This is a genomic window from Kitasatospora sp. NPDC088264 (assembly GCF_040685715.1).
GTDB lineage: Bacteria > Actinomycetota > Actinomycetes > Streptomycetales > Streptomycetaceae > Kitasatospora.
In genome coordinates this window covers 1-43,374 of sequence record NZ_JBFBIR010000066.1, presented here as the reverse complement: position 1 = coordinate 43,374, position 43,374 = coordinate 1, and the positions used below count along the sequence as shown (strand labels likewise).

Here is a 43,374-nt window from a genome sequence, read left to right as displayed (position 1 = left end):
GTATGACCGGGACATTCTCCCTGCTGGAGTTCCCCGAGTCAGCCGATTCCACGGTTGTCTACTTCGAAGGGGTGACGAGCGCCGGCCGGTGGGGGCGACGCCACGGAGGTGCCCGGGATCAGCCGTGGAGGTAGACGATGCCGAGTTTGGTGAGCTGCCAGAGCTGGGTCGCGGCGCCGGTGTCGGTGGCGAGTTCGACGGCGGGGTTGCCCTTGGCGTCGAGGGTGGTGCCGGGGGCGATCACCTTGGTCGGGTCCTGGGAGTCGGCGATCTTGTAGCGGCCACCACCGGCCGGCTTGAGGACCCAGTGCTGGTTGCCGCCGCCGTTGCAACGCCACTGCTGGATGCGGGTGCCGGCGGCGGTGGAGGCGGCGTTGGCGTCCAGGCACATGTCCCGGTTGCCGCTGAAGTCGAGCTCGTAGCTGCCGCCGGCCTTGGCCTCCAGGACGAAGGACTGGTTGAGCCCGCCGGTGGCCGGATAGGTGATGGCGGCCCGGCCGTTGGTGGAGTCGCCGTAGGTGCCGCCGCCGGTGAGGTCGAGCGCGTTGCCGCTGGCCGCGTTGGTGAGCTGGTACCAGGAGCCGTCCTCGGGGACGTCCGCGAACGGCTGCCCGGGGGTGAGCGGCTGGATGGAGGTGGTGTTCTGCTGGTTGAGGGTGCAGTAGGCCTGCGCCAGTTCGGGCTTGGCGAAGAACTGGCCGAGGCAGACGCCCTCGCCTCGGTAGCCGGCCACCCTCAGGTGGTACGACTGGCGGACCATGTTCATGCACAGCCCGGGGATGCCGATCTGCGAGTCGCAGCCGTTGCGGGCCCACTCGGCGAGGTTGATGACGTCCCCGTTGCTGTACTCGTATGGGGAACTGGTCCACTCCGCGCAGACCTCGTGGCCGAAGGCGACCCGCCGCTGGTCGAGGTAGCGCACGCCGGGCACCTGCTCGGCGGCGCCGCGCAGCGCGTCGCTGAAGGTCGGCACCACCCAGTTGTGGCCCCAGGCCAGGTCCTCGGGGAAGGCCGGGCAGCCGTCGGCGACCTTGCCGAGGTAGTCGTTGCGCCGGATGTCCGGGGTGATCGGATTGAAGTACGACTGGTAGACCAGCTGGTACGAGGAGTCGGCGTAGCCCGCCTTCCGCATGGTCTGCCGGATGTTCTGGAGCGCGGCGACGACCTTGGGCTGGACCCGCTTGGCGCGCTGGACGATCTCGTCGCTGCCGATGGTGTCGCGGCAGCCCTGGTCCTTGGGGATCGGGAAGTACTGCGCGAGGCAGTGCATCATGATCCCGCTGAAGTCGAAGTCGTCGTTGGCGCCGATCGTGACGACGACCATCTTCACGTCGTACCTGCCCGCCGCGTCGGCGAGTTTGACGTCCTGTTTGGGCTCGCCGAAGTCGCCGCTGCCGGAGCCGGTGACCTTGGCGAGTTCGGGATCGCTGACCAGGTCGCCGGTCTGGGCACCGGAGCAGGCGAGGTCGATCGGGGTGACCCCGGGGATGTCGGTGACGAAGATCTCCGACTTGGGGTGCCGGTGGCAGTAGTTGGTGGGGCTGTCGGTCTCCGGGAAGTAGCCGTCGTTGGTGTCGGTGCCGGCGCCCTCCCCGGAGATGGCGCTGTCGCCCAGGGCGACGATGGCGGCCGGGCGGGTGGCGCCGGCCGCGGGGGCCGGGTCGGCGAGGGCGGCGGGGGCGCCGGCCAGGCCGAGGGCGGCGACGAGGGCGCCGGTGGCGAGCAGTGCGCCGTACGGGGAGCGGCGCGCCACCGTCCGGGGCCGCCGCGCCGCTGTCAGTCGGGACCTGATCACACGCGACTCCTTGCGGGGGGGGTGGGGGGCCGCCCGGCCGGGCGCCGAGCGGCGCGGAGCAAGAAAGGTGAGCAGGTCTCATATTCTAGGTACTGACAAGTAACGCAACAAGGCTTGCGACACCGCCGGAACCTGACGCCCCGACACGCCCCCGGACATGCGGAGAGCCGCCGCCCCGCGCCCCAGGAGGGAAGCGCGGAACGGCGGCTCGTACCGGCCGAACCGGGAGCAGGATCAGCCCAGGTTGGCGCAGTGGTTGCCGAACGCCGGGTTCAGCAGGCCGATGATGTCGATGGTGTTGCCGCACAGGTTGACCGGCACGTGAACCGGAACCTGAACCTGGTTGCCCGAGATGACACCGGGGGAACCCGCGGCGACACCCTCGGCGCCGGAGCTGGCCATCGCGGTGCCGGCGCCGGCGGCCACGATGCCCACCACGGCCGCGCCGACGGCGGCGGTCTTCTTGATGCTCATACGAGCCTCCTGACTGTTCATACAGAGATGCACGGGGAGTGCGACATCAAGAACGACACCCACCCGGGCCGGTTGCGACAGTGGACGCACTGTCACCCATCCGGCCCAACGGGGACGGCGACCGGCATTCGGGTGATCAGCGGACCGGACCGTTTCCCCTCGCGCGGTGCCTCGTTCTCTCTGGCGGAACACGATCCACCCGGTCCCCTTCACACGAATCGAGTACCGCCCATGCGCAAGCTCGCCCACGGCGTCGTCGGCACCGCGGCCAGCGCCGCCCTGCTCGCCGCCGGCGCCGGCGTCGCATCCGCCCACCACCTGCACGGCGCGTCCGCCGAGGGTGTCGCGGCCGGCTCGGCCGGCGTGGTCTCGGGCAACTCAGTGGAGGTGCCCGTGCACATTCCGCTCAACGTGTGCGGCAACTCGATCGACGTGGTGGGCCTTCTGAACCCGGCGTTCGGCAATAACTGCCTCAGCGCCTGACCGGGAATTCCCCTGGTCGCACCTCCGCCCGAACCGCTCCCGGCCGTGCGGGAATTGTTCGCGAGGTGCTGGAAGAACGCGGCGGCCGCGTCGACGCCCGAGCCATGGGCGAAACACGCCGGTGTGCGCCGCCGGAGTGACAATCACGGCAATCCCCAGAAGCCAGCGGGTGAGTATTCGTGCTCGCCCGGCTCCCGACATTTCCCATCCGTCGGGCAGAAAACGGAGGAAAGACATGCGCAACTTCAAGAAGGCCGCCGTCCTGTCCCTGGCCGCCACCGGTCTGGTCCTCGGTGCCGCCGGCGGTGCGTTCGCCAGCTCCGGCGCCGAGGGCGTGGCCGCCGGCTCCCCCGGCGTGCTCTCCGGCAACCAGATCCAGATCCCGGTGCACGTCCCGATCAACCTGTGCGGCAACTCCATCAACGTCATCGGCCTGCTCAACCCGGCGTTCGGCAACACCTGCGTCAACGCCGGCTGAACCGGCCGTCGCCGCACCGTCGACAGCTGATTCACCGAGTGCCGCGCCCCGCGACGCCGGGGCGCGGCACGCTCCACCCGTGTGTGATCGAGGAGATCAACCCCCATGCAGAACGTGAAGAAGGCCGCCGTCCTGTCCGCCGCCGCTGCCGGCCTGGTGCTCGGCGCGGCCGGGTCCGCCGCCGCCAGCTCCGGCGCCGAGGGCGTGGCCGCCGGCTCCCCCGGTGTCGTCTCCGGCAACCAGGTCCAGATCCCGGTGCACATCCCGGTCAACCTGTGCGGCAACTCCATCAACATCGTCGGCCTGCTGAACCCGGCGTTCGGCAACAGCTGCGCCAACGTGGAGCTCCCCCCGCCGCCCGCGGACGACTGCTGATCCCCGATCGGCACCCGTTCCGGCCGTACTGCCCCCCGACCAGCCGGCCGGGGGGCAGTTCGGCATCCCCGGGCGGCCGGTGGCCGTCCGGCCCCCGATCCACCGAAGGGTGATCCGCATGGTTTCGAAGAAGAGCGGGGCCTGCCTGGTCGTCGCCGTCGGCGCCACGGTGCTGCTCGGCGCCGGCTCGGCGCAGGCCGCCACCACGACCGGTTCGGCCCCCGCGTCGGGCCCGGCCAAGCTGGCGAAGACCGATGTCGGTCAGGCGCTGAACGGGACGACCTCCGGCCTCGGCTACGGGCTCGCGCCGGTCAAGGACCTGCGCCTGGACCCGTGGGCGAACTCCTCGGCCGACGTGCTCAACAACGGCGCGACCGTCAAGCCCGACCAGGGCCTGGCCCCGGTCGGCACCGGCGGGCTGACCGGCCCGCTGAGCGCGGGCGGCGGCATCCGGGACCTCCCGCTGGTCGGTGGGCTGACCGGCGTGCTGCCGGGCTGAGCCGCCCGGCGCAGGCGGGAGCCCGGCACCCCGGTCGCGTCCGGGGTGCCGGGCTCCACCGTGCCCGGAGCCGCTGGGCTCAGAGCTGGGTCAGGTCGGTCAGGCCGGTCTGCTGCACCACGCCGGTGGTGGACGCGGTGGTGGTCGCGGCCAGGTCGCCCACCTTGTCGGTGACCGAGATCGGGTGGTCGTCGTCGCCGAGGCTGGCAGTGGCACCCGGAACGGCCTGCACCGTGCCGGTGACCAGTCGCGGGTCCACCTCGCCCACCTTGAGCCGGCCGTCGGCCAGCTGGCCGGTGCCGTCCTGGACGAGGGCGAGCGGCTTGCCGACGGCGAGGCCGGGGGTGTCGGCGTGCAGCGGCGCGGCCGGGGCCTCCAGCAGCACCTGGCCGAGGTCGGCGCCCTGGTCGACCAGCGGGAGCGGCAACTGGGCCTTGGCGCTCGGGCCGACCTTCCCGGTCTGCAGCTCGGGGACCAGCCGGTCCGGGATGAGCTCGGTGCTGGTGGTGCGGCCGGGCGCCGGCGGCAGGAGCAGCGAGGTCGGGATGCCGGCCGTGACGCGGCTGCCGAGCGGGGTGAGCGGAACGTCCGCCGGGACCTGCTGGGTGGCCAGCTTGTCCTCCAGGGCACCGACCTGGTCGGGGCTGACCGGGGCGGCACTGGCCGCTCCCTGGGAGGCGAGCATGCCCGCACCGACCGCCAACAGCATCGCGCCGGCCCGCTTGGAGAACTTCATGCTTTTCACCGTTCTGCCTGTCCGTACTGGAGATCCCTGAAGGGAGGGGCTGCGGGGCGCAGCCGGAAAGCAATCTGCCTCAACGAGTGACCGTGAGTACGGATTGCGGCGGTTAACCGGTTCGGCCTAATAATCCGACCGGAAACCACTCTTCGACGCGCCTCCCGGACTCTTTTCAAAAATCCCCGTAACCTTCCGTGCCGTCATTCTTTGATCTGGACGTCAGTGACTGCAGACCGGGTCTGAGCGTTCTACGCGTTGTACGCACGGAAACCAAGAGCATTTCAGAGAGGGATCTCCCCATGATCCAGAAGTCCTTCGCCGCCGCCGGCCTGGCCGTCGCCGCGCTGGCCGCCGCCGCCGCGCCCGCCTCGGCGATCGGTGACGCGGACGGCGCCGCAGCCTCCATCGAGGGCAACGGCGGCACCAACTTCACCGGCACGGTCGGGAACAACAGCCCGAACTTCCACTTCCTGGACAACGCGAACGTCTGCCTCCCCGAGATCCACAACATCGCGGTGGGCGTGCTCGGCGTGGCCGTCCCGGTCGAGGTCCCGATCGCCAACAGCGGTGGCAAGCAGTACTGCACCCAGGGCCAGGGCACCCAGAGCCACGGCGACGCGGGCGTGTCCCACCTGATCGGCTGACCGTTCCCCCAGCTGCACTCCCCTGAACCACCCTTCGAATCGCTCCCCGATTCACCCCTCGAGAGGAAAACCGGAAATGATCAAGAAGTCCCTCGCCGCCGCCGGCCTGGCCGCCGCCGCCATCGCGATGTCCGCCGGCTCGGCCTCCGCCATCGTCGACTCGGACGGCGCCGCCACCTCCGTCCAGGGCAACGGCGGCACCAACCAGACCGGCACCCACGGCAACGGCAGCCCGAACTTCCACACCCTGGACAACGCGAACATCTGCCTGCCGGAGGTCCACAACATCGCCGTCGCCGTGGTCGGCGTCGCGGTTCCGGTCGAGGTGCCGATCCTGAACAGCACCCCGAAGCAGATCTGCAACGTCGGCCAGAACACCCAGTCCTCGGGCGACGCGGGCGTTTCGCACCTGATCGGCTGATCAAGGGGCACGGCACGGACGGAGGGCCCGGGGAGGTACGTCTCCCCGGGCCCTCCGGGCGCTACGGGCGCTCGAGGCGCCACGGGCGAGGTGTCCGGCCGGCCGCCGCCGAACAGGCGCGGACCGGCCGGGTGAGCGGACGTTCGGACCGGCGCGTGGGGTGCCGACCCGAACGGCCGGATGTGATCACGTGTCAGAGGCAGCGCCCGCCGGGGCGCTCCGAAAGAGAGGGCATTTCCATGAAGAGCAAGCTGGCCAAGGCCGCACTGACCGCCACCGCCGCGCTGGCGCTCGCGGGTGCCGCCACCCCGGCGTTCGCGCACGTCGGCTTCGCGGGCGGCGGCGAGTTCGTCGCCTCGGGCGACCAGCCGTTCGTGGCCGGTGCCGGCTTCGGCGTCGGCCACACCAGCGACGTCATCGCCGGCGGCTTCGGCGGCGGCGCCGCCACCTCCACCGACGTGATCGGCGGCGGCGAGGGCTTCGCGCACATCAACGGCTGGAAGTAGAACCCGGAAGGCCGGGCCGCCCCCACGGGGAACGGCCCGGCCTTCTCGTTGCCCGCACCGCCCCGAGCGAGCCTGAGGCGAGCGGGCGAGTGACCGCCGACTACTTGAGCATCGCGGCGGCCTCGACCGCCCAGTAGGTGAGGATCTGCTCGGCGCCGGCGCGGCGGATCGAGGTGAGCGTCTCCATGATCATCCGCTCCCGGTCGATCCAGCCGTTCGCCGCGGCCGCCTCGACCATCGCGTACTCGCCGGACACCTGGTACGCGGCGACCGGCACCGGGGAGGCGTCGGCGACCTGGCGCAGGATGTCCAGGTAGGCCATGGCCGGCTTGACCATCACCAGGTCGGCGCCCTCGGCGAGGTCCTGCTCCAGCTCGCGCAGCGCCTCACGGGCGTTGGCCGGGTCCTGCTGGTAGCTCTTGCGGTCGCCCTTGAGCGAGGAGCCGACCGCCTCGCGGAACGGCCCGAAGAACGCCGAGGCGTACTTGGCGGTGTAGGCGAGGATGCCCACGTCCTGGTGCCCGGCCTCGTCCAACGCCCGCCGGATCACGCCGATCTGGCCGTCCATCATGCCGGACGGGCCGACCAGGTGGACGCCCGCGTCCGCCTGCACCCGGGCCATCTCGGCGTAGCGCTCCAGGGTGGCGTCGTTGTCCACGCTGCCGTCGGCGGCCAGCACGCCGCAGTGGCCGTGGTCGGTGTACTCGTCCAGGCAGAGGTCGGACATGACCACCAGGGCGTCGCCGACCTCGGCGACCACGTCGCGGATCGCCTGCTGGAGGATGCCGTCCGGGTTGGTGCCCTCGCTGCCGGTGGCGTCCTGCACGGCCGGCACGCCGAACAGCATCAGGCCGCCCAGGCCCGCCTCGGCCGCCTCCACCGCGGCCTTGCGCAGGGTGTCCCGGGTGTGCTGGACCACGCCCGGCATGGAGGTGACCGGGACGGGCTCGCTGACGCCCTCGCGGACGAACAGCGGCAGGATCAGCTCCGCCGGGTGCAGCCGGGTCTCGGCGACCAGGCGGCGCATCGCCGGGCTCTGGCGCAGCCGGCGCGGGCGTACGTACGGGAATTCAGCGGACACGGCTTCTCTCTCCGAACGGTTGTGCAGTGCCGGGGGCGACGGATCGCCGCCCCCGGTCCCGAGGGTGTCAGCGGGCCTTGCGGCGCGAACCCGGACGGCGCTCGCTGGGCCGGTAGACCGGCTCGCCGGCGGCCGTGGCGGTGTCGCGGCGCCTGGCCCCGAAGTCTGCCAGCGCCTGGGCCAGCGCGGCCGCCGACGGCGCCGGGGCCATCACGTCGACCCGCAGGCCGTGCTCCTCGGCGGTCTTGGCGGTGGCCGGGCCGATGCAGGCGATGACCGTGACGTTGTGCGGCTTGCCCGCGATGCCGACCAGGTTCCGCACGGTCGAGGACGAGGTGAAGAGCACCGCGTCGAAGCCGCCGCCCTTGATCGCCTCGCGGGTCTCGGCCGGCGGCGGCGAGGCGCGCACCGTCCGGTACGCCGTCACGTCGTCGACCTCCCAGCCCAGCTCGACCAGGCCGGCCACCAGGGTCTCGGTGGCGATGTCGGCACGCGGCAGCAGGACCCGGTCGATCGGATCGAACACCGGGTCGTACGGCGGCCAGTCCTCCAGCAGGCCGGCCGCGGACTGCTCGCCGGAGGGCACCAGGTCCGGCTTCACGCCGAAGTCCACCAGGGCCTGCGCGGTGGTCTCGCCGACCGCCGCGACCTTGATCCCGGCGAACGCGCGGGCGTCCAGGCCGTACTCCTCGAACTTCTCCCGGACCGCCCGGACCGCGTTCACCGAGGTGAAGGCGATCCACTCGTAGCGGCCGGTGACCAGGCCCTTGATGGCCCGCTCCATCTGCTGCGGGGTGCGCGGCGGCTCGACCGCGATGGTCGGCACCTCCTGCGGCACCGCGCCGTACGAGCGCAGCTGCTCGGACAGGCCGGTGGCCTGCTCCTTGGTGCGCGGCACGAGCACGTTCCAGCCGAACAGCGGCTTGGTCTCGAACCACGAGTGCGAGGACCGGTGGGCGACCTGCTCGCCCACCACGGCTATCACCGAGGTCGCCGGGTCCACCGGGGCGGAGACCGGCGAGGGCAGCACCCGGGCGGCCTTCAGGTCGGCGGCGATGCCGGACAGGGTGGAGGTGAAGGTCCGCTGGCGGGTGGTGGTGCCGGAGAGCGTGGCGCTCAGCGCCGACTCCGGCTTGCGGCCGTTGGCGACCAGGGCGCCCGCGGTGGCCGGCAGCTGGCCCAGGGTGGTCCGGACCACCAGGGTGGTCTCCGGCGCGCCCAGGTCCACCGGGCTGCCGGCCAGCAGCGCGGTGCCGTCCACGAAGCGCACGTCGGTGCCGGCCGCACCGCGCAGCGGGACGCCCGCGTACGCCGGGACGCCGACCGACTGGGCGACGCCCGGGATCACCTCGAAGGGGATGCCGTCGCCGGCGCAGCTGAGCATCTCCTCGGCGGCGCAGCCGTCCAGGCCCGGGTCGCCGTCGACGGTGCGGACCACGTGCTTGCCGGCCCGCACGGCCTCGGCGACCAGCCGGGCCAGGTCGAAGTCCGCGCCCTCGGCGGCCGGGGTGTGCACCTGCACACCGGCCGGGCAGTGGGTGCGCACGGCCACCGCGGTCAGCGGGTCGGCGACCAGGATGTCGGCCGAGGACAGCACCTCGACCGCGCGCAGGGTCAGCAGCCCCGGGTCCCCGGGGCCCGCGCCCAGGAAGGTGCACCGTCCGGTGGCGGACTGGCCGCCCGGGAACGGGGTTTCGGTGGCGGCGGTGGGGCTCATCGGGCTCGCTCCCCCATCAGGGTGGCCGCGCCCGCGTCGAGCAGCCGGGCGGCCAGCGCGCGGCCGAGGGCCGTCGCGTGCTGCTCGGCGGTCTCGTCGAGGACGATCGGACCGTTGGCGGACATCTTCAGCAGGGCGGCGCCGTCGGGGTCGCCGACCACGCCCTCCAGCCGCAGTTCGTTCGGTCGGACCCAGGTGGCCAGCGCGGCCACCGGAGCCGAGCAGCCGGCCTCCAGGGTGGCCAGCAGGGCCCGCTCGGCGACCACGGCGACCCTCGTGGGGGCGTGGTCCAGGGCGGCGAGCGCGGCGGTCAGGTCGGTGTCGGCGCTGGTGCACTCGATCGCGAGCGCGCCCTGGCCGGGGGCCGGAACCATCAGCTCCGGGTCGAGGTGCTGGGAGATCTCGGCGCTGCGGCCGAGCCGGTTGAGGCCGGCCGTAGCCAGCACCACCGCGTCCAGCTCGCCGCTGGTCACGTAGCCGATCCGGGTGTCCACGTTGCCGCGGATCGCGACGGTCTCCAGCGCGGCGCCGCGGGCGGTGGCCCAGGCGTTCAGCTGGGCCATCCGGCGCGGCGAGCCGGTGCCGATCCGGGCCGGGCGGCCGGCGCCGGCCAGCTTCTCCACCAGCTCGTCCAGGGTCAGGCCCTCGGCGGCGACCAGGGCGTCCCGGGCGTCCTCGCGCTCGGGGACGGCGGCCAGCGCCAGGCCCTCCGGGGCGGCGGTGGGCAGGTCCTTGAGCGAGTGCACGGCGAAGTCGATCCGGCCCTCCAGCAGCGCGTCCCGCAGGGCGGAGACGAACACGCCGGTGCCGCCGATCTGCGCCAGCGCCTCCCGGGAGGTGTCGCCGTAGGTGGTGATCTCGACCAGCTCGACGGGGCGCCCGGTGACCCGGGTGACCTCGCGGGCCACCATGCCCGACTGGGCCATGGCGAGCGCGCTGCGCCGGGTGCCGAGCCGCAGGGTCGCGGTGGCGGCCGGAGTCTGCTCCGTGATCGGTTGACCATTCATGAGGTGATCGTCCCGGTGGTACTCGTGGGATGGCTGACGGTTCATCTGGCGCCCCCGCCCGAGGGCTGGGGGCCGCCGACGGGTGTGCCCGACACGGCGTGCACGGCCGCCGGGTCGAGGTCGAACAACTCGCGCAGCGCGTCCGCGTAGGAGGCGCCGCCGGGCTCGGCGGCCAACTGCTTCACCCGGACGGTCGGGGCGTGCAGCAGCTTGTCGACGACGCGGCGGACGGTCTGGGTGATCTCCGCGCGGGAGCGCTCGTCCAGGTCGGGCAGCCGGGAGTCCAGCCGGCCCAGCTCGGCGGAGACCACGCCGGAGGCCATCGCCCGCAGCGCGACCACGGTCGGCGCGATCCGGGCGGCCCGCTGGGCGGCGCCGAAGGCGGCCACCTCGTCGGCGACGATCCGGCCGACCTGGTCCACGTCACCGGCGCCGGGGGTGGCGGCGTGCGCGTGGGAGAGGCTCTCCAGGTCCACCAGCAGGGCGCCGGGCAGCTCGTGCACGGCGTGGTCGACGTCGCGCGGCATGGCGAGGTCGAGCAGGGCGAGCGGCTGGTCGGCGGTGCGGGCGGCGACCGCGGCGGCCACGTCCCCGGCCTTGACCACCACGCCGGCCGCGCCGGTGCAGGAGATCACCAGGTCGACGTCGGCCAGCGCCTCCGGCACCTTGGCCAGGTCCAGGGTGCGGGCCACGCCGGAGCCGAGGATCTCGACCAGGCGCTCGGCGCGGGCCGGCGTCCGGTTGGCGATCAGCACGTCGGTGACGCCGGAGCGGACCAGGGTGGCGGCGGCCAGCGAGCTCATCGAGCCCGCGCCGACCACCAGCGCCCGCTTGCCGGCGATCTCGCCAGCGCCCGCCGCAACCTGCTCCAGGCCGAAGGTCACCAGCGACTGTCCGGCCTTGTCGATGCCGGTCTCGCTGTGCGCCCGCTTGCCGACCCGCAGCGCCTGCTGGAACAGCTCGTTCAGGCCGCGCCCGGCGGTGTGCTCCTCCTGCGCGGTGGCCAGCGCGTCGCGCAGCTGGCCGAGGATCTGGCCCTCGCCGACCACCATCGAGTCCAGGCCGCAGGCCACCGAGAACAGGTGGTGGACGGCGCGGTCCTCGTAGTGGACGTAGAGGTGGGAGGTCAGCTCCTCCAGGTCCACCCCGCTGTGATGGGCGAGCAGCAGCGACAGCTCGGCGACGCCGGCGTGGAACTTGTCCACGTCCGCGTACAGCTCGATCCGGTTGCAGGTGTTGAGCAGCGCGGCCTCGGCGACGGTCGCGGTGGCGGCCGCGTCGTGCAGCAGCCGGGTCGGCACCTCACCGGTCAGCGCGGCGCGCTCCAGCACGCCGACCGGCGCCGTGCGATGGCTCAGTCCAACGACGAGAAGACTCACGCCCGCCCCCAGGTCCCACGGTTGTCCGTACTCATGCCGCCCCGCACCGCTCGGCGGGCGCTTCGCACGACCTGCGTCCTGCGGCTGACTCGCTCGCTCATGCGGGCATCACCGCGGGGAGATCGCCCTCCCCGCCCTTGCCGGACTGGCCCTGCTCGGCCTGGTCCTTGGCCGCGGTCTCGGCGGTGCCGCGGCCCTTGCCGCTGCCGCCCGCCGCGCGGCGCAGCTTGGCCGCCGCCGCCCGGACCGGGCCCGGGGCGCGGTCCAGCACCGACTCGGTGCGGTCCGGCTCCTCGCCGGCCTTGCGCTGCTCGTGGAAGGCCAGGATCTGCAGCTCGATGGAGAGGTCGACCTTGCGCACGTCCACGCCGTCCGGGACGGTCAGCACGGTCGGGGCGAAGTTGAGGATGCTGGTGACGCCGGCCTCCACCAGCCGGTCGCAGACCTGCTGGGCGGCGCCGGGCGGGGTGGTGATCACACCGATCGAGACGTGCTGGCTCTCGACGATCGACTCCAGCTCGTCCATGTGCCGCACCGGCAGGCCGGCCGCGCTGCCGCCGACCACGTTCGGGTCGGCGTCCAGCAGGGCGGCCACCCGGAAACCGCGGGAGGCGAAGCCGCCGTAGTTGGCGAGGGCGTGGCCGAGGTTCCCGATGCCGACGATGACGACCGGCCAGTCCTGGGTCAGGCCCAGCTCGCGGGAGATCTGGTAGACGAGGTACTCGACGTCGTAGCCGACGCCGCGGGTGCCGTAGGAGCCCAGGTAGGAGAAGTCCTTGCGCAGCTTCGCCGAGTTCACGCCGGCGGCGGCGGCCAGCTCCTCGGAGGAGACCGTCGGCACCGAACGCTCGGAGAGCGCGGTGAGCGCGCGCAGGTAGAGGGGGAGGCGGGCGACGGTCGCCTCCGGGATGCCCCGGGCACGCGAGGGTCGGCGCGCGGCGCCCTGGTCGGGCGTCTGCGAACTGCTCTGTGGTGATCGGCCGATTGCCACGGTGCTCCTGTGGGTGAAGCTGGGCTTTGGCAGCCAGGCTATGCGTTTGTGAACGTGTGCACAAAGATGGTGTCCGTTTTGTCCCCACACAGTGATGCGCATCACGCCGTCGAGCCCATAGCACCGCGCTCCGTCAGGAGGACGGCCGGGGCGGGCGCGGTGGGCAGCCACGGGCCGTACGGCGCCTCCCGGTGTACCAGCGGGACGGGCGTGCCGGACGGGCGGGAGCGGGCCCGGCCCAGCCGCGGCCAGGGCACCCGGGCCGCCTCGCGCAGCGGGCCCGCCCAGTCGTCCGGCGGGCAGGACGGGACGCCGACGCAGTGCCGCAGCAGCTCGGCGGTCACCCGGGCGTCGCCCAGCGCGGTGTGCGCCGGGTACCAGCCCAGGCCCGCCGCCTCCACGCAGGCCGCCAGGCCGTGGCCGCGGGCCTGCGGCAGGTGGGCGCGGGCCAGCCGCATCGTGCACAGCAGCGGCACGGGCGGCAGCGCGACCCCGATCCGGGCGAACTCGCGATCCAGGAATTTGTGGTCGCAGCTGACGTGGTGACCCACCAGCACCCGGCCGGCCAGCAGCTCCAGCAGCCGCGGGGCGATCTCCCGGAAACGCGGGGCGCCCTCGACGTCCGCCTGGTGTATCCGGTGCACGTGGGTCGGACCGACCGGGCCCAGCGGGTCGAGCAGGGTGGCGAACTCCCCCTCCGGGCGCAGCCGCTCGTCCAGCAGGACCACCGCGATCTCGACCACCCGGTGCCGCCACGGGCTGCGGCCGGTCGCCTCCACGTCCACCACGGCGAAGCCCCTGGCGCCCGGCGGGGCTTCGGGCGTCCCAGGGGTCGGGCCGGGAAGCATGGCGGCACTCCTCGCGTGCTCAGCCCCCCTCGGGCGCAAACGCGTTCGATCGTAAGCCGACCAACCGGCCCCGGCCCAAGCCGGACCGGGGTGTCTTTGACAACGATTCGGCGAACCGCCCCCGCCGAGTGGCGGGGCGGCAGCGGCGGTACGCGGGAGCGGTCAGCCGCCGAGGGCGGCGCGCAGGCGGCGCTCGTCGACCCGCCAGAAGTCGTGCTGGCGGCCGTCGATCAGGGTCACCGGGATCTGCTCCCAGTAGCGCCGGTACAACTCCTCGTCCTGGGTGATGTCCTTCTCCTCGAAGGTCGCGCCCAGCTCGCCCGTCACCCGGACGATCACCTCCCGGGCGTCGTCGCACAGGTGGCAGCCGGGCTTGCCGACCAGGGTCACGGTGCGGTCGGCCGGCGCGGGCTTCGGGCTCTTGTCACGTCGCAGCAGTGGGCTCACCCGGCCATTGTCCGCCCGCCCGGCGGCCGCCCCGCCGGGGCCCGGGACCGCCCGGTGTTCACCGCGCGGGCACGCCGCCGTCACGGCCGCCGCGCGCCCGGCTGGCTATGCTCGATGACATGGCCGTGCTCCGAAGGCTCACCCAGGCGAAGCGTTCCACCACCGAGCGGAGCGCCCTGGCGGGCGAGGCTGCCGCCGAGGCGGCGGCAGCTGCGCTGCAGGCCGAGCCGGAGTCGGCCACCGCCCCCGCGGAGAGCACCGCGCCCGCCGGGAGCACCGCTCCGGCCGAGGTCGCCGCCGGGAGCACCGAGAGCGCCGAGAGCGCCGGGAGCGCCGCGCCCGCCGCGGGCAGGCCCGGCAAGGCGCCCAAGGCCCCGGCCGAGAACCACACCCCCGAGCCGGGCGACCCGCGCGCCGCCGCGTTCTTCGACTGCGACAACACCATCCTGCGCGGGGCCGCGATCTTCTACCTCGGGGTCGGCCTCTACCGGCGCGGCTTCCTCACCCGCCGCGACATCGCCCGGTTCGCCTGGCAGCAGGCCTGGTTCCGGCTGAACGGCGCCGAGGACCCGGAGCACATCTCGGACGCCCAGCACACCGCGCTCGGCCTGGTCGCCGGGAAGAGCACCGCCGACCTGGAGGCGATCTGCGAGGAGGTCTTCGAGCAGGTCGTGGCCGACAAGATCTGGCCCGGCACCCGCGCCCTGGTCCAGATGCACCTGGACGCCGGCCAGCGGGTCTGGCTGGTCACCGCCGCCCCGCTGGAGGTGGCCCGGGTGATCGCCCGCCGGCTCGGCATGACCGGCGCCCTGGGCACCGTCGCCGAGGCCGACGGCGGCCGGTACACCGGCCGGCTGGTCGGCGAGCTGCTGCACGGCCCGGCCAAGGCGGCCGCGGTGCACGCGCTGGCCCGGCACGAGCGGCTGGACCTCGACCGCTGCGCCGCGTACAGCGACTCGGCCAACGACATCCCGATGCTCTCGCTGGTCGGCCACCCGTACGTGGTGAACCCGGACGGCGCGCTGCGCCGCCACGCCCGGGCCCAGGGCTGGCGGGTGCGGGACTTCCGGACCGGCCGGAAGGCGGCCCGGGTGGGACTGCCGGCCGCGGCCGCGCTCGGGGTGCTCGCGGGTGCGGCGGCCGCCGGGGTGGCCCTGAACCGCCGCCGCCGCTGCGCCTGACGGGCTTCCGCCACCCCCGGTCGCGCCCCCAGCCGACAAGCCTGCCCGCGGCCTCCCCACGGCCTCCCCACGCGGGCGACCGGCCGTCAACCAGGCCTCTGACCTGGCCCCTCGTACGGGCGAACTCCCGTTTCCGGTACGGCTTTCCGGCCCAATGAACGAACCTGTCACCCGGTGACTGGTTCTGATCGTTCGCCAGACCGGGAAAGTCGGGGGTTGCCGGGCCTCAAGACTGGGAAACCACCGGCCTGACCGCCGAATTGGTCACCCTGGGCGCCCGAACGGTCACGTTGAGCCGGATGAACGATGACAGGTCCGGTCAGTGTCAGCCGAATATGCGCGATAAATGGATCCCAAACGACCACTTCGACCACACGGTGTAGCTGTCATTGCACAAAGCGTTATTCTCTCCTGGATGCACGTCACCCACGCGCCCCGCTCGAACGGGCGGCGCGGGAGTGCTCTCCGCGCAGGCGGAGGTGATCCGTCCACAGTTCTGCCTCTGGGAGTCCCGTGTACCCACCCGTCCGGAACGACGCGCCTGCACCCTCCCGCCCGTCGTCCGCGCCTCTGCGCCCCCGCACCGGCCTCCGCGGCCGCCCCGTCGCCGACCGGCAGATCTCCACCGGCCTGGACCTGCTGCGCAACCTGCTCCGCAGCCAGCTCGCCGCCTCGCCCCAACTCGTGCCCGCCGGAGCCCCGTTCGGACACCCGCACGGCTCCGGCCTGGCGCTGCGCACCACCGCCGCCGGCTCCACCGGCACCGGCTCGCGCGGCCGCACCGGCAGCACCGGCGTCGGCCGCGGCCGCGCCCGGACCGCGCCGAGCCCCGGCTACGAGACCGAGCACAACCCGATCATGGAGCTGGTCGAGCGGGCCCAGGCCGGCGAGAGCGAGGCCTTCGGCCGGCTCTACGACCACTACTCGGACACCGTCTACCGCTACATCTACTACCGGGTCGGCAGCCGGGCCACCGCCGAGGACCTCACCAGCGAGACGTTCCTGCGCGCGCTGCGCCGGATCGGCACCTTCACCTGGCAGGGCCGGGACTTCGGCGCCTGGCTAGTGACCATCGCCCGCAACCTGGTCGCCGACCACTTCAAGTCCAGCCGCTTCCGGCTGGAGGTGACCACCGGCGAGATGCTCGACTCCAACGAGTGCGAGCGCAGCCCGGAGGAGTCGGTGCTGGAGTCGCTCTCCAACGCCGCCCTGCTGGACGCGGTGCACCGGCTCAACCCGCAGCAGCAGGAGTGCGTGACGCTCCGCTTCCTCCAGGGGCTCTCGGTGGCCGAGACCGCGCGGATCATGGGCAAGAACGAGGGTGCCATCAAGACCCTCCAGTACCGCGCCGTCCGCACCCTGGCCCGACTGCTGCCGCCGGACGCCCGGTGAGGCCGCGGTGACCGGGGGCGGCATAGCCGGCGGGCGGCCCGACGGGCCGTCACCGTCCGCACCCGACCGACACGTCCGGGTGAACGGTCGATCCGATGATCAGCCGTGCGTAACCCACCGCCCGCACCACTCGTTGGCCAGCATGCAAGTCCCCACCAGGCGTACGGTCAAGCCGAATTGCGACCTGTCACCCGATGGAGTGGCTTTGGCCCGCCGAGGCAACCGTCCGGCAGGCCGGGGTGTCGACAACGACGAAGGGAGGTGTGGCCCGTGACGGCAAACGTGCTGGAGCACCGACGGGCGAAGGCCTTCGCCGAGGCGCTGGAGGCCCACCGGGCGGAGCAGCGCGGCGCAGCGGACGCCGAATCGGCGAACACCGCTGCCACCGGCGCCGGTCCGGTCGCGATGGCCCAACTGGTCGGCCTGACCGACGCACTGGGCGCGATGCCCGGACCGGCGCTGGACCCGGAGGTACGGACCGTCCAACGCGCCCAGCTGATGGCCGCGTTCGAGCAGGCCTTCGCCGGCGGACCGGGCGCCACGGTGCCCCGCCAACGCCGGCACCGGGCCATCCGGACGGCGCCGCGCGGCCGCTGGAGCCGCCGGTTCGCGATCGGCGGGCTGGTCGCCGGACTGGCCGTCGGCAGCCTCGCCGGCGCCGCCGCCGCCAGCTCCAACGCCCTCCCCGGGGACACGCTGTACGGCATGAAGCGCGGCCTCGAAGGGCTCAGGCTCGACCTGGCGGACACCGACTCCGAGCGCGGCGAACTGCTGCTCGACAACGCCGCCACCAGGCTCGGCGAGGCCAAGACCCTGGTCGGCCACCCCGGCCCGGCCACCGGGCTCAGCCCGGGCACCGTCGAACGGGTCCGCCGCGCGCTGGACGACATGCACGCCGACGCCATCAAGGGCCGCGAGCTGCTCCGCTCGGTCTACCGCAGCAACGGCTCGCTCGGCCCGATGCGCGCCCTGGCCGGCTTCGCCCAGGGCGAGGACGGCCGCTGGACCGAACTGGCGGGCCAGCTGCCCGTCCAGCTGACCCAGCAGGCCCACCTGGTCGACCAGCTCTTCGACGACATAAGCGAGGACGTCGCGCCCCTGCGCCTGACCCAGCCCGCCGCCAAGAGCGGTGGCCCGGCCGGCACCGGAGCGGGCGGCGACACGGCCGGCCCGGCCACCGGCGGCGCCCCCGCCGACACCCCGGCGAACGGCTCCGGCCCCGCGCCCGGCGACGGCCCGGCCCAGGGCGGTGCCACCGGCGCGACCAGCGGCGGCAACAACCGCCCCGGCGGCACCGAGCGGGCCCCCGCCAGCACCGGCGCCAGCACACCCGGCGGCACCGGCGCCAAGGGCGGCGGCCTGCCGAGCACCCTGCCCAGCAGCGCGCCGGACGCCGTCAACGGGCTCGTCGGGGACCTCACCAGCGGGCTCACCGGCGGCAGGACCTCGCCGAGCGCCGCCCCGGCCCCGCCGCAGGCACCGCAGCCGCCCTCCGGCACGCCCAGCGCCCCGGCCGCCGGCCAGCCGCAGGGCGTCGAGGTGCCCCCGCTGATCCCGGGCCTGCTGCCCGGGCTGCGGCTCCTCGGCGGCTGACCGGACGACGCGGGGCCCCGGCGATCCCTGGAGTTCCAGGGATCGCCGGGGCCCTCGGCCGTGCCTCGGAGGCCACGGGAGGCCCCCGAAGGTCGCGGGAAACCTAGAAGAACACCGACCGCCGCTGCACCAGCAGCTTGTAGAGCGTGTGCTGGATCGTCTCGCGCACCTCGTCGGCCAGGTCGAAGACCAGCATCGGGTCGTCCGCCGCCTCCGCCGGGTACCCGTCGGTGGCGATCGGCTCCCCGAACCGGATGGTCCACTTGGTCGGCAGCGGCAGCACGCCCAGCGGCCCCAGCCACGGGAAGGTCGGCGTGATCGGCACGTACGGCAGGCCCAGCAGCCGGGCCAGCGTCTTCACGTTGCCGATCATCGGGTAGGTCTCCTCGGCGCCGACGATCGAGCACGGCACGATCGGCACCTTCGCGCGCAGCGCCGAGGAGACGAAGCCGCCGCGCCCGAAGCGCTGGAGCTTGTACCGCTCGGCGAACGGCTTGCCGATGCCCTTGAAGCCCTCCGGCCAGACCCCGACCACCTCGCCGCGCTCCAGCAGCGCCTGGGCGTCCTCGTTGCAGGCCAGCGTGTGGCCGGCCTTGCGGGCCAGCTCGTTGACGCCCGGCAGCACGAACACCAGGTCGGCGGCGAGCATCCGCAGGTGCCGGTGGTGCGGGTGGTGGTCGTGGATGGCGACCTGGGTCATCAGGGCGTCCAGCGGGATCGTCCCGGAGTGGTTGGCGACGATCAGCGCGCCGCCCTCGGCCGGGATGTTCTCGACTCCCTGGACCTCGATCCGGAAGTACTTCTCGGCCAGCGGGCGCAGCAGGGCGAGCAGCACCTCCTCGGTGAGCTCCCGGTCGAAGCCGAACTCGTCCACCTCGTAGTCGCCGGTGATCCGGCGGCGCAGGAAGGCCAGCCCGTCCGCGGCCCGGCCCTCCCAGCCCTTGCCGAACAGTCTGGTGGCCGCCGAACCGAGCTGCCCGGACAACGCCCCGCCGACGGCGTCGGCGAGCCGGTCGGCGGGCCCGGGGTCGTCGGGCGAGGTCCAGCTGGGGGCGGACTCGATCGGGATGACCCTGGCCTCGCCCGGCGCGTTCTCGGCTGCGGCACTCATCGCGGGTTCAGCTCCTGGGTCGGCGGGGGCGGTCGGTACGGACGGTGGGGACGCCGGCGGCCGGGGCCCGCACCGGGCCGAGCAGGGCGGCCAGCCGGTCGGTGACGGCGGCCAGCCGCTCGGGCGGCAGCAGGCCGGGCCCCTGCGCGGCGGCGAAGTCGGCGAAGGCCTCCGGGGTGGTGAACGCCGGGCGGTAGCCGAGCGTCTCGCGCAGTCGCGCGGTGTCCACCACCCGGCCGTGGGTGAGCAGCCGCAGCTGCTCCGGCGAGACGTCCAGCAGCCGGGTCTGCCGGGCCAGCCCGGCCATCCAGCTGACCGCGGGCAGCAGCAGCGGCACGGTCGGCCGGCCGAGCCGGCGGGCGCACTGGGAGAGCAGCAGGACGCCCTCCCCGGCCACGTTGAAGGTCCCGGTGTTGACGGTGCCCGGCTCGGCCTCGGCGGCGGCCCGGCAGAGCACCGCGACGGCGTCGTCCTCGTGCACGAACTGGAGCCGGGGGTCGTAGCCGAGGACGGTCGGCAGCACGGGCAGCGCGAAGTACTCGCTGAGCGGGGTGTCCGCGCCGGGGCCGACGATGTTGGCGAAGCGCAGGACCGTCACCGCGACGTCCGGGCGGCGCCGGGCGAAGCCGCGGACGTAGCCCTCGACCTCCGCCGCGTCCTTGGCGAAGCCGCCGCCGGGCGGGTTCTTCGGCTGGATCCGCTCGGTGAACACCGCCGGGTCGCGGGGCGCGGAGCCGTAGACGCCGGTGGTCGACTTCACCACCAACCGGCGCACCCCGGGCGCCTTCTGGCAGGCGCCGAGCAGTTGCATGGTGCCGATGACGTTGGACTCCTTCACCGCGGAGCGGTTGGTGGAGCCCAGGCCGGTGGCGCTGACGCTGAGGTGGACCACGGTGTCGACCCGGTGCTCGGCGATCACCCGGGAGACCGCCGGGCGGCGCAGGTCGAGCTGGTGGAAGCGGTACTCGGCGGCCGGTCCCTCCGGCTCCTCGACCGGCAGCCGGGGCGGCTGCACGTCCACGCCGACCACCAGGTCCACACCCGGACGACGGCGGACCTCGGCGGCGAAGCGGGCACCGAGATGGCGTGCCACGCCGGTGACGAGCACGACCACGCCCACGGTGTGCACCCCATTCCCTCGGCCCGAGCGGCCTGCGTGCACCGTACCGTGCCGCCCTGCCGGGCCGTGAAACGACACCGCCCGCCCAGGCCGAGGCCTGGGCGGGCGGTGGAAGCGCCGGGCGCGCTGAGCGCGGCCGGGGGCGCTTACTTCTTGTTGCGACGCTGAACGCGGGTCCTCTTCAGAAGCTTGCGGTGCTTCTTCTTGGCCATACGCTTGCGACGCTTCTTGATGACAGAGCCCACGGAACAACCCTCGCTCACTGAGACTCTCGCCCGTGAGAGACGGAGTCCATACGACTGACGGACGGCCTAGCCTACCGTCCACGGGCCCAGGGCCGTAATCGTGCTCCCGGTGACCGGGAAACTCGCGGGGAATCCCCGGCGAACGGGGGTGGGATCCGCAGCTGCGGCCCCACCCCCGCCCACCCGGAACTACGCGCTCTCAAGCCTCACGTAGGACTCCTTGAGGTACTCGTGCACCGCCTGCTGGGGCACCCGGAAGGACCGCCCGACCCTGATGGCCGGCAGCTCTCCGCTGTGCACCAACCGGTACACCGTCATCTTCGACACCCGCATGACCGAGGCAACCTCCGCCACGGTCAGGAAGACGACTTCCTGCAAGGGGCGTTCGCCGGAACTCATGACCATCACCCGACCCTTCACCCGTGTGCAAGGCACCGGCTTCCCCTCCGGTGACTCCACCGGCACACGTGTATCCCCAGAGTAGTTATGGGTGGTACCAGTGGGAAGAGGGGAGGTGCGGTCCTCGTACGGTGAGAGATAGGACTGTTGCAGTACGTAGTCACTCGGCGGAACGCGGGAGTGGGCGTACGCACGGCCCACCCGCACCTGGGCGGGGAGGCCGGTCTCAGGCCAGGAGGCCGAGGTGGGGGAACACCGCGCGGCGGCTGGCGAGGATGGCCTGATCGAGTCGGTCGGCCGGATCGTAACCCGCGTCGAAGTCGCGCCAGACCGGTCGGGCGCCGTCGGTCATCCGCAGCGGGGCGGGCCGGCGGGTGCGGCGGTAGACCTCGGCGCGCCAGGACTCGGGGGTCTCGGTGGCCGGGTCGACGGGCCGTCCGGCGGCGGTGGCGACCAGGTGGGTCCAGGTGCGCGGGACGACGTCCACGACGGCGTAGCCGCCCCCGCCGGTGGCGATCCAGCGGCCGCCGGTGAGCCGGTGGGCGAGGTCGTGCAGTTCCTCGGCGATCATCCGCTGGGCGTCCAGCGTGACGGCGAGGTGGGCGAGCGGGTCCTCCAGGTGGGTGTCGGCACCGTGCTGGGTGACCAGGACCTGCGGGCGGAAGGCGGTGAGCAGTTCGGGCACCACGGCGTGGAAGGCGCGCAGCCAGCCGGCGTCGCCGGTGCCGGCCGGCAGCGGCAGGTTGGCGGCGGAGCCGGGGGCGTCCGGGCCGCCGGTCTCGGTGGGCCAGCCGGTCTGCGGGAAGAGCGTGGCGGGGTGCTCGTGGAGCGAGATCGTGAGCACCCGGGGGTCGTTCCAGAAGGCCTGCTGGACGCCGTCGCCGTGGTGGACGTCCACGTCGACGTAGGCGACCCGCTCGGCGCCGAGTTCGAGCAGCCGGGCGACGGCCAGCGCCGGGTCGTTGTAGACGCAGAAGCCGGAGGCCTTGGCGGGCATCGCGTGGTGCAGCCCGCCGGCGAAGTTCACGGCGTGCGGGGTCTCCCCGCGCCAGACCGCCTCGGCGGCGGCCACGGACTGACCGGCGATCAGCGCGGAGGCCGAATGCACAGCGGGAAAGGACCAGTTGTCGTCGGTGCCGAGCCCGTGCCGGGGATCCGACTCGTCGGGGTGGGCGGCGGCGTATTTGACCGCCTCGACGTACTCCCGGGTGTGCACCAGCCGCAGGGTGGACTCGCCGGCGGGCGGTGCGGCCCGCACCGTCACCCCGGGCCCGGCGTCCAGTCCGAGGGCCTCGACCAGGCGCATGGTGAGCGCCAGCCGGGTCGGGTCCATCGGGTGGCCGGGGCCGAAGTCGTAGGCGGTGACGGCCTCGTCCCAGAAGAGGTGCAGGCCGCAGGGGGTGTCACGCTCGGCGTCGGGCATGGCCTCCACCGTAGCGGGTGGGGGTGGCCGGGCCTTGTCCAGGGCGCGCCGGGGGCGGGGCTCAGGGCCCCCGCGGAGGCCCTACAGACAAAACCTTCACGACTTCATATCCTCTCCGCCATGAAGCCATTCAGCGCGCAACGCCTTGGGGTAATTCTCGCTGCATTACTGGGACTTGGCCTGCTCTTTGCCGCCCAGCCGGCCTCCGCCGCGGTCAGCGGCAGCTCGTTCGCCGTCGACAAGAAGACGGCGGCGGCGGGCGACCAGCTGACCCTGACGCTCTCGCTCACCAACACCGAGACCACCGACATCTACTTCGCCTACGAGTTCATCCAGCCGATCTGGCCGGCCAACCAGGAGGCCGGCGCGTTCACGGTCACCGGGTGTTCCGGCGACTCCACCGACTGCGCCGTCAACGGGAACAACGCGAACTTCCACTTCCGGGCGCCGATCGCCCCGGGCGAGACCCGCACCGTCGCGGTCACCGTCCAGATCACCTCGGCCCCGACCTGGACCGGGCCGTACACCCTGAACTGGGCACCGTACGTCTACTACGAGTACTACCAGTCGGGTGGTGGCATCAAGGACCAGCTGTGGGCCAACGGCCTGCCCGAGCTGGCCACCGTGATCGGCTGACCTCCCTTCCCGCCCCCGCTCGCCCCCGCCCCCGCCCCCGTCACACCGTGGCGGGGGCGAGCGCCGGGGCCGGGGCGAAGCGCTCGGCCAGCGGCAGGACGGCGAGCACCAGCAGCATCGGGGCGAGCAGCGCCCAGCGGTACGAACTCGCGTCGGCGATCGTCCCGACCAGCGGCGAACCGACTAGGAAGCCCACGTAGTTGAAGAGGTTCAGCCGGGCCACCGCGGCGTCCGAGTCGGCCGGGAACAGCCGGCCCCCGGCCGCGAACACCTGCGGGATGATGGCGCAGATGCCGAAGCCGAGCACGGTGAACCCGGCGATCCCCACCCAGGCGGCGGGCGCGGCGGCGGCCAGCGCGAAGCCGAGCGCGGCCAGCCCGGCACCGGCCCGGACCACCGGGACGGCGCCCCAGCGCTGCACCGCGCGGTCGCCCAGCGCGCGGCCCAGCAGCATCGCGACCATGTAGCCGAGGTAGGACAGCTTGGCGACGTCCGCGGCGCTGCCCAGGCCGTCGGTGAGGTACTTGACGCTGTAGTTGGAGACCGAGGCGTCCGCGATGTACGCGAAGGCCATCGCCAGGCACAGCGGCAGCAGCGGCCGCCAGGGGATGGACCGCGCGGCGGCCTCGGCGGCCTCCCGGACGGCGTCCCCGAGTTCGGCCGGTCCGGCGAATCGGGTGCCGGTCAGCAGGGCCAGCGGGGCGATCACCGCCGCGACCGTGCCGAACAGCACCGGCAGGCCGAGCCCGTAGTGCGAGCCGAGGCCGGCGAGGGCCGCCCCGAGGATGCCGCCGAGGCTGAACGCGGCGTGGAAGCCGATCATGATCGAGCGGCCGTAGCGGTGTTGCAGGCCCACCCCCAGCATGTTCATGCTCGCGTCGAGCGCGCCCACCAGCAGGCCGAACGCCCCGAGCGCGACGGCGAGTTGCCAGAGCGTGTCGCCGAGGCCGGCGCCCGCGAGGCTGAGGCAGACCAGCGGCTGGACGACCCGCAGCACGGCCCGCGCGCCGGTGCGCTTCACCAGCTGTTCGGAGGTGATCGAGCCGACCCCGGCGAGGATCGGCACCGCGGCCAGGAACAGCGGCAGCAGCGCGTCGCTCAGCCCGTACCGGTGCTGGATCTCCGGAATGCAGGTGACCAGCAGCGCGAAGGTGGTGCCCTGGAGCAGGAAGCTGACGGCGAGCGCGGCCCGCCCGGCGCGCAGGCCGGGCGGGATCGCGGGTGACGCGGCACTCATGGCGAACCTCGCTACTGGCCGGTACGACGATGTTGGCGAGAGCGTAGGCGGTGGACCGCGATTGCGGGAGGGGTCGCGCAGGGACTTTCCGCAGCCGGACGGAAGGGCCGGGCGGAACCGGGCGGAGCAGGGCGGGTCGGAGCAGGGCGGGTCGGAGCAGGGCGGGTCGGAGCAGGGCGGGTCGGAGCAGGGCGGGTCGGAGCAGGGCGGGTCAGAGCAGGGCGGTGACCTCGGAGAGGTCGGCGATCAGCCCGGTGGCCCCGGCGGCGGTCAGCTTCGCCGGGTCGGTGAGCGCGGTGTAGCCGTACACGTCCATGCCCGCGGCCCGGGCCGCCAGCACGCCGTTGGGGCTGTCCTCGACGACCAGGCAGCGGGCCGGGTCGACGCCGAGGGTGCGGGCGGCGTGCAGGAAGAGGTCCGGCGCGGGCTTGCCCACGCCGACGTCCTGGGCGCTGAAGATCCGCTCCTCGGCGACGTACCCGCGCAGGCCGGTGACGTCCAGCGCGGTGCGGATCCACACGTGGTGCGCCGAGGAGGCCAGGCAGTAGGGGACGGAGCGCTGCCGCAGTTCCTTCAGCAGCTGCTCCGCACCCCGGACGGCCGTCAGCTCGGTGCCGAACGCGTCGAAGACCCGGCCGTGGAACAGCTCGTCGAAGCCCTCCGGCAGCGTCGCGCCGTCGTACCGCTCGGCGATCACGTCGTGGATGCGGTGGGCGGCGCAGCCCATGAAGTCCCGGTAGGAGTCCTCGACCGTGGTCGGGTAGCCGAGTTCGGTCAGGTACGCGGCCAGCACCCGGTTGGAGAGCGGCTCGCTGTCCACCAGGACACCGTCGTTGTCGAAGATCACCAGGTCGTAGGCCATGCCGTCGAGCCTACCCAGCCGGCTACTTCCCCCCGGAGGCGAGCTCCCGGGAGCGGTCCCGCGCCGCCTCCAGGGCGCCCAGCAGCGCGGCCCGCACCCCGTGGTTCTCCAGCTCGCGGATGGCCGCGATGGTGGTGCCGGCCGGGGAGGTGACGGCCTCGCGCAGTTTCACCGGGTGCTCGCCGGAGTCGCGCAGCATCACCGAGGCGCCGATCGCGGACTGCACGATCAGGTCGTGCGCCACCTGCCGGGGCAGGCCGAGCAGGATGCCCGCGTCCGTCATCGCCTCGACCAGGAAGTAGAAGTAGGCCGGGCCGGAGCCGGAGAGCGCGGTGGCCGCGTCCTGCTGGGCCTCGGGCAGCCGCAGCGCCTTGCCGACCGAGCTGAAGATCTCCTCGGCCCGCTCCAGGTGCTCCTCGGTGGCGTGCGAGCCGCCGGAGATGACGCTCATCCCCTCGTCCACCAGGACCGGCGTGTTGGGCATCACCCGGACCACCGGGGTGCCGGCCGCCAGCCGCTCCTCGAACCAGGCGGTGGGGATGCCGGCCGCGGCCGAGATCACCAGCCGGTCCGCGCCGACGTGCGGGGCCAGCTCCTCCAGCAGGGTGCCCATGTCCTGCGGCTTGACGGCGAGGATCAGGGTGTCGGCGAGTTTGGCGGCCTCGGCGTTGGAGGCGGCCACCACGCCGTAGCGGGCGGCGAGTTCGGCGGCGCGCTCGGGGCGGCGGGCGGTCACCAGGACGTCCGCCGGGTCCTTGCCGGCCCGCAGCAGGCCGGAGAGCAGGGCCTCGCCGATCTTGCCCGTGCCCAGGAAGGCGATCTTCTGTCCGTGTGCTGCGCTGGCGCCCATGGCCGCTCCTTACCTCGGTACTGCGGCCATCCTCGCACCGCACGGGGGCACCCGCAGGGACCGTCCAGCCCGTGGTCGGCGACGGGTTGCCCCACCTCGTCCCTAGGGAGAATCTCGGGGGTTTCCCCTATGGCCTCCGGCGCCGCACGGGAGCACCGTGGAGTCATGGCACACGACGAAATGTCCCGACGTGAGAACCGGCAACTCGCCGTCGCCTCGGCGACCGTGGGACCGTGGCGGACGGCCGCGGGGGTCGGTGCGGTGGTGGGTGCGACCGCCCTGGGGATCGACGCGATCTCCGGGCACTGGTCCCTGGGCATGCTGGCCGGGCCGGCCGGCTGGGCCCTGTTCTTCTTCTTCCTGGTCGGCACCGTCGGCGGGCAGCTGCGCCGCGACACCTCCGAACGGCGGCTGCGCCGCTGGGCGAACGACCACCCGTGGCAGTCGGCCCTCCCGGCGGCCGGCGGGCTGCTGGTGCTGGACATGCTGGCGCAACTGCTGCTCGGGGACGCGGGCCTGTTCGGCGCGTTCTTCCTGGCGCTGCTGCCGGCCGGCATCCTGCTGGCCGTCGCCGGGATCGTGGGATCGGTGAAGCAGGCCCGCACCAAGGACTGACGCCCCCGCAGAGCGCGCCGGAAACGGCCGGAACGGAACAGACCGGGACGGATCACCGCGCCCGCACACGAGTTCACCACAAGGTGTGCCCCCGATCGACGAATCGTCACACCCCGTCGGCATACTGGCGCGATGCCGACAGCCGAAGATCCACAACCGCGCCCCGCCGAGGGCCGCGAGCCGGGCGGGTCCGACCCGTCCGGAGCGGGCGGGAAGGACCCGTTCGCAGACCTCGTCCTGGACGAGGAGTTCGTCAAGGGGGCCGCCGTCACCGAGCAGTCCGGGCGCACCCGGATGCTGGCCGCCCGGTGGAAGCACACCCCGCCGGTCGACCCGGGCGGCCGCCGCTCGGTCGACGACGGCCCGGCCAAGGCCGGCCGCCGGTTCGGCCGCACGCCGAAGCCCCCGGTGACCGACCCGTGGGGCAACCCGCGCCCGCGCCGCCGCCGGCTGGACTGGCGCGCGCCGCTGTACGTCGTGCTGACCATCGCGGTGCTGCTCGCGGCCCTGAACCTCGACGGGCTGCGCAGCTGGTACTCCGACCACTACGGCGGCGACTCCTCGACGGCCCACGCCCCCGCGCCCACCGTCGCCCCGGAGACGGCCAAGCCGACCGCCGCACCGCCGAAGGTCGACGAGCAGCAGCCGACCGTGGACCACCCGTGGGCCGGTTCCATCGCCGAGGGCTGGCCGAACGGCGCCGAGGCCTTCGTCCTGCCCGACGCCCGGGCCACCGGCGTGTTCTCCGCCGAACAGGTGGGCGCCCAGCTGCAGTTGGTCAAGGACTACCTGACCGCCGCCAACCTGGACCCGCAGGTGATCGCGGGCGGCCGGCCGGAAGCCGCCCTGGCGCTGCTGGACCGGGAGGACCGGGACCGCGCGATCAACGCGCTGGCGAAACCCTCCAAGGACACCGACCCGACCACCTGGTTCAGCCGCTTCGACCAGCGCGAGGCCGTCCAGGTGGGCGACGCGGTCAAGGTGCAGGGCCGGATCACCTTCGAGGGCGACGGGGACAAGGGCCTCCTCGTCCACGCCGACTTCAGCTACGTGTACGCGATGCGCCCCGGCCCGGACGCCACCAAGCGCGCCGCGTCACCCCAGCCGCCGACGGGCGGACAACCGCCGACGAAGCCGGCCGCGCCGAAGGACGGCACGGCCAAGCCGGTGGGTCTGCTGGTGCCAGCGGCCGACGTGACCGGGGACACCTGGACCACGCGCACGATCGTGCGCCGGGTCGAGAACTTCCGCTTCTACGACCCGGCCCGCTACCGGACCAACCCGAAGAAGCTCGTGTTCGGCGAGGGCGGCGGTTCGGAGTCCGCCAACTCGTCCTGCGACGTCTACGACGGCTACTACCACCCGCAGTTCGACCAGTTCGCGGCGCAGTCGCCGGACGCCCCGGGCAGCCGTCCGACCGGCCCCACCACGGACCCGTACGACCGCCGCAAGGACCTGTCGACCGCCGACGAGTGCGGCGCGGCCAGCCGCCTCTGAGGCTCAGCCCCGGCGCTTGCCCCGGCCCGGCGCCTTGGCGCCGGGCCGGCCGCTGCGGCCCGCCTGGCGCTTCTCGTACTGGGCGACGGCCCGCTCGTACGAGGAGCGCCTGACCGCCTCACCGGGGGCCTCGACCAGGCTGCGGGCGAAGTAGGCGGCCAGGCTGCCGGCGCCGCCGATAAGCCAGACCGCGCCGAGCGACTTGTCCTCGGCCATCCAGCCGCTCAACTGGTCCTTGCCCTCGGTGAGGACCTTCCAGGTGCGCATGACGCACATCATCGAGCAGACCGCGATCGCGGCCGTCAGCAGCCCGTTCAGGAAGCCGCCGCCGTCGGAGAGGGCGACGCCCTCGACGCCGAAGCGCAGCAGCAGGACGGCGGCGGCGGTCGTGACCAGCGCGCCGGCCGACACGGCGACGCGGCGCAGCCAGTAGCCGTTGTCCCGGTTCACCCAGCTGGTGCCGAACCAGCGGATCGGCTCCGGCTCGGGGGCGCCGGCGGGCTTGGGTGCGGGGGTGGGGGGCTGCTCGCTCACGGGGTCGATTATCACCCAACGCGCGAGGAGCCGCCCCGGCCTGCGGGACGGCTCCTGCGGTGCTGCGGGACTCAGCCGAGCTTGGTGACGTCGCGGACGGCGCCCTTGTCGGCGGAGGTGGCCATCGCGGCGTACGCGCGCAGGGCCTGGCTGACCTGGCGGTCGCGGTTCTTCGGGCGGTAGCCGCCCGCGGCCTCCAGGGCGCGGCGGCGCTCGGCCAGGACCTCGTCGGGCACCTCCAGGGAGATGCTCCGGCCCGGGATGTCGATGGCGATGGTGTCGCCGTCCTCGACCAGGGCGATGGTGCCGCCGGAGGCGGCCTCCGGGGAGGCGTGGCCGATGGACAGGCCGGAGGTGCCGCCGGAGAAGCGGCCGTCGGTGACCAGCGCGCAGGCCTTGCCGAGGCCGCGGCCCTTGAGGAAGGACGTCGGGTAGAGCATCTCCTGCATGCCCGGGCCGCCCTTGGGGCCCTCGTAGCGGATGACGACGACGTCGCCCTCCTTGACCCGCTTGGCGAGGATCGCCTCGACGGCGTCGTCCTGGGACTCGACGACCACGGCCGGGCCGCTGAAGGTCCAGATCGACTCGTCGACGCCGGCGGTCTTCACGATGCAGCCGTCCTCGGCGAGGTTGCCGTGCAGGACGGCGAGGCCGCCCTCGATCGAGTAGGCGTGCTCGACGCTGCGGATGCAGCCCCCGGCGGCGTCGGTGTCCAGCGACTCCCAGCGCTCCGACTGGGAGAAGGCCTCGGCGGAGCGGACGCAGCCGGGGGCGGCGTGCCACAGTTCGACGGCCTCGGCGGAGGGCGAACCGCCGCGCACGTCCCAGGTCTTGAGCCACTCGGCGAGCGAGTCGGAGTGGACGGTGTGGACGTCCTCGTTGAGCATTCCGCCGCGGTACAGCTCGCCGAGGATGGCGGGGATGCCGCCGGCCCGGTGCACGTCCTCCATGTAGTACGAGCCGTTGGGCGCGACCTTGGACAGGCAGGGGACCCGGCGGGAGACGGCGTCGATGGCCCGCAGGTCGAAGTCCAGCTCGGCCTCCTGGGCGGCGGCGAGCAGGTGCAGGATGGTGTTGGTCGAGCCGCCCATGGCGATGTCCAGGGCCATGGCGTTCTCGAAGGCGGCGCGGGTGGCGATCGCGCGGGGCAGCACCGAGGCGTCGTCCTGGCCGTAGTGGCGGTCGGCGATCTCGACGACCGTCCGCCCGGCCCGCTCGTACAGGGCCTTGCGGGCGGTGTGGGTGGCGAGGACGGAGCCGTTGCCGGGCAGCGAGAGGCCGATGGCCTCGGTGAGGCAGTTCATCGAGTTGGCGGTGAACATGCCGGAGCACGAGCCGCAGGTGGGGCAGGCGTTCTCCTCGATGATCGCGATGTCCTCGTCGGAGACGTTCTCGTTGGCCGCCTGGGAGATCGCGTCGATCAGGTCGAGCCTGCGCACGGTGCCGTCGACGAGGGTGGCCTTGCCGGCCTCCATCGGGCCGCCGGAGACGAAGACGGTCGGGATGTTCAGGCGCAGCGCGGCCATCAGCATGCCCGGGGTGATCTTGTCGCAGTTGGAGATGCAGATCAGCGCGTCGGCGCAGTGCGCGTTGACCATGTACTCGACCGAGTCGGCGATCAGGTCGCGCGAGGGCAGCGAGTAGAGCATGCCGCCGTGGCCCATCGCGATGCCGTCGTCCACGGCGATGGTGTTGAACTCGCGCGGAATGCCGCCCGCCTGCTTGATCGCCTCGGAGACGATCCGGCCGACCGGCTGGAGGTGGGTGTGGCCCGGGACGAACTCGGTGAAGGAGTTGGCGACCGCGATGATCGGCTTGCCGAAGTCCTCGCGGGCTACGCCGGCGGCCCGGAGAAGCGCCCGGGCGCCTGCCATGTTGCGACCGTGGGTGACCGTACGGGACCTCAGCTCGGGCACTGTGCTCCACTCCTTCGGGGCTCTCGCCGGCGCCCCGCCGGTAGGAGGATGCGGGGGCCGCTGTGGCTACCGAGCCTACGCCCGCCGTCCAGGCGGCGGACGGTCCGTCCGCGATGCGGTCACGCGGGCGGGCCGTCCGGGCGCGGGTCGGGCCGGGGTGCGGGTCAGGCGGGGTGCGGGTCAGGCGGGGTGCGGGTCAGGCGGGGCGCGGGCCGTCCGGGCGCGGGTCAGGCCGGGGTGATCCCCACCGCCAGTTCCAGGACGTAGGGCTCGACCACCCGGCCGTCCGGGAACTCGGCGATCATCGCCTGCCGCTCGACGGCCAGCACCGGTTCGCGCTCGGCGGGGGAGAGCGCGGCCATGAACGAGCGGGAGACCAGGTCGTCGAGCACGTGGTCGACGGTGATCCGCCGCTCCCAGCGCAGCACCGCGCGTTCGACCCTCAACCCGGCCGGGGCCAGCAGGGCGGTGAACTCGGCGATCCGGCCGTAGCCGTGGTAATTGGGCAGCACGGCGCTCAGCCGCTCCACCCGGGCCCGGACCCAGGGCACGGTCTCGTCGTGCACGTTCCACCAGACGGCGAGGGCGCCGCCGGGCCGCAGCACCCGGATCGCCTCGGGGATGGCCCGTTCGGTGCGGGTCCAGTGGAAGGACTGGGCGTAGCTGATCAGATCCGCGGAGTCGTCGTGGAACGGCAGTTCGTCACCGCCGGCCCTGACCAGCGGCAGGCCCGCCGAGGAGGCCAGGAACTGGGCGGCCATGCCCGCGTTGGGCTCCACCGCGACGACGTCGGCGCCGCGCGCGGCCAGCAGCCGGGTGGCGATGCCGGTGCCGGCGCCGACGTCCAGCACCCGGGCCCCCTTGAGGCTGCGACCGGACAGCCGCTCCAGCGCCTCGAACAGCCCGTCCGGGTAGCCGGGGCGGGCCCGGTCGTACTCGGCGGCGACCCCGCCGAAGCTCTCGGCGATCTCCCGGAAGTCCTGTTGATCCGTCATCTCTCCCCTTACGCAAGGAAGTTCGCACCCAGCCGGGCACGGCTCCTCAGCGTACGCGCGAGGGGGTGGCCAGGTGCAAGCGGGTGAAGGCGAGCGCCTCGGCCAGGTCGGCCTCGCGTTCGGCGGGGGACGCGGAGCGGCGGGTGTTGACCTCCAGCACCACGTGGCCGTCGAAACCGGTACGGGCCAGGTGCTCCAGCAGTTCGGCGCAGGGCTGCTTGCCGCGGCCCGGGATCAGGTGCTCGTCCTTGCCGGAGCCGCTGCCGTCGGCGAGGTGGATGTGGGCGAGCCGGTCGCCCATCCGCTCGACCATGGCGAACGCGTCGATCCGGGAGGTGGCGACGTGCGAGAGGTCGATGGTGAAGTGCCGGTACTCCTCGTCGGTGACGTCCCAGCCCGGGGCGTAGGCCAGCACCTCGCGGTCGCGGTAGCGCCACGGGTACATGTTCTCCACCGCGAAGCGGACGTCGGTCTCGCCCGCCATCCGGTTGATGCCCGTCACGAAGTCCCGGGCGTACTGGCGCTGCCAGCGGAACGGCGGGTGGACCACGACGGCGCTCGCACCGAGCTTCTCGGCCGCCGCCCGGGCCCGGACCAGCTTGGTCCACGGGTCGGTGGTCCACACCCGCTGGGTGATCAGCAGGCACGGCGCGTGCACGGCCAGGATCGGCAGCTGGTGGGCGTCGGAGAGACGGCGCAGGGCCTCGATGTCCTGGCTGACCGGGTCGTTCCAGACCATCACCTCGACCCCGTCGTAGCCGAGCTTGGCGGCCAGCTCGAAGGCGACGGCGGTGCCCGCCGGGTACACCGACGCGGTGGACAGGACCACCTTGGTGTCGGGGATGTGCAGGGCCGGGTGCGAGGGCAGCACCAGCCGGTCGGTGGTGCGCAGCAGCGGCGGGCGGGCGGCGTCGCGGCGGGCGGCCTTGACCGAGCGCACCGACTGGACGGCGGCCTTGGCGGCGCCGGCGGCCCGGGCGGTGCGGGTCTCCCGGGGGGCAGCGGTCGCGGCGGCCTTCCGCGTTCCGGACTTCCTCGCTTCGGGCTTCGTCCCCGCGGGCTTCGTCCCGGCGGGCTTGCTCACTTCGGACTTCGTCCCGACAGACTTCGTCCCGGCGGGCGTCTTCGCCTCGGACGCGCCTCCCGCGGGCTGCTTCGCCTCGGGCGCGGACGGCTTCTCGGTGGCCTTGCGCGCGGCGCTCTTGCGCCCGGTGCGCCGGGCCGCCTCGACGGCCTTCGCGGCCTGCGCCCCGGTGGCGCCCTTGACGGCCTTGCCGAGTTTGCGGCGCGGGCCGTCCGGCCGCGGCTGCCCGTCCCCAGGAGCGCGGCCCTCCCGCGTCCCGTCCTCGCCCGCTGGTTGCGCCACGGGAGACAGCGTAAGCGGACCGCGCTCCGAACGGGACCGGATCCCCGGCCGGCCCCGGCGGGAGCCGCCGGACGGGCCATGGGGCCGACGGTGTGGAGCCCTGCGGCGCGGGGGCCCTACGGGGTGAGGGCCGGGCGGCGGCGGTCGGCGGAGCCGTCCATGGCGTCCAGGCGGCGCAGGATGATGCCCTCGCGCAGCGCCCACGGGCAGACGTCCAGCTCGTCGAGGCCGAACAGGTCCATCGCGGCGTCCGCGACCAGCGCCCCGGCCAGCAACTGCTTGGCGCGGCCCTCGGAGACGCCGGGGATCCGCGCCCGCTCCTCGACGGTCATCGAGGACAGTCGCGGCAGCCAGGCGGACAGCCCGCTGCGGGTGAGCCGACGGTCGGCGTACGGGCCGGCGTCGGCGGGGGCGGCGCCGGTCATCCGGGCCAGCTGCTTGAAGGTCTTGGAGGTGGCGACGGCGTGCTGCGGCGCGCCGAGCCGGGCGACCTCGCCCGCGACGGTGGCCATCTCGGCCCGGATGTGGCGTCTCAGCCCGCGCAGCCCGTCCGGGTCGGCGACGTCGCCGGGCAGCCAGCGGGCGGTGAGCCGGCCGGCGCCCAGCGGCAGCGAGCAGGCGACGTCGGGCTGCTCGTCCAGGCCGCAGGCGATCTCCAGCGAGCCGCCGCCGATGTCCAGGTTGAGCAGTCGGCCCGAGGACCAGCCGAACCAGCGCCGGACGGCCAGGAACGTGAGCCGGGCCTCGTCCTGCCCGGACAGCACCCGCAGCTCCACCCCGGTCTCCGTGGCGACCCGGCGCAGCACCTCCTCGCCGTTGGCGGCCTCCCGGACGGCGGAGGTGGCGAACGGCAGGATGTCGACGACCCCCTTGTCCTCCGCGACCCGCAGCGACGAGGCGATGTGGCCGACCAGCCGCTCGACGCCTGCCTCGCTTATCGCGCCGTCGCCGTCGAGCAGTTCGGCCAGCCGCAGTTCGGCCTTGTGCGAGTACGCGGGCAGCGGGGCGGCACCCGGATGGGCGTCCACCACGAGGAAGTGGACGGTGTTGGAACCTACGTCGAGTACACCGAGTCGCATAACTCTCCACGCTACGCGATCCGGCCCCGGGCGAAACCGGTCTCGACCGTCTTCACACCGGTCCCGGCCGTACCCCGCCTCCGGCGACCGGACGCATCAGGCCGCCTCCGGCGACCGGACGCATCAGTGGCCGCGCGGTCCGGCCCGGCGCTCGGGGCGGCAGTTGGTGTCCACCCAGCGGCGGGCCCGGCCCGGGGTGTCGGTGATCAGGCCGTCGGCGTCCCGGGCCGACATCAGCTGCCAGGACTCCTCGTCGTCGAGCGTCCAGACGTACACCTCGCGGCCCGCCTTGCGCTCGGCGGCGATCCGGGAGGCGCTGGCCAGCGCCGCGTCCAGGGCGATGCCGCGCAGCGGCAGGTCACCCGGGTCCTCGGCGATGGCGGAGCCCTGGATCAGCACGACCGGCAGGGCGGGCGCGGCGGCGTGGGCCTGGCGCAGGTGCTCCGCCGAGAACGAGTAGAGGACGACCCGGGCACCGCTGGCTGCGGCGATCCGGGCGATCCGGGTGACGTCCTCGGCGCGCTGCCACTTGATCTCCATCAGCAGGGTGGCGTTGCTGTCGGAGAGGCGCTTGAGCAGTTCCTGGAGGGTGGGGACGGGCTCGGTGGGGCCGGGGCCGACGGTCACCCGCAGGGCGGCGATCTGGGCGGCGGTCAGGTCGGCGATGGCGCCCTTGCCGTTGGTGGTGCGGTCCACCGTGGGGTCGTGCATCAGCACCGGGACGCCGTCCCTGGTGGTCTGGACGTCGGTCTCCAGCCAGTCGGCGCCCTGGTCGAGGGCGGTCTCGAAGGAGGCCATGGTGTTCTCGGGGGCGTTGCGCGGGGCGCCCCGGTGGCCGATCACCACCGGGGCGTCGCACAGCGGAGCGGCGGCGGCCGACCGGGCCCGCAGCGCGGGCGCGGAGGCGCACCCGGCGGCCAGGACCGCGAGGGCGGCGAGGACGGCCGTCTGGGCGGCGCGGGGCGAGGCGGTCACGGCTCGGTGCTCCAGTGGTGATCCGGGGTGTTCCAGGGCATCCAATACGGGTCAACGCGAGATCATCAAACTGATCTGACAACCCGACAGTGCCGCCCGGTTCCCTCCAGCCTGCGGTCGGCCGGCGGCCACCGGCGCCGCGGCGCACCCCGGATCACCCGGACGGGTCCGGGCAGGCCGCCCCGAAGGCTCTACCCTTGCCGGGTGGCACCAGCAGAAACGTCCAAGAAGAAGTCCAAGGCCTCCCCCGCCCCCGTCGACCTGGCGATGCCAACCCTGCGCGGCGAGACTCCGCTCGGCGGGATCCCCCGTGACGAGGTCCCGCTCGACTTCCCGCGCGCCTGGGTCGAGTTCGCCGACCCCGACGACGAGGAGCAGGTGTTCCGCTGTGACCTCACCTGGCTGACCTCCCGCTGGGGTTGCGTCTTCGGCCAGGGCTGCCACGGCATCCGCGAGGGCCGCGGCGAGTCGGACGGCTGCTGCACGCTGGGCGCGCACTACTCGGACGAGGACGACGAGAAGCGCGTCCTCGGCCACGCGAAGCGGCTGACGCCCGAGCTGTGGGAGAACTTCGCGCACGGCACCGACGCCGCGGGCCGGATCACGTCCGACGGCGGCGTCACCATGCTCGACGAGGACGGCGACCGCCAGACCCGCCGGGTGAACGGGGCCTGCATCTTCGTGAACAGCCCCGGCTTCGCGGGCGGCGCCGGCTGCGCGCTGCACGCGCTGGCGCTCAAGGAGGGCCGGGAGCCGCTGGAGACGAAGCCGGACGTCTGCTGGCAGCTGCCGGTCCGCCGCACCTACGACTGGATCGACCGGCCGGACGACACCCGCTACCTCCAGGTCTCGATCGGCGAGTACGACCGCCGCGGCTGGGGCCCGGGCGGCCACGACCTGCACTGGTGGTGCACGGGCAGCCCGGCGGCGCACCAGGGGCCGGACCCGGTGTACGTCAGCTACCGCCCCGAGCTGACCGAGCTGATGGGCAAGGCGGCGTACGACGTGCTGGCCGACCTGTGCGCGGAGCGGATCGCCACCAAGGGCGACCGCAAGGTGGCCCCGCACCCGGCCGACCCGGCCAAGCGGCCGAAGAAGGGCTGAGCCCGCGAAGCACCGGGCCCGCGCGGGCCCGGCCCGCGAAGGGCCGGGCCCTACTTGTCGATGTCCCCGACGACGAAGAACATCGACCCGAGGATCGCCACCATGTCCGCGACCAGCGTCCCGGGCAGCAGCTCGGTCAGCGCCTGGACGTTGTTGAAGGACGCCGAGCGCAGCTTGAGCCGCCACGGCGTCTTGTCACCGCGCGAGACCAGGTAGTAGCCGTTGATGCCGAGCGGGTTCTCGGTCCAGGAGTAGGTGCTGCCCTCGGGGGCCTTGAGCACCTTGGGCAGCCGCTGGTTGACCGGGCCGGGCGGCAGGGTGGCGATCTTGTCGAGGCAGGCGTCGGCGAGGTCCAGCGAGTTGAGGGTCTGCTCCAGCAGGCACTCGAACCGGGCCAGGCAGTCGCCCTCCTCGCGGGTGACCACGGTGAGCACCTGCCGCAGTTCGTCGGAGCCGTACGCGAGGTAGGGCTCGTCGCGGCGCAGGTCGAAATCGAGGCCGCTGGCGCGGGCGATCGGCCCGCTGACGCCGTACGCCTCGGCCTGGGCCCGGGTGAGGGCGCCGACGCCGGCGGTGCGGGCACGGAAGATCTCGTTGCCGAGGACGAGGTCCTCGAAGACCGGCAGCTGGGAGCGGACGGTGGCGACGGCGGTGCGGACGCGGCCGAGCCAGCCGGCCGGGATGTCCTCCTTGAGGCCGCCGACCCGGTTGAACATGTAGTGCATGCGCCCGCCGGAGGCCTCCTCCAGGACGTGCTGGAGGTCCTCGCGGGCGGTGAAGGCGTGGAAGATCGGGGTGATGCCGCCGAGTTCCAGCGGGTAGGAGCCGAGGAACATCAGGTGGTTGAGCACCCGGTTGAGTTCGGCGAGCAGGGTGCGGATCCACACCGCCCGCTCGGGCACCTCCATGCCGAGCATCCGCTCGACGCCGAGGACGACGCCGAGCTCGTTGCCGAAGGCGGAGAGCCAGTCGTGCCGGTTGGCCAGCATGATGATCTGCCGGTAGTCGCGGGCCTCGAACAGCTTCTCCGCGCCCCGGTGCATGTAGCCGATCACCGGCTCGGCGGTGATGATCCGCTCGCCGTCGAGCACCAGCCGCAGTCGCAGCACGCCGTGCGTGGCGGGGTGCTGCGGGCCGATGTTGAGCACCATGTCGGTGGTGCCCGCCTCGCCGGTGAAGTTCTCGGCTCCCGCCCCGATGCCGACCGTGGTCTCCCTCATGAGGTCAGAGTCTGCCACCCCGGCAGGGCGGCCAGGGCCTCCGGTACCGGCATGCGGACGGCCTGGGCGAGCCAGCCGAAGGCGCCGAGCCCGGCCGGGTCGGTCAGTTCGGCGCCCTCGCCGGCCCCGCCGAGCGCCCGCAGGTAGCCGGCCGGGTCGGTGGAGGCGAGCGCGAGCGGCGGCCGGGCGCCGCTCACGCCGAGGGCGCGCAGGGCGTCCCGCTGGGTTGTCCACAGGCTGTGGAGGCCGGGCGCCGCCGCGGAGTCCAGGGCGACGTGCGCGGTGACGTCGCAGGAGCCGTCCGGCACCGGCGACACCTCGCGGCCGCCCCGGAAGCCGGTGAGGGTGCCGAACAGCGGGCGCCGGTCGGCGGTGTGCCCGTAGTCGACGGCGACGGCCAGGCCGCGCTCCAGCCCGGCGACGGCCCGCGCCCAGGCGGCGTCCCGGGGGCCGCCGAACTCCACGAAGTCCCCGGGGTGCCCGACCGGCCACCAGCGCTCGGCCCAGGCCGCGTCGGCCGCCGAGGCGGGCCCGCCGAGCCGTTCCCCGCCGGTCGCGGTGTCCACCTCCCAGTAGCGCAGCACCCCGTCCTCGTCGACCTCGCCGACGTCCAGCGGCACGTTGTCCAGCCATTCGTTGGCGAACAGCAGCCCGGTGAGGCCCCGCGGCACCTCGTCCGTCCACAGGGCTGTGGACGGCAGGCCCGCCGGGCGCCGCGCGATCTCCACGCCGTACGGGCGCAGCCGCGCCAGCACCTCGCCGGGCAGTTCGGCCAGCACCCCGGTGAGCAGTTCGCCGCGTCCGGCCCCGACGTCGACGAGGGCCAGCTCCTCCGGACGGCCCAGGGCGGCGTCAACCTCCAGTAGCAGCCGGGCCACCGCGCGGGCGAACCTCGGCGAGGCGTGCACCGAGGTGCGGAAGTGCCCGGCGGGGCCCTCCGGCCTGCGGTAGAAGCCGCCGTCCGGGTCGTACAGGGCCTGCTCCATGGCGGGCGCCCACCGCATCCAAGTCATAGCGCGGGACGCTACCCGGAGCCGGGCGCGCCCTCCCCACCGGTACGGTGCGTCTCCGACCTACGGAGTAGGACGGATCGCCCTACCGGCGGACCTGAACACGCCAGGTGACTGCCTAGGCTGGAGACGTGCATCGACTCAACGCCTGGCTCCGCCGTCACCCCGTGGTGGTCGACGCCGCCTGGGCTGCGATGGTGCTCTTCGCCAGCCTGCTGCCGAACGACAGTTCCAGCGACGGCTGGCGCTTCGACGCACAGATCCTGATCGCGGTGCTGCTGCCCGCGCTCATGGTCTTCCGCCGACGCTTCCCCGACGTCACCGTGGCCGCCGCCACCGGCCTGGGCCTCGGCCAGGTGGCCGCCGACGTCCTCCCGGCCGCCTCCTCCATCGCCTACCTGGTGTTCGCGTACACCGGCGCCGCCTTCGGCCAGAAGTGGACGTCCCGGCTGGCGCTGGTCGCCGGGCTGGCCGCCGGGCCCCTGGTGTTCTGGCAGCTCCACCCGCTGAAGACGGTCTCCAACGGCGCCGGGGACTTCCACACCCGCCCGTACTCCTTCGGCGAGGCGGCGCTGATCACGCTGCTGATGAGCACCCCGTTCATCCTGTGCTGGGCGTGGGGGCGGCTGACCAGGGTGCGCCGGGCCTACCTGACCGAGCTGGAGGACCGTGCCGCCCGGCTGGAGCGCGAGCGGGACGCCCAGTCCAAGGTGGCGGTGGCCGCCGAGCGTGCCCGGATCGCCCGCGAGCTGCACGACGTGGTCGCGCACAACGTCTCGGTGATGATCGTCCAGGCCGACGGCGCCGCGTACGTGCTCGACAACTCGCCGCAGCAGGCGAAGGAGGCGCTCGGCACGATCGCGTCCACCGGCCGGCAGGCGCTGGTCGAGATGCGCCGCCTGCTGGGCGTGCTGCGCACCGCCGACACCGCCGAGGAGTACGTGCCGCAGCCGGGCGTCGAGGAACTGCCGGAGCTGCTGGAGCAGGTCCGCACGGCCGGGCTTCAGGTGGACTACGCGACCTCCGGGCATCCGCGCGAGCTGCCGCGCGGCGTCGAGCTGACGGTCTACCGGATCGTCCAGGAGGCGCTGACCAACGTCCGCAAGCACGGCGGCCCCGACGTGCACGCCCGGGTCGCGGTCGACTTCGGCGAGCGCGAGCTGGCCGTCCTCGTCGAGGACGACGGCCGCGGCAGCACCGACGAGCAACTGGCCACCGGCGGCACGGACGGCCTCGGCCACGGCCTGATCGGCATGCGCGAGCGGGTCGGCATGGTCAGCGGCAGCCTCGACGTGGGCCCCCGCCCCGGCGGCGGCTTCCGGATCCGCGCCATCCTGCCGCTCAAGGCGGCCCACTAACCCCCCGGTCCCCCCGACGCCCCCTGAAGGAGCCACCTTGACCATCCGCGTGATGCTGGTCGACGACCAGGAACTGCTGCGCACCGGTTTCCGGATGATCCTGCAGTCGCAGGGCGACATCGAGATCGTCGCCGAGGCCGGCGACGGCGCCCGGGCCCTGGAGCAGCTGCGGCACACCGAGGTGGACGTGATCCTGATGGACGTGCGGATGCCGCGCCTGGACGGGGTGCAGACCACCCGCCGGATCTGCCTGGCCGAGGACGGCAGCCCCGTGCCCAACGCCCCGCACGTGCTCATCCTGACCACCTTCGACCTGGACGAGTACGCCTTCGCCGCGCTCAAGGCCGGCGCCAGCGGCTTCCTGCTCAAGGACGTCCCGCCGACCGAGCTGGTGGCCGCGATCCGCGCCGTGCACGGCGGGGACGCGGTGGTCGCGCCGACCACCACCCGCCGCATGATCGACCGCTTCGCCGAGGTGCTGCCGACTCCGCAGAGCGCGCCCGGCGCGGACGCCCTCGGGCCGCTGACCGAGCGGGAGCGGGAGGTGTTCCTGCTGGTCGCCCAGGGGCTGTCGAACGGCGAGATCGCGGCCCGGCTGGTGCTCTCCGAGGCCACCGTGAAGACCCACGTCGGCCGGATCCTCGCCAAGCTCGGCCTGCGCGACCGGGTCCAGGCCGTGGTGCTCGCCTACGAGGCCGGGCTGATCCGGGCCGGGGCGACGGACTGAGCGCCCCCGGGCATCCCCGGGCATCCCCGGGCATCCCGTGGAGCACCCCGTGGAGGACCGGCTGAGCGCCCGTAGAATGGGCCGGTACGTCCGGTACCCGAAGAGGACCGGAACGAGGAGCTAAGGACGAGGGCCGGGCCGTGAACACGTCCGACAGTGCCGACCACGCCGCCGACGGCGGGTTCGCCCCGCTCGCCGACGGCTTCGGCGATCCGAGCCACCTGAACGACCCGAGCTACCCGGGCTACGCCGACGACCCGACCGACCCCGGCAACCGCCCGGCCCGGCTGGCCGTCGGCGTGGTCGGCACCGGCCGGGTCGGCCCGGCGCTGGGCGCCGCCCTGCAGCTCGCCGGGCACACCGTGGTCGCCGCCTCCGGGGTGTCCGCCACCTCCCGCCGCCGCGCCGAGGCGCTGCTGCCGGGGGTGCGGATCGTCACCCCGCCGCAGGTGCTGGCCGCCGCCGACCTGGTGCTGCTCACCGTGCCGGACGACACGCTGGCCGACCTGGTGGCCGGCCTCGTCGCGACCGGCGCCGTCCGCCCCGGGCAGCTGCTGGTGCACACCTCCGGCGCGCACGGCGTCGGCATCCTGGAGCCCGCCACCCTGGCCGGGGCGCTGCCGCTGGCGCTGCACCCGGCGATGACCTTCACCGGCACCTCCGTCGACCTGGACCGGCTGGCCGGCTGCCCGTTCGGGGTGACCGCCCCCGAGGAGCTGCGGCCGGTCGCCGAGGCCCTGGTGGTGGAGATGGGCGGCGAGCCGGAGTGGGTGCCTGAGCAGGTCCGCCCGCTCTACCACACGGCCCTCGCGCACGGCGCGAACCACCTGGTCACCCTGGTCGCGCAGGCGATGGACCTGCTGCGCACGGCCGGCGTCGCCGAGCCCGGCCGGCTGCTCGGCCCGCTGCTCGGCGCCGCCCTGGACAACAGCCTGCGCTCCGGCGACGCGGCCCTCACCGGCCCGGTCGCCCGGGGCGACGCGGGCACCGTGCGGCGCCACCTGGCGCAGCTCAGTACGGTGTCCCCGGACATCCCGGCGGCCTACCGGGCGATGGCCCGCGCCACCGCGCAGCGGGCGCTCGCCAACGGGACGATCGACGAAGCGTCGGCGGCGGCGCTGCTGGACGTACTGAACGAGGAGAATCGCTAATGGCACGCGGAAAGCAGCCGGTCAGGACCCAGCGGGCGCCGAAGGTCCACCGGGCCGTCGTCACCCGCACCGTGGACGACTTCGAGGCCGCGTTCTGGCCGGACGAGCGCCCGGTCGACAACGCCGTCGTGATGACCATGGGCGCGCTGCACGAGGGCCACGCCGCGCTGATCCGGGCCGCCCGCAAGCAGGTCGGCCAGGAGGGCCGGGTGGCGGTGACGGTCTTCGTCAACCCGCTGCAGTTCGGCCCGGCCGAGGATCTGGAGCGCTACCCGCGCAGCCTGGACGAGGACGTGAAGCTGGCCGAGGAGAACGGCGCCGACGTGGTGTTCGCGCCCTCCGTCGACGAGGTGTACCCGAACGGCCGGCCGCAGGTGCGCCTGTCGGCCGGCCCGATGGGCGAGCGCTTCGAGGGCGCCACCCGCCCCGGCCACTTCGACGGCGTGCTGACCGTCGTCGCCAAGCTGCTGCACATCACCGACCCGGACTTCGCGTTCTTCGGCGAGAAGGACGCGCAGCAGCTCGCGATCATCCAGCGGATGGTCGCCGACCTGGACTTCGACGTCGAGGTGGTCGGGGTGCCGACCGCCCGCGAGGAGGACGGGCTGGCGCGCTCCTCGCGCAACCGCTACCTCTCCACCGACGAGCGCGAGCAGGCCCTCGCCCTCTCCAAGGCGCTGTTCGCCGGCCGGGACGCCGCCGCCCAGGGCCCGAAGGCCGTCCGCGAGGCCGCCTCGGCCGTCCTGGACGCGGCCGAAGGCATCACCCTCGACTACCTCGCCCTGATCGACCCGCACGACTTCAGCGAAGCGGCGGACGACTTCCAGGGCGCGGCGGTGCTGGCCGTCGCCGCGAAGGTGGGTTCCACCCGCCTGATCGACAACGTCCACGTCATCTGCCGCTAGGCAACCGGCCACCCGGCACGGAACCGTTCGGCAAGAGCTCCCCTTTCAGGCATGCACTCACAGGAGGCGTGACCCGCAATGCTCCGCACCATGCTCAAGTCCAAGATCCACCGGGCCACCGTGACCCAGGCCGACCTGCACTACGTCGGCTCCGTCACGGTGGACGAGGACCTGCTCGACGCCGCCGACCTGCTCCCCGGCGAGCTGGTCCACATCGTCGACATCGACAACGGGGCCCGGCTGGAGACCTACACCATCGCCGGCCCGCGCGGCTCCGGCGTGATCGGCATCAACGGCGCCGCCGCTCGCCTGGTCCACCCCGGCGACCTGGTCATACTCATCGCCTACGGGCAGATGGACACGGCCGAGGCCAAGGGCTACGAACCGAGCATCGTCTTCGTGGACGAGCGGAACCGGATCACCGGCCTGGGCGGCGACCCCGCCGAGGCCCCGGAGGGCACCGGACTGCTCCGCGGCGACGGGGCGTACGGTGACGGCAACGGCGCGGCCCCGACCGCCGCGCGCTGAAGGAGCCACTGACGCCATGTCCGCCACGCACCGCCTCACCGCCCCGGCTCCCGGCTGGACCGCCACCACCGACGTGGTCGTGGTCGGCTCCGGGGTGGCCGGCCTCACCGTCGCCCTCAACGCCCGCAAGGCCGGCCTGCGGACCATGGTGGTCACCAAGGCGATGCTGGACGACGGCTCCACCCGCTGGGCCCAGGGCGGCATCGCGGCCGCCCTGGGCGAGGGCGACACCCCCGAGCAGCACCTGGACGACACCCTGGTGGCCGGCGCCGGGATCTGTGACGAGGAGGCCGTGCGCACCCTGGTCACCGAGGGCCCGGACGCCGTCCGCCGGCTGATCGCCGTCGGCGCCGCCTTCGACCGCGGGCTCGGCCTGTGCACGCAGCCGCACGAGGTCGGCGGGATCGGTGCAGTCGGCCGTCATCGCGACCGCCGTTCCGCCTGCCGCGCGGATCTCGCCG

The 43,374-nt window shown here is 73.7% G+C and carries 46 protein-coding genes; 20 read left to right on the top strand and 26 right to left on the bottom strand.

Features of this window, described 5'->3' with window-relative positions; all coding sequences use genetic code 11:
* Positions 1-118: 118 nt before the first annotated feature.
* Entirely contained in the window at positions 119-1,795 is a 1,677-nt protein-coding gene (locus AB0O82_RS33015) for an RICIN domain-containing protein (RefSeq protein WP_363587793.1), read from the bottom strand.
* A 234-nt stretch (positions 1,796-2,029) separates the two neighbouring features.
* Positions 2,030-2,269: a chaplin gene (locus tag AB0O82_RS33010; RefSeq protein WP_363587791.1), complete on the bottom strand. Its 240-nt coding sequence runs from the start codon at positions 2,267-2,269 to the stop codon at positions 2,030-2,032.
* 231 nt (positions 2,270-2,500) lie between these two features.
* On the opposite strand from AB0O82_RS33010, the gene AB0O82_RS33005 reads away from it, so the two are divergent.
* The 4 genes from AB0O82_RS33005 (at position 2,501) to AB0O82_RS32990 (ending at position 4,104) form a co-directional block, all read left to right on the top strand.
* Complete coding sequence (locus AB0O82_RS33005) at positions 2,501-2,752, top strand: chaplin (RefSeq protein ID WP_363374899.1); 252 nt, start codon at positions 2,501-2,503, stop codon at positions 2,750-2,752.
* Between the two features lie 235 nt (positions 2,753-2,987).
* Positions 2,988-3,230 carry a chaplin gene (locus tag AB0O82_RS33000; RefSeq protein ID WP_363587789.1) on the top strand — a complete coding sequence of 81 codons (243 nt, stop codon included), beginning with the start codon at positions 2,988-2,990 and terminating at the stop codon, positions 3,228-3,230.
* Between the two features lie 105 nt (positions 3,231-3,335).
* Positions 3,336-3,605 carry a chaplin gene (locus tag AB0O82_RS32995; protein WP_063348863.1) on the top strand — a complete coding sequence of 90 codons (270 nt, stop codon included), beginning with the start codon at positions 3,336-3,338 and terminating at the stop codon, positions 3,603-3,605.
* 118 nt (positions 3,606-3,723) lie between these two features.
* A complete protein-coding gene (locus tag AB0O82_RS32990) occupies positions 3,724-4,104 on the top strand; it encodes a hypothetical protein (RefSeq protein WP_363587787.1) in 381 nt (126 codons plus the stop codon).
* A 79-nt stretch (positions 4,105-4,183) separates the two neighbouring features.
* On the opposite strand, the gene AB0O82_RS32985 is transcribed toward AB0O82_RS32990, so the two are convergent.
* Entirely contained in the window at positions 4,184-4,840 is a 657-nt protein-coding gene (locus AB0O82_RS32985; protein WP_363587785.1) for a hypothetical protein, read from the bottom strand.
* 302 nt (positions 4,841-5,142) lie between these two features.
* On the opposite strand from AB0O82_RS32985, the gene AB0O82_RS32980 reads away from it, so the two are divergent.
* From AB0O82_RS32980 to AB0O82_RS32970, 3 genes are all read left to right on the top strand, one after another.
* Positions 5,143-5,487, top strand: a complete 345-nt coding sequence (locus AB0O82_RS32980) for a hypothetical protein (protein WP_030232098.1) — start codon at positions 5,143-5,145, stop codon at positions 5,485-5,487.
* Between the two features lie 76 nt (positions 5,488-5,563).
* Entirely contained in the window at positions 5,564-5,908 is a 345-nt protein-coding gene (locus tag AB0O82_RS32975) for a rodlet layer protein (RefSeq protein ID WP_363587783.1), read from the top strand.
* A 239-nt stretch (positions 5,909-6,147) separates the two neighbouring features.
* Positions 6,148-6,414 (top strand): hypothetical protein, encoded by a 267-nt coding sequence (locus AB0O82_RS32970; protein ID WP_063348859.1) that lies wholly within the window; start codon positions 6,148-6,150, stop codon positions 6,412-6,414.
* Positions 6,415-6,514: 100 nt separating this feature from the next.
* On the opposite strand, the gene hemB is transcribed toward AB0O82_RS32970, so the two are convergent.
* The 7 genes from hemB to AB0O82_RS32935 all read right to left on the bottom strand — a co-directional run bounded on the left by hemB (position 6,515) and on the right by AB0O82_RS32935 (position 13,884).
* Positions 6,515-7,495 (bottom strand): porphobilinogen synthase, encoded by a 981-nt coding sequence (gene hemB, locus AB0O82_RS32965; RefSeq protein WP_363587781.1) that lies wholly within the window; start codon positions 7,493-7,495, stop codon positions 6,515-6,517.
* A 67-nt stretch (positions 7,496-7,562) separates the two neighbouring features.
* Entirely contained in the window at positions 7,563-9,212 is a 1,650-nt protein-coding gene (locus AB0O82_RS32960; protein WP_363587779.1) for a bifunctional uroporphyrinogen-III C-methyltransferase/uroporphyrinogen-III synthase, read from the bottom strand.
* Positions 9,209-10,219 (bottom strand): hydroxymethylbilane synthase, encoded by a 1,011-nt coding sequence (hemC, locus tag AB0O82_RS32955; RefSeq protein ID WP_363587777.1) that lies wholly within the window; start codon positions 10,217-10,219, stop codon positions 9,209-9,211. The genes AB0O82_RS32960 and hemC overlap by 4 nt, the downstream gene beginning before the upstream one ends.
* 41 nt (positions 10,220-10,260) lie before the next feature.
* Positions 10,261-11,598, bottom strand: a complete 1,338-nt coding sequence (locus AB0O82_RS32950; protein ID WP_063348855.1) for a glutamyl-tRNA reductase — start codon at positions 11,596-11,598, stop codon at positions 10,261-10,263.
* Between the two features lie 97 nt (positions 11,599-11,695).
* Positions 11,696-12,583: a redox-sensing transcriptional repressor Rex gene (locus tag AB0O82_RS32945; RefSeq protein ID WP_363587805.1), complete on the bottom strand. Its 888-nt coding sequence runs from the start codon at positions 12,581-12,583 to the stop codon at positions 11,696-11,698.
* Between the two features lie 107 nt (positions 12,584-12,690).
* Positions 12,691-13,437 carry a 3'-5' exonuclease gene (locus tag AB0O82_RS32940; RefSeq protein ID WP_363587775.1) on the bottom strand — a complete coding sequence of 249 codons (747 nt, stop codon included), beginning with the start codon at positions 13,435-13,437 and terminating at the stop codon, positions 12,691-12,693.
* Positions 13,438-13,599: 162 nt separating this feature from the next.
* Positions 13,600-13,884, bottom strand: coding sequence for a glutaredoxin family protein (locus AB0O82_RS32935; RefSeq protein WP_350878435.1), 285 nt, complete (start codon positions 13,882-13,884; stop codon positions 13,600-13,602).
* A 119-nt stretch (positions 13,885-14,003) separates the two neighbouring features.
* On the opposite strand from AB0O82_RS32935, the gene AB0O82_RS32930 reads away from it, so the two are divergent.
* The 3 genes from AB0O82_RS32930 (at position 14,004) to AB0O82_RS32920 (ending at position 18,050) form a co-directional block, all read left to right on the top strand.
* Positions 14,004-15,065 (top strand): HAD-IB family hydrolase, encoded by a 1,062-nt coding sequence (locus AB0O82_RS32930; protein WP_363587773.1) that lies wholly within the window; start codon positions 14,004-14,006, stop codon positions 15,063-15,065.
* Between the two features lie 570 nt (positions 15,066-15,635).
* Positions 15,636-16,457 (top strand): ECF subfamily RNA polymerase sigma factor, BldN family, encoded by an 822-nt coding sequence (locus AB0O82_RS32925; RefSeq protein ID WP_363587803.1) that lies wholly within the window; start codon positions 15,636-15,638, stop codon positions 16,455-16,457.
* A 270-nt stretch (positions 16,458-16,727) separates the two neighbouring features.
* On the top strand, positions 16,728-18,050 hold the full coding sequence (locus AB0O82_RS32920; protein ID WP_363587771.1) for a DUF5667 domain-containing protein: 1,323 nt from the start codon (positions 16,728-16,730) through the stop codon (positions 18,048-18,050).
* Between the two features lie 103 nt (positions 18,051-18,153).
* Here the strand turns inward: AB0O82_RS32920 and AB0O82_RS32915 are convergent, their stop codons facing one another.
* The 5 genes from AB0O82_RS32915 to AB0O82_RS32895 form a co-directional block, all read right to left on the bottom strand.
* Positions 18,154-19,161 (bottom strand): lysophospholipid acyltransferase family protein, encoded by a 1,008-nt coding sequence (locus AB0O82_RS32915; RefSeq protein WP_363587769.1) that lies wholly within the window; start codon positions 19,159-19,161, stop codon positions 18,154-18,156.
* Positions 19,162-19,168: 7 nt separating this feature from the next.
* Complete coding sequence (locus AB0O82_RS32910) at positions 19,169-20,281, bottom strand: NAD-dependent epimerase/dehydratase family protein (RefSeq protein WP_363587801.1); 1,113 nt, start codon at positions 20,279-20,281, stop codon at positions 19,169-19,171.
* 146 nt (positions 20,282-20,427) lie between these two features.
* Positions 20,428-20,526, bottom strand: coding sequence for an AURKAIP1/COX24 domain-containing protein (locus AB0O82_RS32905; protein ID WP_003948845.1), 99 nt, complete (start codon positions 20,524-20,526; stop codon positions 20,428-20,430).
* 189 nt (positions 20,527-20,715) lie between these two features.
* Positions 20,716-20,925 carry a helix-turn-helix domain-containing protein gene (locus AB0O82_RS32900; RefSeq protein ID WP_063351305.1) on the bottom strand — a complete coding sequence of 70 codons (210 nt, stop codon included), beginning with the start codon at positions 20,923-20,925 and terminating at the stop codon, positions 20,716-20,718.
* Positions 20,926-21,151: 226 nt separating this feature from the next.
* Complete coding sequence (locus tag AB0O82_RS32895) at positions 21,152-22,348, bottom strand: acetoin utilization protein AcuC (protein ID WP_363587767.1); 1,197 nt, start codon at positions 22,346-22,348, stop codon at positions 21,152-21,154.
* Positions 22,349-22,468: 120 nt separating this feature from the next.
* Between AB0O82_RS32895 and AB0O82_RS32890 the strand changes: the two genes are divergently transcribed.
* Positions 22,469-22,984, top strand: a complete 516-nt coding sequence (locus AB0O82_RS32890) for a hypothetical protein (protein WP_363587765.1) — start codon at positions 22,469-22,471, stop codon at positions 22,982-22,984.
* A 40-nt stretch (positions 22,985-23,024) separates the two neighbouring features.
* Here AB0O82_RS32890 and AB0O82_RS32885 read toward each other — a convergent pair whose 3' ends face one another.
* From AB0O82_RS32885 to proC, 3 genes are all read right to left on the bottom strand, one after another.
* Positions 23,025-24,221: an MFS transporter gene (locus tag AB0O82_RS32885; RefSeq protein WP_363587763.1), complete on the bottom strand. Its 1,197-nt coding sequence runs from the start codon at positions 24,219-24,221 to the stop codon at positions 23,025-23,027.
* A gap of 211 nt (positions 24,222-24,432) precedes the next feature.
* Positions 24,433-25,083 carry an HAD family hydrolase gene (locus tag AB0O82_RS32880; protein WP_363587761.1) on the bottom strand — a complete coding sequence of 217 codons (651 nt, stop codon included), beginning with the start codon at positions 25,081-25,083 and terminating at the stop codon, positions 24,433-24,435.
* A gap of 22 nt (positions 25,084-25,105) precedes the next feature.
* On the bottom strand, positions 25,106-25,933 hold the full coding sequence (gene proC, locus AB0O82_RS32875) for a pyrroline-5-carboxylate reductase (RefSeq protein WP_063348845.1): 828 nt from the start codon (positions 25,931-25,933) through the stop codon (positions 25,106-25,108).
* Between the two features lie 165 nt (positions 25,934-26,098).
* On the opposite strand from proC, the gene AB0O82_RS32870 reads away from it, so the two are divergent.
* On the top strand, positions 26,099-26,548 hold the full coding sequence (locus AB0O82_RS32870) for a hypothetical protein (protein WP_159398487.1): 450 nt from the start codon (positions 26,099-26,101) through the stop codon (positions 26,546-26,548).
* Between the two features lie 132 nt (positions 26,549-26,680).
* Entirely contained in the window at positions 26,681-28,045 is a 1,365-nt protein-coding gene (locus AB0O82_RS32865) for a hypothetical protein (RefSeq protein WP_363587759.1), read from the top strand.
* Positions 28,046-28,048: 3 nt separating this feature from the next.
* Here AB0O82_RS32865 and AB0O82_RS32860 read toward each other — a convergent pair whose 3' ends face one another.
* The 6 genes from AB0O82_RS32860 to AB0O82_RS32835 form a co-directional block, all read right to left on the bottom strand.
* Positions 28,049-28,579: a hypothetical protein gene (locus AB0O82_RS32860; RefSeq protein ID WP_363587757.1), complete on the bottom strand. Its 531-nt coding sequence runs from the start codon at positions 28,577-28,579 to the stop codon at positions 28,049-28,051.
* 71 nt (positions 28,580-28,650) lie between these two features.
* Positions 28,651-30,495: a dihydroxy-acid dehydratase gene (gene ilvD, locus AB0O82_RS32855; RefSeq protein ID WP_363587755.1), complete on the bottom strand. Its 1,845-nt coding sequence runs from the start codon at positions 30,493-30,495 to the stop codon at positions 28,651-28,653.
* 227 nt (positions 30,496-30,722) lie between these two features.
* The gene (locus tag AB0O82_RS32850) at positions 30,723-31,490 is read right to left on the bottom strand and encodes a class I SAM-dependent methyltransferase (protein ID WP_363587753.1); all 768 of its coding nucleotides are present in this window, start codon (positions 31,488-31,490) and stop codon (positions 30,723-30,725) included.
* Positions 31,491-31,536: 46 nt separating this feature from the next.
* The gene (locus AB0O82_RS32845; protein WP_363587799.1) at positions 31,537-32,364 is read right to left on the bottom strand and encodes a sugar phosphate isomerase/epimerase; all 828 of its coding nucleotides are present in this window, start codon (positions 32,362-32,364) and stop codon (positions 31,537-31,539) included.
* Positions 32,365-32,972: 608 nt separating this feature from the next.
* The gene (locus AB0O82_RS32840) at positions 32,973-33,935 is read right to left on the bottom strand and encodes a Ppx/GppA phosphatase family protein (RefSeq protein WP_363587751.1); all 963 of its coding nucleotides are present in this window, start codon (positions 33,933-33,935) and stop codon (positions 32,973-32,975) included.
* Between the two features lie 123 nt (positions 33,936-34,058).
* Positions 34,059-34,910: a glycerophosphodiester phosphodiesterase gene (locus tag AB0O82_RS32835; protein ID WP_363587749.1), complete on the bottom strand. Its 852-nt coding sequence runs from the start codon at positions 34,908-34,910 to the stop codon at positions 34,059-34,061.
* A 267-nt stretch (positions 34,911-35,177) separates the two neighbouring features.
* On the opposite strand from AB0O82_RS32835, the gene AB0O82_RS32830 reads away from it, so the two are divergent.
* Positions 35,178-36,014 (top strand): hypothetical protein, encoded by an 837-nt coding sequence (locus AB0O82_RS32830; RefSeq protein ID WP_363587797.1) that lies wholly within the window; start codon positions 35,178-35,180, stop codon positions 36,012-36,014.
* Between the two features lie 50 nt (positions 36,015-36,064).
* Here AB0O82_RS32830 and AB0O82_RS32825 read toward each other — a convergent pair whose 3' ends face one another.
* Positions 36,065-37,234: an NADH-quinone oxidoreductase subunit D gene (locus AB0O82_RS32825; protein WP_363587747.1), complete on the bottom strand. Its 1,170-nt coding sequence runs from the start codon at positions 37,232-37,234 to the stop codon at positions 36,065-36,067.
* Positions 37,231-38,247, bottom strand: a complete 1,017-nt coding sequence (locus AB0O82_RS32820) for an SAM-dependent methyltransferase (RefSeq protein ID WP_363587745.1) — start codon at positions 38,245-38,247, stop codon at positions 37,231-37,233. The genes AB0O82_RS32825 and AB0O82_RS32820 overlap by 4 nt, the downstream gene beginning before the upstream one ends.
* A gap of 128 nt (positions 38,248-38,375) precedes the next feature.
* Here AB0O82_RS32820 and AB0O82_RS32815 point away from each other — a divergent pair, with 128 nt between their 5' ends.
* The 6 genes from AB0O82_RS32815 to AB0O82_RS32790 form a co-directional block, all read left to right on the top strand.
* On the top strand, positions 38,376-39,602 hold the full coding sequence (locus tag AB0O82_RS32815; RefSeq protein ID WP_363587743.1) for a sensor histidine kinase: 1,227 nt from the start codon (positions 38,376-38,378) through the stop codon (positions 39,600-39,602).
* Between the two features lie 37 nt (positions 39,603-39,639).
* Positions 39,640-40,329 carry a response regulator transcription factor gene (locus AB0O82_RS32810; RefSeq protein ID WP_350878413.1) on the top strand — a complete coding sequence of 230 codons (690 nt, stop codon included), beginning with the start codon at positions 39,640-39,642 and terminating at the stop codon, positions 40,327-40,329.
* 221 nt (positions 40,330-40,550) lie between these two features.
* Positions 40,551-41,480: a DUF2520 domain-containing protein gene (locus tag AB0O82_RS32805; RefSeq protein ID WP_363587795.1), complete on the top strand. Its 930-nt coding sequence runs from the start codon at positions 40,551-40,553 to the stop codon at positions 41,478-41,480.
* Positions 41,480-42,385: a pantoate--beta-alanine ligase gene (gene panC, locus AB0O82_RS32800; RefSeq protein WP_363587740.1), complete on the top strand. Its 906-nt coding sequence runs from the start codon at positions 41,480-41,482 to the stop codon at positions 42,383-42,385. The genes AB0O82_RS32805 and panC overlap by 1 nt, the downstream gene beginning before the upstream one ends.
* Before the next feature lie 78 nt (positions 42,386-42,463).
* A complete protein-coding gene (panD, locus tag AB0O82_RS32795; protein WP_363587738.1) occupies positions 42,464-42,913 on the top strand; it encodes an aspartate 1-decarboxylase in 450 nt (149 codons plus the stop codon).
* A gap of 16 nt (positions 42,914-42,929) precedes the next feature.
* Positions 42,930-43,374: FAD-dependent oxidoreductase (locus AB0O82_RS32790; protein WP_363587736.1), on the top strand; the 445-nt coding region annotated here is incomplete at its 3' end.

Bases quoted from the DNA above. Each gene is read 5' to 3' on its own strand.
- AB0O82_RS32985 (WP_363587785.1), bottom strand. From the start codon at position 4,840: ATGAAGTTCTCCAAGCGGGCCGGCGCGATGCTGTTGGCGGTCGGTGCG.
- AB0O82_RS32895 (WP_363587767.1), bottom strand. From the start codon at position 22,348: ATGCCCGACGCCGAGCGTGACACCCCCTGCGGCCTGCACCTCTTCTGG.
- AB0O82_RS32995 (WP_063348863.1), top strand. From the start codon at position 3,336: ATGCAGAACGTGAAGAAGGCCGCCGTCCTGTCCGCCGCCGCTGCCGGC.
- AB0O82_RS32885 (WP_363587763.1), bottom strand. From the start codon at position 24,221: ATGAGTGCCGCGTCACCCGCGATCCCGCCCGGCCTGCGCGCCGGGCGG.
- AB0O82_RS32990 (WP_363587787.1), top strand. From the start codon at position 3,724: ATGGTTTCGAAGAAGAGCGGGGCCTGCCTGGTCGTCGCCGTCGGCGCC.
- panD (WP_363587738.1), top strand. From the start codon at position 42,464: ATGCTCCGCACCATGCTCAAGTCCAAGATCCACCGGGCCACCGTGACC.
- AB0O82_RS32940 (WP_363587775.1), bottom strand. From the start codon at position 13,437: ATGCTTCCCGGCCCGACCCCTGGGACGCCCGAAGCCCCGCCGGGCGCC.
- hemC (WP_363587777.1), bottom strand. From the start codon at position 10,219: ATGAATGGTCAACCGATCACGGAGCAGACTCCGGCCGCCACCGCGACC.
- AB0O82_RS33010 (WP_363587791.1), bottom strand. From the start codon at position 2,269: ATGAGCATCAAGAAGACCGCCGCCGTCGGCGCGGCCGTGGTGGGCATC.
- AB0O82_RS32960 (WP_363587779.1), bottom strand. From the start codon at position 9,212: ATGAGCCCCACCGCCGCCACCGAAACCCCGTTCCCGGGCGGCCAGTCC.
- AB0O82_RS32870 (WP_159398487.1), top strand. From the start codon at position 26,099: ATGGCACACGACGAAATGTCCCGACGTGAGAACCGGCAACTCGCCGTC.
- panC (WP_363587740.1), top strand. From the start codon at position 41,480: ATGGCACGCGGAAAGCAGCCGGTCAGGACCCAGCGGGCGCCGAAGGTC.
- AB0O82_RS32915 (WP_363587769.1), bottom strand. From the start codon at position 19,161: ATGAGTGCCGCAGCCGAGAACGCGCCGGGCGAGGCCAGGGTCATCCCG.
- AB0O82_RS32970 (WP_063348859.1), top strand. From the start codon at position 6,148: ATGAAGAGCAAGCTGGCCAAGGCCGCACTGACCGCCACCGCCGCGCTG.
- proC (WP_063348845.1), bottom strand. From the start codon at position 25,933: ATGGGCGCCAGCGCAGCACACGGACAGAAGATCGCCTTCCTGGGCACG.
- AB0O82_RS32820 (WP_363587745.1), bottom strand. From the start codon at position 38,247: ATGACTTGGATGCGGTGGGCGCCCGCCATGGAGCAGGCCCTGTACGAC.
- AB0O82_RS32930 (WP_363587773.1), top strand. From the start codon at position 14,004: ATGGCCGTGCTCCGAAGGCTCACCCAGGCGAAGCGTTCCACCACCGAG.
- AB0O82_RS32880 (WP_363587761.1), bottom strand. From the start codon at position 25,083: ATGGCCTACGACCTGGTGATCTTCGACAACGACGGTGTCCTGGTGGAC.
- AB0O82_RS33005 (WP_363374899.1), top strand. From the start codon at position 2,501: ATGCGCAAGCTCGCCCACGGCGTCGTCGGCACCGCGGCCAGCGCCGCC.
- AB0O82_RS32830 (WP_363587797.1), top strand. From the start codon at position 35,178: ATGCCAACCCTGCGCGGCGAGACTCCGCTCGGCGGGATCCCCCGTGAC.
- AB0O82_RS32850 (WP_363587753.1), bottom strand. From the start codon at position 31,490: ATGACGGATCAACAGGACTTCCGGGAGATCGCCGAGAGCTTCGGCGGG.
- AB0O82_RS32840 (WP_363587751.1), bottom strand. From the start codon at position 33,935: ATGCGACTCGGTGTACTCGACGTAGGTTCCAACACCGTCCACTTCCTC.
- AB0O82_RS33000 (WP_363587789.1), top strand. From the start codon at position 2,988: ATGCGCAACTTCAAGAAGGCCGCCGTCCTGTCCCTGGCCGCCACCGGT.
- AB0O82_RS32900 (WP_063351305.1), bottom strand. From the start codon at position 20,925: ATGAGTTCCGGCGAACGCCCCTTGCAGGAAGTCGTCTTCCTGACCGTG.
- AB0O82_RS32975 (WP_363587783.1), top strand. From the start codon at position 5,564: ATGATCAAGAAGTCCCTCGCCGCCGCCGGCCTGGCCGCCGCCGCCATC.
- AB0O82_RS32825 (WP_363587747.1), bottom strand. From the start codon at position 37,234: ATGAGGGAGACCACGGTCGGCATCGGGGCGGGAGCCGAGAACTTCACC.
- AB0O82_RS32980 (WP_030232098.1), top strand. From the start codon at position 5,143: ATGATCCAGAAGTCCTTCGCCGCCGCCGGCCTGGCCGTCGCCGCGCTG.
- AB0O82_RS32890 (WP_363587765.1), top strand. From the start codon at position 22,469: ATGAAGCCATTCAGCGCGCAACGCCTTGGGGTAATTCTCGCTGCATTA.
- AB0O82_RS32865 (WP_363587759.1), top strand. From the start codon at position 26,681: ATGCCGACAGCCGAAGATCCACAACCGCGCCCCGCCGAGGGCCGCGAG.